The organism is Paracoccus sp. SCN 68-21 (assembly GCF_001724535.1).
Classification (GTDB): domain Bacteria; phylum Pseudomonadota; class Alphaproteobacteria; order Rhodobacterales; family Rhodobacteraceae; genus Paracoccus; species Paracoccus hibiscisoli.
Window position 1 is genome coordinate 1 of record NZ_MEES01000059.1, and the last position, 55,636, is coordinate 55,636.

Here is a 55,636-nt window from a genome sequence, read left to right on the forward strand (position 1 = left end):
CTTCTCGGCCCTTGGCAGGGCCGAGATCGAAGCCGTCCGCTGAAGAATGGCGGGAAAGGGGGCAGTCATGCTCGGGGCTGATTTGCGCAACATCGCCGCGATCGACCACATCGTCCAAGATTGCGCCACCAGGTTGGCGCATCGGCCGGTCGCGGTGCGGTCGCGGCCGGGGGGCAATGGCCCTCGGACGACTATCTGGCGCTGGCGCAGGTCGTGCCGGGCGCGGGCCGCTGCGCTCAGCCCTGAAGGCTGGCCATGAAGCGCCGGTCGATCCGGTCCTTCCATCGCCACAGCCATGCCCCGTGCAGGGTCAGCCCCCGCCATTCGGCCAGCGCCGTCCTGCCCCCAAGCGAGATGATCTTGAGATAGTCATCCTGCGGATGATACCGGCGCAGGGGCCTGCCCGATACCGCCGCGACCACGTTCGCGGCGATGACCGGCGCCTGCCGCACCGCGAACACCCCGGCCTTGGGGCGGGGCGCATGCATCATCGCGGCGCAGTCCCCGGCGGCGAACAGCGTCGGGTGCCCCTCGACCTGCAGCGTCGGGGTGACGCGCACGAAACCGGCAGGGTCCACGGGCAGGGTCCGGGCCATCCAGCCTTGCGCCCGCGCGCCCGCGATGCCGATGGTCAGGGACGATGCGATCCGCGTCCCGTCGCCCAGGACCACCGCGTCACGCTGGACCCGGGCGATCCGGGCATCCGTCACGACGCGGATATCGGCACGCCCCAGGGCCGACATCAGATGCCTGCGCGATCGCGGCTGCAGGGCCGCAGCCACGACCGGCCCCGCCTCGATCACGGTAACCTCGCGCGCGCCGCGATGGCGCAGGGCCAGGGCGATTTCGACCCCCGCCACGCCGCCGCCGATGATGGCGGCACACGCAGTGGCATGGGTTGCCCCAAGCCGCGCGGTGAAGCCGTCCAGCGGCTTGATGGGGACGCCATGTTCGGCGAAACCCGGTATCTCGGGCATGGCGCTGTGACTGCCCACGTCCAGAACCCCGACGTCAAAGGTCAGGGTCGTGCCGTCCTGCAGGGACACCTGCCGGGCCAGCGGGTCGATCGCGGCGATGCGCCCCTGAACGAAGGCCACGTGGTGCCGGTCCGCAAAGCGGGGCAGGTCGATCCGCATGTCGTCCAGCGCGTAATGGCCCGCGACATGGCCGGGGAACATGCCCGAATAGCTGGCCTGCGCCGCCGCGTCGATCACGGTGATCCGGGCCTGCGGCGCCCCCTTGCGCAGGGCGCGAACCGCCAGCAGGTTCGCATGCCCCGCGCCAAGAAGCAGGATGCGGGGGCGGTCGGCAGCGGTCATCTGTCACTCCCTGCAGGGGACGGGCGATGGGCGCACGCATGCGTGTTCGCCATCAAGGCCGGACCCGGTGGCGGTCGGCGCGGGACTGCCGCAGGATGGTCGCGAACCGTCAACCAAGGGATCATGCCAATGCGCCGTCTTGTTGCAACCGTCGTTCTGGGCCTTGCCGCCACCTCTGCCGCACATGCCGAGGATTGGGTCATCAAGTCCAGCCCCCATGATGTCGCCGTCACGGCCGACCGCCTGGAGGCGATCATCGGGGACAGCCCGGCCACCCTGGTCGCCCGCATCGGCCATCAGGCCGCCGCCGCCGATGCGGGCCTGCAGATGGACCCCGCCACCGTGCTGATCTTTGGCAATCCGCAGATCGGCACACCGCTGATGCAGGCCGACCCGCGCGCAGCCCTGGATCTGCCGTTGCGCGTGCTGGTCTGGCAGCAGGATGGCCAGACCAATGTCGGCTATCTGTCGGTGCAGGCGCTGGCGGATCGCCATGATCTGGACAACAGCCAGCAGGCGCTGGACAGCATGGCGGAGGCGCTGGAGCGAATGACCGACGGCGCTGTCGCGGCGGAATAGGCGGCACGATGACCCGTGGCCGGTGGGGCGCGGTTCATCGGACTGTCATGGAAAAGTCACTGGACCACATCCGTCATTCCGGTATTCTGGAATCATGGAAACGAATGATGCATCCCGCGCCTTTGCGACACTTGGTCACCCCGGCAGGCTGGCTGTCTTTCGGCTGCTGATGCGGTTCGCCCCGCACGGGGTGCGTCCGACGGACATCGCGCAGGCCCTGTCGCTGAAGTCGAACACCCTGTCGCATCATCTGTCGGACCTGACCGGCTGCGGGCTGGCGCAGGTGCGGCGCGAGGGGCGGTTCCTGCTTTATTCGGTCGATCTGGACCGGACCGAGGCGCTGCTTGGATATTTGGCGCTGGATCTGGGGCGGGCGCGTCCCGACCTGCTGGCACCCCTCATCAAGGAAAGACCCATGTCGGACACGTATCACGTGCTGTTCATCTGTTCGGGCAATTCCGCCCGCTCGATCTTTGCCGAGGCGCTGTTGCGCGATCTGGGCGGCGCGCGCTTTGCCGCCCATTCGGCGGGCACCCGCCCCGGCACCCAGCTGAACCCCTTTGCGCTGGAGGTGCTGGAGCGCAACGGCCATGACGTGGCGCCCCTGCGATCCAAGCACCTGTCCGAGTTCCAGTCGGATGACGCGCCGGGCATGGATTTCGTCTTTACCGTCTGCGACACGGCGGCATCCGAAGAATGCCCGCCCTGGCCCGGACAGCCCATCACCGGGCATTGGGGCCTGCCCGACCCGGTCAAGGCGCAGGGGACGGATGCCGAAAAGGCGCTGGTCTTTGCCCAGACCTATGGCGCACTGCGCCGCCGGATCGAGGCCTTCGTGGCCCTGCCCATGGCCAGCCTGGACCGGATTTCCCTGCAGAACCGCGTCGATGCCATCGACGCCGAGGCCAAGGACTGACCCATGACGCGGATCGCATTGAACGGCCTTGGCCGCATCGGCAAGCTGGCGCTGCGGCGTCTGATCGACCAAGGGATGGGCGACCAGATCGTCCTGTTGAACGACATCGCGGGGGATGCCGACCAGCACGCCCTGCTGATGGAATTCGACAGCGTCCATGGTCGCTGGCCCGTCCCGGTGGCGGCGGATGGTGACGCGCTGGTGGTGGACGGCCACCGCATTCCCCTGACGCATCACCGCACCATCGAGGCCCTGCCGCTGGAGGGGGTCGATCTGGTCATCGACGCGACTGGCGTCTTCAAGACGGGGGCGCGGCTTGAACCCTATTTCGCCGCTGGCGTGAAACGCGTGGTGGTCAGCGCCCCGGTCAAGGATGGCGGCGCGCTGAACCTGGTCTATGGCATCAACCACGATCTGTATGACGGCAGCCAGCGCATCGTGACGGCGGCCAGCTGCACGACGAACTGCCTGGCCCCGGTGGTCAAGGTCATCCACGAGGGGCTGGGCATCCGCCACGGCTCGATCACCACGATTCATGACGTGACGAACACCCAGACCATCGTGGACCGCCCGGCCAAGGACATGCGCCGTGCGCGATCTGCTCTGATGAACCTGATCCCGACGACCACGGGCAGCGCCACCGCGATCACCCTGATCTATCCCGAGCTGGCGGGTCGGCTGAACGGCCATGCGATCCGGGTGCCGCTGCTGAACGCCTCGCTGACCGATTGCGTCTTCGAGGTCGCGCGCGAAACCACGGTCGAGGAGGTGAACGCCCTGCTGCGGGCCGCAGCCGAAGGCCCGCTGGAGGGCATCCTGGGCTACGAGACGCGGCCCCTGGTCTCGACCGATTACGTCAACGATCCGCGCAGCGGGATCGTGGATGCCGGATCGACGATGGTGGTCAACGGCACGCAGGTGAAAATTTACGCGTGGTACGACAACGAATGGGGCTATGCCTGCCGTTTGGTGGACATCGCCCGGATGGTCGCGGGGCGCGCATGACCCCGGGTGCGGTGAACGGGCTGCGCGCCTATATGGCGGTGACGGCGGCCTATTGGGCCTTCATGCTGTCGGATGGCGCGCTGCGCCTGCTGGTCCTGCTGCATTTCAACGGGCTGGGCTTTTCGCCCGTGCAGCTGGCCTATCTGTTCCTGCTGTACGAGGTCGCGGGGATCGTCACCAACCTGGCGGCGGGCTGGCTGGCCGCGCGGTTCGGGCTGGCGGCGACGCTCTATGCCGGGCTGGGCATCCAGATCGCGGCGCTGGCAGCCCTGGCCCAGCTGGACCCCGGCTGGACGGTGGGGGCCTCCGTCGTCTTTGTCATGGCGATCCAGGGGGCGTCGGGCGTGGCCAAGGACCTGGCCAAGATGTCGTCGAAATCGGCGGTCAAGGTGCTGGCGCCCGCGGATGGCGGCCTGTTCCGGTGGGTCGCGGCGCTGACCGGGTCCAAGAACGCGGTCAAGGGCCTTGGCTTTTTCCTGGGCGCGGCGCTGTTGGCGGTGGCGGGGTTCCAGGCCGCGATCTGGGCGATGGCGGCGGTGCTGGCGGTGATCCTGCTGGGGGTCGCGCTGTTCCTGCCGCCGGGCCTGCCGGGGCGGATGAACGGCGCGGACCGCTGGTCGGGCTGGCGGTCGTCGGACCCGCGGGTGAACCGGCTGTCGCTGGCGCGGATGTTCCTGTTCGGTGCGCGGGACGTGTGGTTCGTCGTGGGCATCCCGATCTATTTCCAGGCGGTCCTGTCGGACGGCACCGCCGATGGCCGGCGCGAGGCGTTCTTTCTGGTCGGCGGCTTCATGGCGGCCTGGATCATCCTCTATGGCGCGGTCCAGGCGGCGGCCCCCCGGCTGCTGGGCGGCGCCGACAGGCAGGACACGGCGGTGACGCGCGACGCGATCCGGTGGGCGGGGTTTCTGGTGCCCATCCCCTTTGCGCTGGCGCTGGCGGTGCTGGTCGCGGGCGATCCGGCGCCCTGGCTGACGGCGCTGCTGGTGCTGGGCCTGCTGGGGTTCGGCTATGTCTTTGCGATCAATTCCGCGGTGCATTCCTACCTGATCCTGGCGTTTGGCCAGACCGAGCGGATCACCCGGGATGTCGGTTTCTACTACATGGCCAATGCGGCGGGGCGGTTGATGGGCACGCTGCTGTCGGGGATCAGCTATCAGCTTGGCGGCCTACCCCTGTGCCTGGCCACCGCCGGGATGATGGCAACGGCCAGCTGGATTGCGGTCAGGCGCCTGGCCTGACGGGAACTGCGCCCTGGACCGGAGGGTCGCCACGCCGGGATCGGCCGCCGACGGATCGGCCGCACCGTCCCCCGGCGGCACCCCCAAGCGGGCTTATGAATGTCGACGACCCGCTGTCTGTTGGAGGGTGTGACGGAAAGGGACCGGCCAGACACCCGGGGCCCGCAACGTAAAGCAAGGGTCACGCAACTTGTGCCCCCGGACCGCGTTCGGAGGCGCGTGACGTCCAATGCCGAAGAGGGCCGCTCCGCCATTCCTGTCCGCGAGGTGACCATGATCAATCCATTCCGGTTCCGGCCCCAGACCCCGGACACCGCCGCCGACCCAGAGGCACGGGCGCTGGATGGCGGCACGGGTGACTGGGCGGATAACGGGCTGTCCAATGCCATGGCCTGGGCCAGCCGGGTCTTTCTGCCGTCCTGGTGCGACACCCCGCGGCATTGGACGTCGCGCGTCACGGCGTATTTCGACACGTCCTGCCCCTGCTGCTTCTTTTTCCGGGGCATAACGGTCGGTTTGTTGATCGGTTTGGGGATTGGCCTGACTGTCGCTATCCTGGTCTGAGGCAGTGCCAAGGGCCACCGAACACCCACGGGAACCATCACCGCAAAGGGTCTAGCCCGTCCTTTGGCATCGGCGGAGTGCGCCGTGATCGGACCGGTTACGCGGGTTCGAATGGCGACGGGCCGATCATGGGCGTGCGTAGTGCCCAGCAGGCAGGCTGCGCATGGTGGTCTTTTCGACATGTTGAAATGGAATGATTGACATGTTGAAAACTGCTGCCATCATCGTCTCATGTATGACAAGCAGTCCCCCTTTTCCGTGAACAGGCTGCCCGGGCGGCGTGACAGCCTGTCCGACAGCGCCCATGCAACCCTGCGCGCCGCGATCATCGACTGTCAGATCGCCCCGGGGCAGGCCGTTTCTGAGGCCGAGTTGAGCGCGCGGTTCGCCTTTGGTCTGGCCGCCGTGCGTGCGGCGGTGATGCGGCTGACGGCGTCGGGATGGATCGCGCCGGATGGCCGCCGGGGCTCTGTCATCCTGCCGGTATCGGCGGCGCATCTGGCGGATCTGAGCGTGTCGCGGCAATGCCTGGAGCCGGCGCTGATCCATCATGCGCCGCCCTCGGATCTGGGCGCGGAACTGCGCCTGCGCGCCGCCGTCCATCACGCCGCAACCCTGCAGGGCCCGGGCCGCCAGGCGCCGCTGCACCAGGAGCGGGACCTAATGGGGCTGATCGCTTTGGCGGTTGCGGCGCCCCGCATCAGGGGGTGGCTGATCGACACATGGGAGCTGTCCCTGCGCGCCGACCGTCATCTGGAACAGTCTTTCGGCATGTCCCGCGATGCCCTGCCGCTGCCCGCGCTGGCGGTGGCGGTGGCGGATGGCGATGCGCCCGGAGCGACGGCGTTGCTGGAGGCGATGCGCCACGACTTTGATCTGCGGGCATCGCGGGCACTGGCCCGCAGCGCCGTCCCCCTGGCGCCCGCCCCCGCCCCCGCGCCTGCGCCGCCGCCGCGCCGTGGCGCGGCACCCTCGACCGACCATCGGTCCGGGACAACCCCCGGGCCCCGTTCCACCAAAGGAGATCCGGCATGAGACTTGTTCCCAAGACGTTGTTCGTCGCCATGTTGGCCGCAACCACGGCCCTGACGGCCCCCTCGGCCGCGCTGGCCGATGCCGAACGGCTGGTGGTCGATCTGGTCAACGAACCGACCACGCTGGACCCGCATCTGCAGTGGAACCCCGACAGCTATTACGTCTATCGCAACATCTTCGACAATCTGCTGACCCGCGACGACGAGGGCCAGATCGTGCCCCAGATCGCCACCGAATGGGAGCAGGTGTCGGACACCGAGACCGTGTTTACCATCCGCGACGATGTGCTGTTCCATGACGGCAGCCCGCTGACCGCCGAGGATGTCGTGTTCTCGGTCCAGCGCATCACCGACCCGGAATTCGGCTCTCCGCAGCTGTCGCAATTCGAGAGCATCATCGGCGCCGAGGTGCTGGAGGACGGGCGCGTCAAACTGACCACCGCGACCGGCTATCCGGCCCTGTTCGCGCAGCTGGTCAAGCTGTCCATCGTGCCCAAGGCCGTGGTCGAGGAGTTGGGGCGCGAGGCGTTCAACCTGGCGCCGGTCGGCTCGGGGCCCTATCGGTTCGACAGCTGGCAGCGCGGGGTCGAGGTCGCCCTGGTGCGCAACGACGATTATTGGGGCGATGCGGGGGCCTTTCCGGCGGCGGTGTTCCGCGCCGTGCCCGACGCCTCGACCCGGGTGGCGAACCTGACTTCGGGGGCGTCGGATCTGGTCGTGGGCATGGACCCCGACCTGGCCCTGCAGCTGGAGGCCGCCGACGGCGTCAGCCCCCTGTCGGCGCTGACCGAACGGGTCGCCTATCTGTCGGTGAACCGCGCCAAGCCGGGGCTGGAGGATGTCCGCCTGCGCCGCGCCATCGCCCATGCCATCGACCGTGAATTGCTGGTCGAGGGGTTGCTGGGCGGCTTTGACAGCCCTGTCGGCCAGATGCTGACCCCGGCCCATGTGGGCTGGGTCGAGGGGTTGGAGGGCGTGCCCTATGACCCCGACGCCGCCCGCGCCCTGATTGCCGAGATCGGCGAACCGGCGACCCGGCCCCTAGGGTTCGCCACCTCGCCCGTGTTCGACCAGCGCATCGTGCAGGCCATCCAGCAGATGCTGGGCGATGTCGGCCTGACGGTCGAGATCGAGATGACCGACATGGCCACCTATCTGCAGAAATCCCAAAGCGCGCCCGAGGATGCCCCCGACATGGGCTTTGGCCGCTGGTCCTGCGCCTGTCAGGATGCGGATGGGGTGCTGTATCCGCTGCTGCATTCCAGCTCGTCCTGGTCGCGGGTCCGCGATGACGATCTGGACGCGCTGCTGGAAAGCGCGCGTTCCGAGATGGACCCCGACGCCCGGCAGGCACTGTACGCTCAGGTCCATGAATGGGTCGCCACCGAGGTGCCGCAAGTGCCGCTGTATCAGGCCGCGATCCTCTATGGCGCGTCGGACAATCTGGACTGGACGCCCACCTCGAACGAGAGCCTGTTCCTGAACCGGATGGGCTGGTCGGAATGATCGCGGCCCGCGCCCCCCGACAGGTCGCGCGATGAGCCGGTTTCTGGCCCGGCGGCTGATGCAGGCCGTGATCTCGGTCCTTGGGGTCACGGCGCTGATCTTTTTCCTGCAGCGTCTGGCGGGCGACCCGGTCCTGCTGCTGGTGTCCGAGGGCGCCAGCCAGCAGGCCATCGATGCGCTGCGCGCCAATCTGGGCTTTGATCGGCCCGTTCTGGTCCAGTTCACCGACTACATGTCGGATCTGGCGCGGTTCGATTTCGGCCGGTCGGTGGTCCAGCAGGTGCCGGTCGTGGACATCATCGGATCGCGGCTGCCCTATACGATCTGGCTGGCGGGGGTCGCGCTGCTGCTTGCGCTTGGGGTGGGCGCGCCGCTTGGGGTGTTCATGGCGATGCGCCGCGACCATCCGCTCAGCCGCCTTGGCATGGGGTTCGTGCTGGCCGGCCAGAGCCTGCCGACCTTCTGGAGCGGGGTGCTGCTGATCCTGCTGTTCGCGGTGACCCTGGGCTGGTTGCCCGCCTCGGGCGCGCGGGAAACGCAAAGCGTCATCCTGCCCGCGATCTGCCTGTCGCTGCTCAGCATGGCGACATTCGCGCGCGTGACCCGCACCGCCGTCCTGGATGAGCTGTCCAAGCCCTATATCCGCGCCGCCCGTGCCAAGGGCCTGTCGATGGGCCAGGTTGTGCGCCGCCACGCGCTGCGCAACAGCGCGATTCCCGTGATCTCGATCGCGGCGCTGGAGATCGCCAACCTTCTGTCGGGCGCGGTCATCGTGGAGACGGTCTTTGCCTGGCCCGGCCTGGGTCAGCTGACCGTCCAGTCCATCGCCGCGCGCGACTTTCCCATCGTGCAGGCCATCGTGCTGCTGGGGGCCTTCGTGTCGATCTTTCTCAACCTGGCGGCCGATCTGCTGTACAGCGCCGTCGATCCCCGCATCCGGCTGGAGGGCGGCAAGTGACCGCCCCGTCGCGCCTTGGCCGCTGGCTGCCGCCCCGGCTGTGGGTGTTCGCGGCCATTCTGGCGGTGCTGGCGCTGGCCGCGCTGCTGGCGCCCTGGGTCGCACCGCAAAGCCCCGAGGCGCAGAACCTGCTGGGCCGCCTGCGCCCGCCGGGGACCGAGGTGCGGGGCATCACCTATCTGCTGGGCTCGGACGAGCTGGGGCGCGATCTGCTGTCGCGGCTGATCTATGGGGCGCAGGTCTCGCTGACGGTGGCGGCGCTGTCGGTGCTGGTCAGCGGCACCATCGGCACTGCGCTTGGCATGATCGCGGCTTGGTCGGGGGGCTGGACCTCGACCATCATCATGCGGCTGGTCGACATCGTCCTGTCGGTGCCGGCCATCCTGCTGGCGATCATCACCGTCGCCATCCTGGGTCCGGGCTTCGTCAACGTGATCGCGGTGCTGGCCTTCACCCGCTGGCCCCGCTACGCCCGCGTCGCCTATGGCCAGACGCTTGGGCTGATGAACCTGCCCTATGTGCGGCTGTCGCGCTTTATGGGGGCATCGACGCCGCGCGTGCTGCTGCGGCACATCCTGCCCAATATCATCGGCCCGATCATGGTCGTGGTCACCCTGGAATTCGGCCTGATGGTCCTGTTCGAGGCGGGCCTGTCCTTCCTGGGCCTTGGCGTGCAGCCCCCCACGCCCAGCTGGGGTGCGATCCTGTCGGCGGGGCGCAACTATGTCACCACGGCCTGGTGGATCGCGGTCTTTCCCGGCCTGTTCCTGTTTCTTCTGATCCTGTCGGTCAACGTCCTGGGCGATCACGTCCGCGACGTCGTCGAAGGCCGACGCTGAGCCCCCTGTCGAAAGGACCTGCCCCATGACCCGACCCCTGCCTCTGCCCGGCGCCGATTTCACCGGCAAACGCGTGATCGTGACCGGGGCCGCGGGCATCTTCGGGCGCTGGATCGCCGAGGCCTTCGATGCCGCAGGCGCCACCCTGCTGCTGTCGGACCGTGATCAAGCCGCCATGGCCGATGTCGCGGCCAGCCTGTCGCGCCCCGCGTTGACCCACGCGACCGAACTGACCGACGCGGCCTCCATCGACGATCTGGTCGCGATGGTGGGGCGCGAATGGGGCGCCGCCGACATTCTGGTCAACAATGCGGCGGTTTATCCAAGCGGCTTCCTGCTGGATGTGGATGCCGATGAATGGGACCGCATCTTCGACATCAACCTGCGCGCGCCGTTCCTGCTGACCCGCGGCATCGCCACGCAGATGGTGCGCCGGGAGGTGCGCGGCAATATCGTCATGATCTCGTCGGGCGCGTCGCGCAAGATGCGGACCACGGCGGCCCCCTATTCGATCTCGAAATCCGCGCTGGACCGGCTGACCAAGGGGTTCGCGGTGGAACTGGCCGAATACGGCATCCGCTGCAACGCGGTCGAGCCCGGCTTTGCAGCAGGCAGCACCGCCAGCCCGCTGACCGAGGCGCATGTGACTGCGGTGACCGGCGCGATCCCCTTGGGGCGCGCCTCCCGCTATGAGGACGCGCCGGCGGCGGTGATGTTCCTGGCGTCCGATGCGGCCAGCTATATCACCGGCGCGACGCTGTCGGTCGATGGCGGCGGGTCGGCGGGCCAGATCCTGGTCCATCAGGACAAGAAGAAGGCCTTGTGATGGACCGCCCCCGTTACATCTGGCCCCAGGGCAAGCGGTCGGCGGCGTGCTTCAGCGTCGATGTCGATGCCGAGGCGCCCTATCTGTGGGCCAACCGCGCGGGCCTGCCGCAGGCCCTGGGTCAGCTGGAACAGCGCCGTTTCGGCCCGCGCGAGGGGATCTGGCGCATCCTGGACATGCTGGACCGCATCGGCCTCAAGGGCAGCTTCTATGTCCCCTCGGTCGTGGCCGAGCTGCACCCAGAGCTGCTGCCCGCGCTGTGCGACCGGGGCCACGAGATCGGCCTGCACGGTCATCTGCACGAGCTGGTATCCGAGACGACCGATGACCGGTTCAAGGCCGCGCTGGACCGGTCCCTGCTGGTGTTTCACGCGCAGACCGGCATCGTTCCGACCGGCTTTCGCTCTCCCGCATGGGAGATGACGCCCGCCATGCTGGCCGCGCTGAAGGATCGGGGGCTGCGCTATGACAGCTCGCTCATGGGCTATGACCATCCGTATCAGATCGGTGGGCTGGTGCAGGTGCCGGTGCAATGGCAGATCGACGACGCGATCTATTTCAAGTTTCAGGGCGGCGGCGCCGACCGCTGGCCCCCCGAGACCGCCCGCGCGGTCGAGGCCGGCTGGCGCGACGAATTCCAGGCCGGGCGCGGTTTCGGCCAGCTGTTCATGATCACTGTGCATCCCTGGATCTCGGGCCGTGCGCAGCGGGTCGCGATGCTGGAGCGGCTGCTGGCCGATATCGCGGGCCAGGACGACGTGTGGTTCGCCACCGCGGGTCAGATCGCGGATTGGCACCTGTCGGCCAACGAGGGCCGTTTCATGGCCGAGCCGGGGCTGGACCACCTGGCCGCCGCGCTGGAGGCAGGCGCATGACCTCGACCTGGGAACCCGGCAAAGCGATGGTCGAGGGTCGCCACGGCATGGTCGCGGCCCAGCATCAGGTCGCGGCGCAGGCGGGCGCGGATGTGCTGGCGCAGGGCGGCAATGCGATGGACGCGGCGGTCACGACCGCGCTGGTCCTGTCGGTGGTGGAACCCTGGCTGAGCGGGATCGGCGGCGGCGGGTTTCTGCTGTGGCGCGACGGGCGCGACGGATCGGCGCGCAGCCTGGATTTCTCGATGATGTCGCCCCGCGGCTTGCGCCCCGAGGATTACCCGCTGGTGCCGGGCCGGGACGACGACTGGTTCAACTGGCCGCAGGTGCAGGGGCAGCGCAACCTGATCGGGGTGCATTCGGTCTGCGTGCCCGGCGCCGTTGCGGGCCTGTCCAAGGCGCTGGCCGCCCATGGCACGGTCACCTGGGCCGAGGCCCTGGCCCCCGCGATCGCCCAGGCCGACAAGGGGCTGGAGGTCGACTGGTTCACCGCCCTGTGCCTGTCCATCGATGCGGGCAATCTGCTGACCGACGCGGCATCGACCCGGATCTTTCTGCCGGACGGGCGCGCGCCGTCGCTGGCCGAGGGCGGCGGTCTGCGCCGTCTGCCCCTGACCGAAAAGGCCGCCACCCTGCGTCGCCTGGCCACGGCCGGGGCGCGCGACTTCTATGACGGCCAAATCGCCCGCGACCTGATCGCCGACATGCGCGATCTGGGCGGCTGCATGGATGCGGAGGACTTGGCCCGCTATCGGCCGCGATGGGGCACGCCCCTGCGGCACGATTGGGCGGGCGGGACGGTTCTGGCCATGCCCGGCCTGTCGGGCGGGCCCGCGCTGCTGGACGTGCTGGCGCAGCTGGACGACCGCCCGGCCGCAGGGCCCGAGGCGCGCGACTATGCCGCCTTTGCCGATGCGATCCGCGGCGCCTATGCCCGCCGCCTGACCGAACGCGGCCATGCCGAAACCGCGGTCGATCCGGGCTGCACCACGCATCTGTCGGTCATCGACGCGCAGGGTCACGCGGTCTCGCTGACCAACACGCTGCTGTCGCGTTTCGGGTCCAAGGTGACATCGGCGCGCACGGGGGTGCTGCTGAACAACGGCATGATGTGGTTCGATCCGCGCCCCGGAACGCCCAATGCGCTGGCGCCGGGGGTCCAACCGCTGGCCAACATGTGCCCCGTCCTGGCAGAGATGCCGGGCGGCGGCGTGCTGGCCATGGGGGCCGCAGGGGGGCGCCAGATCATGCCCGCCATCGCCCAGCTGCTGGCCTTTCGGTTGCGCCACGGGATGGATCTGGGGCAGGCGCTGTCCCATCCCCGGCTGAACGCCTCTGATCCGCGCATCCGCATCGACCGCCGCGCGCCGGAACAATCCGCCGGGCTGATCGCGCGCCATCATGATGTCGAGGTGGTCGACGACATCCTCTATCCCGTGCAGTTCGCGATCCCAAGCGCGGTGGAACGCCACCCGGACGGGCTGCTGCAGGGCATGGTCCATCCCAATCACCCCTGGTCCGCAGCCGTGGCCGCCCATCCCAGGGGGGCATCATGACCCCGGTCCTGTCATGCACCGACCTGCGCATCGAGATCGACGGCAGACCCGTGGTGGACGGAACGTCCCTGTCGATCGCGGCGGGCGAGACGCTGGCCCTGGTCGGGGAATCGGGCTGCGGCAAAAGCATGACCGCGCTTGGGCTGATCCGGCTGCTGCCCGATGCCGCGCGCCTGACCGGCGGGCAGATCGACCTGCAGGGCGACAGGCTGGACCAGCTGTCAGAGCGTCAGATGAACCGGCTGCGCGGAAACCGCCTGGCGATGATCTTTCAGGAACCCGTCGCCTCGCTGGACCCGCTGATGCCGGTCGGACGCCAGATCGCCGAAGCGCTTGGGCGCGACACCGACATGACCCGTGCCGCGGTCGACGCCAAGGTGCAGGATTTCCTGATCCGCGTCGGCATCGACCGCCCCGAGGTGCGCGCGCGCCAGTATCCGTTCCAGCTGTCGGGCGGCATGTGCCAGCGGGTGATGATCGCCATGGCGATGATCCGCCAGCCGATCCTGCTGATCGCGGACGAGCCCACGACCGCGCTGGACGTCACGATCCAGAAGCAGATCCTGCAGCTGATGGCCGATCTGCGCCGGGAGACGGGCAGTGCTGTCCTGCTGATCACCCATGACATGGGCGTCGTGTCGGAAAGCGCGGACCGGGTCGCCGTGATGTATGCCGGGCGCATCGTCGAGACGGGCGGCGTGGCGCAGGTCTTTGCCGGGCCGCGCCACCCCTATACCGCCATGCTGCTGCGCACGATCCCACGTCTGGACAGTCCACGCAAGGTGGCCCTGCCCGCCATCGCGGGCGCGGTGCCCGACATCCGCGACTGGCCGCAGGGCTGCCGCTTTCATCCCCGCTGTCCGCTGGCCACCGACCGCTGCCGCAGCGAGGCGCCGCCGCTGGCGACCGTCACGCCGGACCACCGCACGGCCTGCTGGCATCACGACCGCATCGCATCGGATCTGCCATGACCCAACCCATCGTCTCGGTCCAGGACCTCAAGGTGCATTTCCCCATCCGCAGCGGGATCCTGGGGCGGGTCACCGACCATGTCCGCGCGGTGGACGGGGTCAGCTTTGATCTGATGCCCGGCAGGACCGTGGCCATCGTGGGCGAATCCGGCAGCGGCAAGTCGACCACCGGCTATGCGGTGATGGGGATGCAGGACCCGACCGAGGGACGCATCCTGATCGACGGCAAGGACCGCGCCGCCGTGTCAGGACCCGAGCGGATGGAGACGATGCGCCGCCTGCAGATCGTCTTTCAGGACCCCGCCTCGGCCCTGAACCCGCGCATGTCGGCCGGTGACAGCATCGCCGAGCCGCTGCAGATCCACCGCATCGGCACCGCCCGCGACCGCCGCGCCAAGGTGGCCGAGCTGCTGGATCTGGTGGGCCTGCCGCAATCCTCGGCGGGCAGGTTGCCGCGCGAATTCTCGGGCGGGCAAAAGCAGCGCATCGTCATCGCCCGCGCGCTGGCGCTGGACCCGCAGGCGGTCATCTGCGACGAGGCCGTGTCGGCCCTGGACGTCTCGATCCAGTCCCAGATCCTGAACCTGCTGCTGGAACTGCAGGCGCGGCTTGGGCTTGCCTATATCTTCATCTCGCATGACCTGTCGGTGGTGCGCCATATCGCCGACGACATCCTGGTCATGCACGCGGGCAAGGTCGTCGAGAAAGGGCGGACCGACGACATCTTTCACGCTCCCCGCCACCGCTACACCCGCCAGCTTCTGGCAGCCGTTCCCAGGTTGTAGAGCGCCCCAAGCGGCCCCGGCCAGAGAGGTCGCGCCACCATGGGGTTCACCGCAGGCCGAAATGAGTGCAGCCCGAACCGCACCTGTCGTAAGGTACGCGGGCCCTTCGCTGACACGCACGGTCATCATGTCAGGCAGGCGCATCGATCGCGCCCTGATGGCGCAGCGACCGTCAGTGGTCCGTCCCGGCCGCCCAATCCGCGATCTGCCGCAGAAAGTCGTCACAGGCGGCCAGCTGCGACGGTTCGATGTATTCGTCGGGTTTGTGGGCCTGCGCGATCGCGCCCGGTCCGCAGATGATCGTGGGAACGCCCAGAGCCTCGGCGAACCGCCCGCCCTCGGTCCCGAAGGCGACCTTGGAATGCGCGTTGCTGCCGACCATCCGCTTGGCCAGCGTGACGATCTCGGCGTCGGGCGCGGTCTCAAGGCCGGGAAACTGCGCATAGAGGTCGATCTCTATTCCCGCCTCGGGCGCGATCCGCTGCATCATCGGCTCCAGCTCATTCCTGGCATAATCGCGCAATTCCTGGACCAGGGCATCGGCATCCTCATGCGGCAGGACGCGTAATTCGCAGTCCAGCGTGCACAGATCCGGCACGATGTTCAGCGCGGTTCCGCCGTGGATGGTGCCGGTATGGGCGGTGCTGTGGGTGATGTCATAATCGGTGTCGCGCCCGCCGGTCGCGGCCAGCCGCGCCGCGATGTCCTGCATGCGGACCGCCAGCCGGGCGGCATAATCGACCGCATTGACCCCCTGCGGCGCCAGCGAGGAATGGCACGACCGCCCGCGCACCGTCACCCGCATCGACCGCTTGGCCTTGTGCCCGATCACCACCTGCATCAGCGTGGGCTCCCCCACGATGCACATCGCGGGGCGCAGGGCTTCGGCGCGCAGCATCTCCAGCAGGCCGATGACGCCGACGCAGCCGACCTCCTCGTCATAGGAAAACGCCAGATGCACCGGGCGCGCCAGATCGCGCGCCACAAGGTCGGGCACGGCGGCCAGCGCGCAGGCCAGGAACCCCTTCATGTCGCAGGCACCGCGCCCGTACAGGCGCCCGTCGCGTTCGGTCAGCACATAGGGGTCGCTGGCCCAGTCCTGACCCTCGACCGGGACGGTGTCGGTATGGCCCGACAGGATCACGCCGGGCCGGTCCGCGGGGCCGATGGTGGCCCACAGGTTGGCCTTTTGTCCCGTCGCGTCCATGACCAGGCGGCTGTCCACGCCGTATCCGGCCAGATAGTCGCGGACATGGTCGATCAGGCCAAGGTTCGATTTGCTGCTGGTCGTGTCAAAGGCGATCAGCTGCGCCAGGATCTGCTGGCTGGAAAGGCGGTGCATCGGGTGTCCTTCGTCAAGGGGCGGGGGTGGGATAGGCGGCGCGGTCCAGGCTGTCGGTCACGTCCTGCATGAACGCCCGCGTCACCGCCGACGGCGCGCGGCTGGAGGGCAGCAGGAAATGCGTGCTGTAGCGGATGGCGGGCAGAAAGGGGCGCATCGCCACCCGGTCGCCGATCTGATGGACCAGAGGAAAGGGGTTCAACAGCGACACGCCCAGGCCTTCGCGCACGAACTGGATCACCGAGACGTTGGTCGAGGCCTCCAGCACGATGCGCAGGTTCAGGCCCGCGCGGTCGAACAGGCGGTCGATGGCGGCCCGGCTGGAATGGCGGCGCGACAGGGCGATGAACGGCTCGTCCTGCAGGTCCTCTGGGCGGATCACCTCGAATGCGGCCAGGTGGTGGTCCTGCGGCAGAACGCAGATTGCCTGCGTTTCCAGCAACAGCTCGGATGTGATGCCTTCATGGGCAGTCGTGCTGTCGGTCATGCCGATATCGAACCGACCCTCGGCGATGCCGGTCAGCAGACTGTCGCTGGCCAGCACGTCAAAGGTGATCTGGCAGCCCGGATTGGCCCGCTTGAAGGCCGCGATTCGGCTTGGCAGGAACCTGTGCGCGATGGTGGGCGGGGCCACGATGGACAGCGTGCCCGCATGGGCTGCGCGGGGCTGATCGGCGCGGTGGACCAGGCGCGCCAGCGTGTCCAGCACGGGGGCCAGCTGCTCGCTTAGCGACAGGGCCTCGACCGTGGGGACAAGCCGACCGTTGGTCCGCAGGAACAGCTTGAAGCCAAGCCGATCCTCCAGCTGGGCCAGCCTGCGGCTTACGGCCGATTGCGAGATATCCAGCCTGCGGGCCGCATTGATGGCGGTGCCAGCGGCGACCAGCGCCTGCAGAACCTCCAGTTCGCGCAGGGAAATTCCCGACCGGCGGTCGCGGTCCGTGGCGGCGTCATCCGGCTCCATCATCCACCCTATGAGAGAAACGCATAAACATTCACGATTGACTTCTGATTATCGCATCATACCCTGAAGGCCAAGCGCGATTGCACCACCGGGGAACCAACCACGGGGCGACCGATCCGCGCAGCCACCAACAGAGAGGATCTTCCTGTGAAAGCACTGACCTTGCCGCTTATGGCGGGCATCATGGCGGCGGGCCTTGCCCCAGCCTCGGCGCAGACCCTGTCCATCGGCCTGAAATCCGAGGCGACGTCGATGGACCCGCAGTTCCATCAGCTGTCCACGAACATCCAGGTCGCCAAGAACATCTTCGAGGCGCTGACCACCCAGGACGCGCTGCAGATGGTCACCCCCGGCCTTGCCGAAAGCTGGGAGGTGGTGGACGACACCACCTGGCGGTTCACGCTGCGCCAAGGGGTCAAGTTCCACGACGGCAGCGATTTCACCGCCCGCGACGTGATCTATTCCTTCTGCCGGGTGCCGCTGGTCGAGAATTCGCCCTCGCCCTACACCATCTTCACCGGCGGCATCGCCGACATGGCGGCCGAGGATGACCACACCCTGACCATCACCACCACAGCCACCAACCCCCTGCTGCCCGTCGATCTGTGGAGCCTGGCGATCCTGTCGGCCAATGCGCTCGGCGCCGAGGATCAGGTGACCTACGGCCCCGAAGGCACCTGCGAAGGGATGGGCGACGTGCCGCAGGCCCCGGCTTTCAACGACCCGGCCATCGCCGTGGGCACCGGCCCCTATATCCTCGACCGCTACAATCGCGGGTCCGAGGTCGTGGTGACGCGGTTCGACGATTACTGGGGCGGCACCCCCGATTGGGAGCGTGTGACCATGCGCCCGATCACCAGCGACGGCCCCCGCGTGGCGGCCCTGCTGGCGGGCGATGTGGACATGATCGAATCGCCCCCCATCCAGGACATCCCCCGCATCGAGCAGGGCGGCTTTACCATCGTCGACGCGCTGTCGAACCGCATCATCTATCTGCACATGCTGCAGCAGGAGGACGCGCCCGGCATCGGCGGCACCGACGGGGAGAACCCGTTGATGGATGCGCGGGTGCGCGAAGCGATCTCGATCTCGATCAACCGTCAGGCAATCACCGAACGGATCATGGGCGGCTATGCCCAGGCCGCGGGTGAATTGCTGCCGCCGCCGATGTTCGGCACCTCGGGGCGCGACGTCGATCCCTATGACCCCGACCGCGCCCGCGAACTGCTGGCCGAGGCGGGCTATCCCGACGGCTTCTCGATCACGCTCGGCACGCCGAACGACCGCTACATCAACGACGAACAGGTGGCGCAGGCCGTGGCGCAGATGCTGGCCCAGATCGGCATCAGCGTCAGCGTCGATGCCAGCACCGCAAGCCAGTTCTTCTCGCGCCGCAACGCGCTGGAATTCCCGGTCTATCTGGCGGGCTGGGGCGCGTCCTCGGGCGACATGTCCTCGCCGCTGAAATCGCTGGTGGCGACCTTTGATGCGGCCACGGGCATGGGGCCGACGAATGCCGGCCGCTATTCCAACCCCCAGATGGACACCCTGCTGATCGAGGCGATGGCCACCATCGACGACGAGGCGCGCGACCAGATGCTGCAGGAGGCCCAGACCATGGTGCTGGACGATTACGGCATCATTCCGCTGCATTACGAACAGACGGTCTGGGCCATGAAGCCCGACCTGACCTACGAGCCGCGCGTGGACCAGTACACCATGGCCCGCGAAGTCAAACGCGCCGCCGAATGATGCGCCCCTCCGGCACCCCCCTCTGCGGGGTGCCGGATCACCGCCCGATCACAGGGACCCCATCATGATCGTCTATCTTGTCCGCCGCGTGGGCCAAAGCCTGCTGGCCGTAATGGCCATGGCCGTGCTGGTCTTCATCGGCGTCTTCTTCATCGGCAACCCCGTCGATGTGCTGGTCAACCCCGAGGCGAGCCAAGCCCAGATCGCCGCCACCGTCGAACGGTTGGGCCTGGACCGCCCGCTGTACGAACAGTTCGGCATCTTCGTCTGGAACGCGCTGCAGGGCGATCTGGGGACGTCCTTCGTCTATGGCCGCCCGGCGCTGGAGATCATCCTGGACCGCCTGCCCGCCACGATGGAGCTGGCGCTTGTGGCGCTGGCCCTGTCGGTGGGCATCGGCATCCCGCTTGGGGTCTGGGCGGGGCTGCGCCCCAACAGCATCGCCGGGCGCACGATCATGGGCGGGTCGATCCTGGGCTTCTCGCTGCCCAATTTCTGGCAAGGCATGCTGCTGATCCTGGTCTTTGCCGTCCTGCTGGGCTGGCTGCCCGCCGGTGGACGCGGTCCCACGACTGAATTCCTGGGCATGCAGGTCAGCTTTCTGACCTGGGAGGGGCTGTCCCATCTGATCCTGCCCGCGATCAACCTGGCGCTGTTCAAGATGTCGCTGATCATCCGTCTGGCCCGCGCCAACACGCGCGAGGTCTGCATGCAGGATTACGTGAAATTCGCCCGCGCCAAGGGCCTGTCGCCCCGCCGCGTGGTGCTGGTCCATGTGCTCAAGAACATCATGATCCCGGTCGTGACCATCATCGGGTTGGAGCTGGGCTCGATGGTCGCCTTTGCCATCGTGACGGAAACCGTCTTCGCCTGGCCCGGCATGGGCAAGCTGCTGATCGACAGCATCAACCTGCTGGATCGCCCGGTGATCGTGGCCTATCTGATGCTGACGGTGCTGATCATCGTGGCCATCAACCTGCTGGTGGACGTGATCTATTCGCTGCTGGATCCCCGCATCCGCCTGTCGGAGATGAAGGGATGACCGATATCGCAACCCCAACCCCCGCCCCCGTCACGCCCGTCCGCATCGACAGCCCCGCGAAACGCATCGCTAAGCAGTTCGTCGAGGACCGTATCGCCGTCATCGGCCTGATCTTGTTCGTGCTGATCGCGATCATCGCCATCGCGGCGCCCTGGATCGCGCCGCAGAACCCCTATGACCTGCGCCAGCTGAGCATCATGGATGGCGGGCTGCCGCCAGGCGATGCCAGCTTTGCGACCGGCCAGACCTTCTGGCTGGGCACCGATCCGCAGGGCCGCGACATGCTGTCGGCGATCATGTACGGGCTGCGCATCAGCCTGATGGTGGCGGTCGTCTCGCTGACGCTGGCGATCACCATCGGCACCATCGTCGGGGTCGCCGCCGCCTATTTCGGCGGGCGTTTCGACAGCATCGTCATGCGCATCGTCGATCTGCAGCTGTCCTTTCCCGCCATCCTGATCGCGCTGATCCTGCTGGCGCTGCTGGGGCGCGGGGTGGACAAGGTGATCCTGGCGCTGGTGATCGTGCAATGGGCCTATTACGCGCGCACGGTGCGCAGCTCGGCCATGGTCGAGACGCGCAAGGACTACATCGACGCCGCCCGCTGTCTGGCGCTGTCCAATCGCCGGATCATGTTCCGCCACCTGCTGCCCAATTGCGTGCCACCCCTGATCGTGGTCGCCACCGTGCAGATCGCCCAGGCCATCGCGCTGGAGGCGACGCTGTCCTTTCTGGGCGTGGGCGTGCCGATCACCGAGCCGTCCCTGGGCCTTCTGATCGCCAATGGCTACGACTATCTGCTGTCGGGCCGCTACTGGGTCAGCGTCTTTCCCGGCATTGCCCTGGTCGTCACCATCGTCGCCATCAACGTCGTCGGCGACCGCCTGCGGGATGTCCTGAACCCGAGGTTGCAATCATGAGCGCGCTTCTGGATGTCCGCGATCTGCAGACGCATTTCTTCACCCGCGACGGGGTTGCCAAGGCGGTGGACGGGGTCAGCTTTTCGCTTGAACGGGGCCAGATCCTGGGGCTGGTCGGCGAATCCGGTTCGGGCAAGTCGGTCACGGGCTTTTCCATTCTGGGACTGGTCGATCCGCCGGGCCGCGTGGCGGGCGGGCAGGTCGTCTTTGACGGCGACGATCTGATTGCGGGCGGCGAGGGGATGATGCGCAGCCTGCGCGGCAAGCGCATCGCGATGATCTTCCAGGACCCGATGATGACCCTGAACCCGGTCCTGCGCATCGACACCCAGATGATCGAGACCGTGCGCGCCCATGACAAGGTGTCCAAATCGGAGGCGCTGGCCCGCGCCCGCGATGCGCTGGTACAGGTCGGGATTTCCTCGCCGGACGAGCGGCTGAAAAGCTATCCGCACCAGTTCTCGGGCGGCATGCGCCAGCGCGTGGCGATCGCCATAGCGCTGCTGCATAAGCCCGACCTGATCATCGCGGACGAACCGACCACCGCGCTGGACGTGACCATCCAGGCGCAGATCCTGTCCGAGGTGCAAAAGCTGTGCGCCCAATCCGGTACCGCGTTGATCTGGATCACCCATGATCTGGCGGTGGTCTCGGGCCTGGCCGACCGTCTGGCGGTCATGTATGCGGGCCGCATCATCGAGGACGGGCCGACCGCCGCGATCATCGCCAACCCCCGCCACCCGTATACGCGGGGGCTGATCGACAGCGTCCCGCAGGGCAAGCGTCACGGCGCGATGCTGACCCAGATCAAGGGCATGACGCCGTCGCTTCTGAACCTGCCGCAGGGCTGCAAGTTCGCGCCCCGCTGCCCGCGCGCCGATGCCGCCTGTCAGGTCGAACCCGCGCTGACCCCCGCCGGACCAGACCGCCAGGTGCGCTGCCGCCACCCCCATGCCGACCACGAGGCCACGCCGTGACCGAGACCCCCATTCTGCAGATCGAGGGCCTGTCCAAGCGGTTCTCCAAGGATCTGGACATCGCCGAACGCACCGCCCGCCGCTTGGGCGCCAAGATCGCGCCGGTGACCGTGCATGCGGTCGATACGATCAATCTGGACATCCGCCGTGGCGAGGTGCTGGGGCTAGTCGGGGAATCGGGCTGCGGCAAGTCCACGTTGGGGCGCATGGTGGCGGGGCTGACCCAGCCCAGCCAGGGCCGCATCCTCTATAACGGGCAGGACGTGGCGGGGCTGAAAGGTGCGGATGCCCGCAACGCGGCGCTGAAGATCCAGATGATCTTTCAGGACCCCATGTCGTCCCTGAACCCCCGCCTGCAGGTCCGCGACATCGTGGGCGAGGCGCCGCGCGTCCACGGCATCGTCCCGCGCCGAGAGATCCCCGCCTATGTCGAGCGGATGCTGGAACAGGTCGGCCTGGACCCCAGCATGGGCAAGCGCTATCCGCACCAGTTCTCGGGCGGGCAGCGGGCGCGGGTGGGCATCGCCCGCGCGCTTGCGGTGCGCCCCGATTTTCTGGTCTGCGACGAATCCGTGGCGGCGCTGGACGTGTCGATCCAGGCGCAGGTGCTGAACCTGTTCGTGCAGCTGCGGCAGGATTTCGACCTGACCTATCTGTTCGTCAGTCATGATCTGGGCGTGGTCGAACATATCTCGGACCGGATCGCGGTCATGTATCTGGGCCGCCTGGTCGAACTGGGCGAGGCCGAGGACCTGATCGCGCGTCCCAATCACCCCTATACGCAGGCGCTGGTCAGCGAGATCCCGACCTTCGAGACCGGCAAGAAGACCTATCACGCCATCAAGGGAGAGATCCCCTCGCCCCTGAACCCGCCATCGGGCTGCCATTTCCACCCCCGCTGCCCACATGCCCATGACCGCTGCCGCCTTGAGGTGCCCGCGCTGCGCGAGGTGGCCCCCGGCCGCCTGTCCGCCTGTCACCTGAACGACCACGCCTGAAACCAAAGGACTTCCCGATGCGAAACGACAACCCCCTCTGGCCGCTGGTCGATGCCCGCGCCGCAGAATTCACCGGCCTGGCCGATGCCGTGTTCGATACGCCCGAACTGGCCTATGGCGAGGTCAGATCCTGCGCCGCCCACACCCAGATGCTGCGCGACCAGGGCTTTCGCGTGACCGAAAACCTGGCCGGCATCCCGACCGCGGTCATGGGCGAGGCGGGGCAGGGCGGCCCGATCATCGCGATTCTGGGCGAATACGACGCGCTGCCCGGTCTGTCCCAGGAACCCGGTCTGGCAGAACCCCGCCAGATTGCCGATCACGGCTTTGGCCACGGCTGCGGCCACAACCTGCTGGGCTCGGCCGCGCTGTCGGCGGCCACCGCCGTCAAGGACTGGCTGGAGGCCAACGGCGTTCCGGGCCGCGTCCGCTACTACGGTTGCCCGGCCGAGGAAGGGGGTGCCGCCAAGACCTACATGGTCCGCGACGGGCTGTTCGACGATGTGGACATCGCGATCACCTGGCACCCGGCCAGCTTCAACGCGGTCGACGACATGCGGTCCCTGGCCAACACGCGGATCGACTTTACCTTCCATGGCAAGGCGGCGCATGCGGCAGGCGCGCCGGAACTGGGCCGGTCCGCGCTGGACGCGGTCGAGCTGATGAACATCGGCATCAACTATATGCGCGAACACATGCCGGATGCCGCGCGGGTCCATTACGCCTATTTGGACGCCGGCGGCATCGCGCCAAACGTGGTGCAGGCCAAGGCGACCGTGCGCCAGCTGATCCGCAGCCCGGACCTTGCGGGCCTGTCGTCGCTGGTCGATCGCGTGCGCAAGATCGCCGACGGGGCGGCGCTGATGTCGGGGACCACCGTGACCTCGCGCGTGTTCTCGGCTGTGTCGAACCTGACCGAGAACGCGCCCCTGTCCCGCGCCATGCAGGCGCAGTTCGAGGCGCTTGGCCCTGTTCCCTTCGACGCCGACGACGCGGCCTTTGCCACCGCCATCCGCGAAAGCCTGACGCGCGAGGACATCGCCGACACCTTCAAGCGCCTGGCGATGAAGCCCGATTACGACCTGCCGCTGTGCGACTTCATCGCGCCGCTGGACCGGCCCTTCATGGGCGGCATGGGTTCGACTGACGTCGGCGATGTCAGTTGGGCGGTGCCCACGGTGCAGGCGCGGGTGGCCACCTGCGCGATAGGCACCGCGCTCCACAGCTGGCAGCAGACCGCCCAAGGCAAGGCCCCCGCCGCGCATAAGGGCATGCTGCATGCGGCCAAGGTGATGGCCGCGACGGCGCATGCGGCGCTGACCGATCCGGCGCTGATCCAGGCCGCCAAGGCCGCCCATGCCGAACACCTGGCAGACCACCCCTATGCCTGCCCCATCCCGGCCGAGACGCGCCCGCCGATCAACGCCGCCTGAGCGCGCGCCCTCAGCGTGCGAGGGCGTGCATCTGGGCGATCAGGTCGGATTTCCCTTCAAAGCCGATGCCCGGCAGTTCGGGCATCAGCACATGGCCGTCCTGCACCGCGACCCCGTCGGGAAAGCCGCCATAGGGCTGGAACAGGTCGGGATAGCTTTCATTGCCGCCCAGCCCCAGACCGGCGGCGATGTTCAGCGACATCTGGTGCCCGCCATGCGGGATGCAGCGCGTGGGGGACCAGCCGAACTGGCGCAGGACCTCCAGCGTGCGCAGGTATTCCACCAGGCCGTAAGACAGCGCGCAGTCGAATTGCAGGTAATCGCGGTCGGGCCGCATCCCGCCATGGCGCAGCAGGTTGCGGGCGTCCTGATGCGAGAACAGGTTCTCGCCCGTGGCCATCGGCGCGTCATAGAATTCCGACATGGCGGCCTGCAGGGCATAATCCAGCGGGTCGCCGATCTCCTCGTACCAGAACAGCGGATAGGCGCGCAGCATCTTGGCATAGGCGATGGCTGTCTCCAGATCAAAGCGGCCGTTGGCGTCCACGGCCAGCTGCGCCTGCGACCCGATCTCGTCCAGCACGGCCTCGATCCGCTGGCGGTCCTCGTCCAGGGATGCGCCGCCGATCTTCATCTTGACCACCGTATAGCCGCGGTCGACATAGCTGCGCATCTCGGCGCGCAGGGCGTCGTTGTCCTTGCCCGGATAGTAATAGCCCCCCGCCGCATAGACAAAGACGCGGGGGTCCGCCTCGCGACCGTGCAGGGCGGCCAGATGGCGGAACAGCGGCTTGCCCGCGATCTTGGCGACAGCGTCCCAGATGGCCATGTCGATGGTGCCCACCGCGACCGAGCGTTCGCCGTGCCCGCCCGGTTTCTCATTCGCCATCATCGCGGCCCAGATGCGGTGCGGGTCCAGGTTGTCGCCCGCATCGGTCAGCAGGCTGTCGGGCGCGGCCTGCAGGATCCGGTCGGCGAACCGCTCTCGGATCAGCCCGCCCTGACCATAGCGCCCGTTCGAGTTGAAGCCGTAACCCACGACCCGCTGGCCGTCGCGGATGACATCGGTCACGACCGCAACCAGGCTGGTCGTCATCTTGCTGAAGTCGATATAGGCGTTGCGGATCGGAGAGGCGATCGGCTTGGTCACCTCGCGGATGTCGATGATGCGCATGGTCTGGCTCCTTCTTCGGGGGTGGGCGCGTCACCCTAGCAGGTGCACGCCCGCGACGATGAACGTGCCCAGCAGGACCGTCTCGGCAACGATCAGGGCGATGGCGGTGCCGCCCACATCCAGCATCCGAACGAGGGACGTCTTGATGCCGACTGCGGCAATCGCCACCAGTAGGGCCCAACGGCTGGCACCTTCAGCGAAGGACGACAGCGCGGCGGGGATCAGGCCGAGTGAATTCAGGGCTGCCAGCACCAGAAACCCGATGACGAAGGACGGTAGGATCGGTGGCCGTTTCGCATTTGGATCAAGATCGCCCAATCCCCCCATGCGGATCGCCAGCGAAAAGATCAGGACGACCGGGGCCAGCATCGACACGCGGATCAGCTTGACCAGCGTCGCGGTCTCGCCGACCTCGGGGCTGATCGAAAAGCCCGCGCCGACCACCTGCGCCACATCATGGATGGTTCCCCCCAGAAACACCGCCGATTCCAGCGGGTTGAACCCCAGGGCGGTGGACAGCGGCGGATAGATCACCATGGCGACGGTGGACAGGATCGTCACCGACAGGACGGTGAAGGCCAGGTTGCGGTCCGATTTGTCGGTCCGTGGCAGCACGGCGGCAATCGCCATCGCGGCCGAGGCGCCGCAGATCGCGACCGATCCCCCCGTCAGCAGCGCCAGCCGCCAGCCCCGCCCGAACAGCCGCGCCGCCAGCAGCGCGAACAGGATGGTCACGACCACGCCCGCGATCACCAGCGCGATCATCGGGCCGCCCAGTTCCGCCAGCATCTGCACCGAGATGCGCGCCCCCAGCAGCGCGACCCCAAGGCGCAGCACCGTCTTGGCCGAGAACGCGACCCCGGTTGCGGTGCGGGTCTCGGGCTCGGCAAGGAAATTCAGGGTCAGGCCCAGCAGCAGGGCCATCAGCATCGCGGGCGCGCCGTAATGTTCGGCCAGAAATTGCGCGGTCACGGCCACGAGGATGGACACCGCGATGCCCGGAAACAGCGCCCGGATCCGCGTCCGGTCAAGGACCGCAATCACCCCCTCAGACCCCAAGCGCGTCGATCTGCGCCAGCAGCGCATCATCGACCTGCACGCCGTCCGCCGCCGCTTTCCGCAGGTCGTCGCGGCGCGCACCGGGCAGGCGGGCGCCGGGCTGCTGGGCCATCGCATCGGCCAGTTCGTCGATCCGCGCCCGCGCCATGTCGGAAAACGCATCCGGGTCCAGCGCCAGGATCAGCTGACCCACGCCCGGCGGCGGACCATCGGCGTCGAAGAACGACGAGGCCTCATGCGCGAAGTTGGCGCCCATCAGGCCCGCCGCCAACAGTTCCACCATCAGCGCCAGCGCGGTGCCCTTGGCGTCGCCCATGGGGATCATGGTGCCCGACAGCGCCGCGGCGGGATCGGTGGTGGGCTGTCCGTCGGCGTCCAGCGCCCAGCCTTCGGGGATGGCGGTGCCTTTCTGCTCGGCGGCCATGATCTTGCCGCGTGCGACCTTGGACAGGGACACATCCACGACGATGGGTGTGCGCCCGCCGGTCCGGGGCGCGGCAAAGGCGATGGGGTTCGTCCCGAACAGCGCCTTGCGCCCGCCCCAGGGCGCCATCGCCGCGGGCGTGTTGGCAAACAGCAGCGCGACCAGACCGGACCGGGCCAGACGCTCGACCGTGACGCCGGCGACGCCGCAATGATGCGAACGGGCGATGCCTGCCGCGGCGATGCCCTGTTGCGACGCGGCCTCGGCCAGCCAATCCACGGCCAGATCCAGCGCCGGATAGGCAAAGCCCATCGCGGCATCCACCGCCATGACGCCGGGTCGCGGATGGGTGGCGGTGGGCGTGGCAAAGCCGTCCACCTTGCCCGACAGCGCCTGCGCGCCGTAGGACGGCACGCGCCGCAGCCCGTGGCCCGACTGGCCCACCATCTCGGCCGCGACCAGCGCTTGGGCCACGGAGCGGGCATTCGCCTCTGCGGTCCGGCAGCGCATCAGGGTGCGAAGGATCAGGTCATGAACCTGATCGGGCGTCATCGTGACCATGGCTCAGACCCTTTCCGCAAGGTGGTCCAGGACCCGGTCGGCGATCAGGCTGCTGACCCGGACATTGGCCTGAGCGGTGACGCCGGCGATATGCGGCGTCAGGATCAGGTTCGACAGGCCCGCGAAACGCTGACCGGCCTCGGCGGTCAGGGGCTCGACCTCGAACACGTCCAGCGCGGCACCGGCCAGATGCCCCTGCCGCAGGGCATCGGCCAAGGCATCCTCGTCCACGACACCGCCCCGGGCCGCATTGATCAGCACCGCGCCGGGACGCATGGCGCGCAACGCGGCGGCGTCGATCATGTGGCGCGTCTGCGGGGTCAGCGGCACATGCAGGCTGATGACATCCGATCCCGCCAGCAGCACCGCGCGCGACACGGGGGCGACATCGCCCCAGGCCGGATCATCGGCGGGCAGGTGCGGATCATGGGCGATGACCCTCATGCCCATCGCCTGCGCCCGCCGCGCAACATGCCGCGCGATGGCGCCATAGCCCATCAGGCCCAGGGTCAGGGCCGAGGCCTCGGTCCCGATCAGGTCCTGGCGGGGCCACTCGCCCGCGACGACCCGGTCGGTCGCCGCGTAAGCTCCGCGCAGCAGCATCATCGCGGTGGTGATGACATATTCCGCCACCGCCAGATCATTGGCCCCGGTGGCGGGCCAGACCGTGATGCCGCGCGCCTGACAGCCCTCCATGTCGATATTGTCCAACCCCACGCCAAGCCGCCCGACCGCCTGCAGCCGAGGCGCCGCCGCCAGCAGATCAGTATCGACGCGGGTGCGGTTGCGCACAATCAGCACGTCGGTCGTGGCGACCTGGGCCAGCAGATCGGCGCGGCGGTCGACCAGATCGGGCGCATAAAGCGTGTCATGGGACGCCGCGATCCGCTGCACCGCAGCCTCGTCCATGAATTCGGTGATGACGATACGCGACATGGCGTTTCCTTTCCTAGAACAGCAGTGCCTGGGGCAGGGGCACGTTCAGCACCCTGTCCAGCGTCAGATAAAAGCCCACCACCATCGCCAGCAGGCAGGCCAGATAGACCGCCAGACGGCGCGCGGTCAGGCGCCCGAACTGGCCCGTCAGCATCAGGATGATGCAGGCCGCAAGCGAGGTGATGAACAGCCCCAGATGCGGAAAGACCAGCGCCCAGCCCAGCATCGTGGCGGCCAGCACCAGGCCGCGCACCGTGCCGTCCGCGCCCGCGCCTTCGGCATTGATGCCGCCGTGACCGCGCAGGCTGCGCAGGATCTGCAGGACCGACAGCCCCGCCAGCGCGCCGCCGATGGCATAGGGAAAGGCCGCGGCCATGGGCGACAGGCCCCGCGCCTGCATCAGCATCACGACCGCCAGCCCCAGGAACATGACCGATCCCGCAAGGCCCGCCCGGTCCACTCGGGTCGTCGCCGCGATGCCGTCGCGGGCGCTGTCCTGGGCCACCAGCCTCCGCGCCGTGCGGCCGCGCAGCAGCGGCAGCATCATCGTCAGCAGGATCAGCGCGACGATGGCCCAGCTGATCGGCCGGTTCAGCAGCAGCTGGCCCATGAAGTCGCCGCGCGCGCCGCCGATCATCCAGGCGCGCATGAAGCCCTGTTCCGCGATCTGGCCCAGGACCAGCCCCAACACGATGGGCGAGGCGCCGAACCCCGCCAGCCCCGCGGCCCATCCGACCAGCCCCAGCACCACCATGACCAGCACGTCATGCGGGTTGGCGTGGATGGCAAAGCTGCCGATGACGGTCATGAAGGCGATCAGCGGCACCAGCATCGCCTTGGGAACGTTGGTGATAAAGCGGAACGCGTAGCGCCCGACAATAAGGCCCACCGGCAGCATCAGCAGCGTGGCGATGACCAGCCCGGTCATGAAGACGTAAACTGTATCGTCCCCCGACTGGAACAGCGACGGCCCCACCCGGATGCCCTGCACCATCAGCGCGCCCATGATCACCGCATCGGGCGGCGTGCCCGGAATGCCCAGCACCAGCGTCGGGATGAAGCCGCCGCCGACGGTCGCGTTGTTCGCGCTTTCGGTGGCCAGCACGCCGCCCGGCTCTCCCTTGCCGAAATTGGCGGCGTTCCTGGAGGCGCGGCGCGCCTCGGAATAGGCGATCAGCGAGGCTATGGACCCACCTGCCCCCGGCAGGATCCCAACCAGCGTGCCGATCAGCGATGATCTGATGAGGTTGAACCAGTTCTTGAACGAGATCCCGATGGCCTCGAACAGGCGAAAGCCGCGCGCCTCGCCGGGGTCCAGATGCTGATCCGGGGTGGCGACCATGCCGATCAGCACGGGGATGCAGTATAGCCCGATCAGGGCCGCAATGATATCAACGCCGCCCAGCATCGAGGGCATGCCTCCGGTGAACCGCATGTCGCCGCCGATGACGGCCACGCCGATCATCGACAGGAACAGCCCGAACATGCCGCCCATCAGGCCCTTGACCAGATTGCCCTGCGACAGCGTCGCGATCAGCGTCAGGCCCAGAATGGCCAGCCAGAAATACTCGGTCGATTGAAAGGCCAGCGCCAGCGTGGCCAGCCGCGGTGCCAGCGTGATCAGCAGGATCGCGCCCACCATGCCGCCAAAGACGCTGGCGATGGTGGCCAGCGTCACCGCCAGATCGCCATCGCCGCGTCGGGCCATGGGATAGCCGTCGAAGGTGGTGGCGATGGCACTGGGCGTACCCGGCGTGTTGACCAGGATCGCGGCGAAGGCGCCGCCATAGATCGCGCCGGTATAGATCGCCCCCAGCATGATCAGCCCCGATGCCGGGTCCATCGCGAAGGTGAAGGGCACCAGAACGGCGATGGCCATGGTGGCCGATAGTCCTGGCAAGGCACCGATGATTGTGCCGCCCAGTACCCCCAGCAGCGCCAGAAGCAGGTTCATCGGGCTGAGCGCTTCGAACAGAATGGTTGCTGCATTGGTCATGGTTCACCCCCTTGGACGTGGCACAGGTCCACCGCCGGGCCGCCGCGCGGGCGGTCCGGCGGCGGTCGTGATGCGGCCTATTGCTGCAATTGCTGGGCGATGGCAGTATAGGCCTCGATCCGCTCTGCCATGAAGGCGTCCATCTCGGCATAGGGGACGTCGATCAGGGCATAGCCGTCATTCTCCATCTGCTCGCGGAAGGACGGGTCCTGGTTGATCTGGCCGATGATGTCGGACAGCTGGGTGCGGACCTCCTCGGGCGTCGAGGCGGGCACGCCGATGCCGCGATAGGCGCCGCCGACCATCTCGATCCCCAGCTCGCGGAAGGTGGGGCTGTCGGGGAACAGCGGGTGGCGTTCCTCGGTCGCGACGGCCAGGACGCGGGTGGCGTCGCCCTGACGCACGGCCACGGTGGTATAGCCCCACAGCATGTCCACCTCTCCGCCGACCAGCGCGGTCTCGGTCGCGCCGGTGCCGGTATAGGGGATATAGGTCGTCTCGACCCCGGTCTCGTTCATGAACACCTGATTGGCGATGTGATTGGCCGAATTGGTGGCCGATCCGCCCGCCGTGACGCCGCCGGGCATCGCATTGGCCGCGTCGATCACGTCCTGAACGGTCTGGAACGGGCTGTCATTGGCGACCATCAGCGCGTCGGGGGTAAAGTGGAACATATAGACGTTGGTGATGTCCTCGGTCGTATAGCCGGGGTCCTGCAGCATCGGCTGCAGCACGATATGCGGCAGGTTGGTGCCCATGATCGTCTGCCCGTCGCCGCTGATGCCGTTCAGCCCGGCCCAGGCCTGCGCACCGCCCGCGCCCGGCAGATACTGCACGATCATGTCGTGGCCGGTCAGCTCGCGGAACCGCGCCTGCTGATAACGCGCGGTCACGTCGCTTTCCCCGCCTGCGTTGAACGGGATGATATAGGTGACCGGCCCGTCCGGATAGGCCAGCGCGGCCCCCGCGGTTCCCATCAGTGCAAGGCTGGCCGCGCCGATCAGGCGCCGTGTCGTCGTTCCGATCATGGGTCTCTCCTCCCGTTTCGTGAATGGTCCCGTTGATGCCCAGTGCCTACCGCCCCCCTCCTCAAAGGCGCGGCAGGCGGGCCTCGCTCAGGCGCTGCGATACAGTTTGGTCATCGAGAATTCCCGGTGACCCAAGGCCTCGGCGGCAGTCAGGCGGCCATTGGCGGTGCGCATGATCATCTCGATCAGGCTGTCGCCGGCCTGGTCGATAGTCATCTCGCGTGTCAGGACGCCGGTCACGTCTACGTCGATATGCTCCGACATCGTGCGCAGCGTACGCGGATTGCCCGAGATCTTGATGACCGGCACGATCGGGTTGCCGACCACATTGCCCTGCCCGGTCGGGAAGGTGTGGATGACATAGCCGCCCGCCGCCATCAGCGTCACGCATTCCGCCGCCGCCGACGAGCTGTCCATGAAATACAGCCCCGGCCCCTTCTCGGGCGTCTCGGCCGGGCCGATCGCGTCGATATAGGTCGAGGTGCGGCCGATCTTTTCCAGATTGCCCATGGCCTTTTCCTCGATGGTCGTCAGACCGCCCAGGATGTTGCCCTTGGTCGGCTGGCTGTCCGACAGGTCCGACGTCTTGAACGCCTCGATCACGTCGTCCTGATAGGCCTTCCAGATCGCCTTGAACTTGGCGGCGGTTTCCGGGTTCGCGGCGCGCGTCTCGCAGATATGCTCGGCGCCGGTGATCTCGGACGTCTCGCCAAAGCAGCCATAGATGCCCTGCGGCAGCAGCTTGTCATACATGTTGCCGACCGTCGGACAGGAGGATAGACCCGTGGTCGTGTCGCTTTCCCCGCATTTGGTCGAGATCCACAGATCGCTGACCGGGCAATCCTCCTTTTGCAGCTCGCTGGCCCAGTGGACGTATTCCTTGGCCTTCCAGCTGGCCTGGCGGATCGTCTCGAAATCGCCCTTCTGCTCGATGGAAAAGCCGGTGACGGGCTTGCCGGTCTTGGCGATGCCGTCGACGATGACCTTGGTCCATTCCGGTTCGATCCCGATCACGATCACGGCGGCGACATTGGGGTTCGCGCCGGTGCCGATGATGGTGCGGAAATGCAGCTCGAGGTCCTCGCCGAACTGCAGGCGGCCATAGGCATGCGGCAGGGCCATCGTGCCCTTGACGTTGTTGGCCACCGCCTCGCAGGCCGCGTTCGAGATGTCGTCGACCGGCAGGATCAGGACATGGTTGCGCACGCCCACGCGGCCATTCTCGCGGCGCCATGCCTTGACGGTCGAATTGCTGAAATCAAGCGCCATGGCTTACCACCTCTTTGTCTTGCAGTTTTGCGTATGGACATGGCCGCCGACCTCGGCGTCGCCGATCATGCGGCCGATGTCCTCGCCATATTTGATGACAGTGTCGCCCGCCTTCAGCGGCTTCAGCGCGACCTTGTGTCCGATGGGGATGTCGGCCTTGGCCGTCAGGCGGAAATCCGAATTGTCGGCGGTGACCACGCACAGCATCTCGGTGCCGGCGGTCAGATCCTCGACGACGACGACACCGACATTGTCCTCGCGGTCATGGACCAGAAGTTGCGGAATACTCAAGTGACCCTCCCTTTGGCAGATGAATGAACCTCTCCGGATCACGACATAACATATATATTAACTCTTATACAAGACTTGTTATGCCTTACTTGCGGGCGGTCGCGGCGCGGTGCTATTCTTGGCGAAAATCAGGATGTGCCATGGCCGCTTCGCTCTATCAGACCGTCATCGACTCGATCGTGGCACGCATCGCGGCGGGCGATCTGCTGCCCGGTGGGATGCTGCCAAGCGAGACCCAGCTGGCGCAGGACAGCGGTGTGTCGCAGGGCACCGCGCGCAAGGCGCTGATGATGCTGGAACAGCACGGCATCGTGCGCCGCGAGCAGGGCCGCGGAACCTTCGTCACGGCCCGAACGCCGGAATCCTCGCTGTTCAACTTCTTTCGGCTTCGCCCGCCGGATGGCCACGTGGTCCAGCCCGAGGTGCTGGACGAGCGTATCCGCCAGCGCCCCGCCACGCCCGACGAGCAGCGGACTCTCCATGGCGCACCCGCTACGGTGATCGAGATCCGGCGCCTGCGCAGCCTGCTGGGCCGGCCCCGGGTGATCGAGACCGCCGTCCTTCCCGCCGATCTTTTCGCCGGGATCGAGCGCCGCAGCCCGCTGCCAAGTGCGCTGTATGTCCTGTATCAGCAAGCCTACGGCCTGATCGTCCTGCATGCCGACGAGGCGATCACCGCCTGCGCCGCCCGGGGACAGGACGCGGCGGATCTGCAGGTCGCCGAGGGCACGCCCATCCTGCAGGTAGAGCGTCGCGCGCAGGATATTCTGGGGCGCCTGATCGAACGCCGTCTCAGCCTCTATCTGACCACCGACATGGGCTATATGGTCCGGCTGGACTAAGCGCGGGCCGCCCAGATTTCAGCGGTTGCGCCGCGATGTCGCCCGCGCCTGCAGCTGGTCCAGGGCATCGGCATTGTCCCGCCCCCAGGCATAGACCAGCTCGACCAGGGCAACGAACCGGATGCCCAGGGGCGTCAGGCTGTATTCGACCGCCGGTGGGACCGTGCTTTCGACATGGCGGTCGATCAGGCCGCTCTCCTCCATCTCGCGCAGCGTCTGCACCAGCATCTTCTTGGAGATCCCCGGCAGGCTGCGCAACAGTACGCCGTTGCGGGCCGCACCCCCGTGCTGGGCGTGCAGCGTGTGCAGGATCATGCTGGTCCATTTGGTGGCAAAGATCTCCATCGTGCGGCGGGGGGCGCAATCCTCGCGCCAGTCCTGTTCGTCGCTTCCGGGCTGCATGGTGGTTACCTCTTGGTGGCTATGTCCCAATTTGGTGCCGTCTGGCACGCCGGACGCGCGGTGACTAGGTCCTCTGACAGCACAAGGACAGGAGAATTCCATGACACGAACCGCATTGGTGGTCGGCGCGACCGGCATCCAGGGTCAGGCGATTGCCGAACAGCTGGTCGGAGAGGGCTGGACCGTCCTCGGCCTCAGCCGCAACCCGCAGCCGCAGGCAGGCGTGACACCCGTCGCTGCCGACCTGCTGGACCCGGCCTCGGTCGTGGCGGCGCTGGACGGGCTGGCGCCGACGCATGTGTTCCTGACCACATGGCTGCGCCAGCCGACCGAGGCCGAGAACATCCGTGTCAACGCGCTGATGCTGCGCAACCTGTTTGACGGCCTGCGCCCCCTTGGAACGGTGCGGCACGTGGCGCTGGTGACCGGGCTCAAGCATTACTTGGGATCCTTCGAGGCCTATGGCCAGGGCCAGCTGCCGCAGACGCCGTTCCGCGAGGATCAGGGCCGTCTGGACATCGAGAATTTCTACTACGCCCAAGAGGATGAGCTGTTCGCAGCCGCCAAGCGCGACGGGTTCGGCTGGAGCGTCCACCGCCCCCATACCGTGATCGGCAAGGCCGTCGGCAACGCGATGAACATGGGCACGACCCTTGCGGTCTATGCCGCGATCTGCCGCGAGACGGGGCGCCCATTCCGCTTTCCGGGCTCCGCAGCGCAATGGAACAGCCTGACCGACATGACCGACGCGCGCCAGCTGGCAGCCCAGGTCATCTGGGCCGCCGAGACGCCCGCCGCCCGCAATCAGGCGTTCAACATCGTGAACGGCGATGTCTTTCGCTGGAGCTGGATGTGGCATCGCCTGGCCGGCTGGTTCGGGATCGAGGCTGAGGATTTCGACGGTGTCGCCCGCCCCCTGGCCGTTCAGATGGCCGATGATGCCCGGATCTGGTCGCGCATCGCGGCGCGGGACGGGTTGATCGAAGGCGACATCACGCGCCTGATCTCTCCGTGGCACACCGACGCCGATCTGGGGCGCCCGATCGAGGTCGTGACCGACATGTCCAAAAGCCGCAAGCTGGGTTTCACGGCCTATCGCGCGACGGACGAGGCCTTCCTGGACTTGTTCGAACGCCTGCGGGCGGATCGTATCATCCCCTAGGCGCCCTGCATTGCCTCATCTGTGCGACCGCGCCTGCGGATGGCTTAGCATCGACCCTTTTGGCGGGCGCCCCTGTGCTAAAGGGCGGCGATCAGCACCGCCGTCCACAGGATCAGCGTGGCGGCGACGGTGACGGGGATCAGGGGCGACGCGCCCTGGGCATCGTCGCGGGGGGTGGTGCGGCGCAGATAGGCTTCGGTCTGGATGTCGAACATGGGAACCTCCGGTCTGGATGTCCTGGGGGTCAGGCCAGCCCTTGGGCGGGCCGCAGCGGGAATGGCGCGCGCGTGCCGAACCGGCGGCGCAGGGCCGATGGGCGCGCGGTCCGCACCAGCAGGCGGTCGCGCAGATCCTTGCCCCCCGCCCAGGGGCCAAAGCCCGATGCGGCGTTGATATGGCCGGCATGGCCGATGTCATGCACCTCCGTCCCCCACAGCTCCGCGACCTGGCGCGCCTGATCGAAGGGCATCCAGGGGTCGTTGCGGCTGGCCACCACGGTCGCCGGCACGTCGAACCGCTGGCGGGGCAGGGCGCCAAAGCGGGCGGTGCGGTCGGACGTCATGGGATCGGCAGGCGCGACCAGCAGGGCGGCCCGCACCCGCAGTCCCGGCCAGCGTGCCAGCAGATGCGCGATGGTCACGGCGCCAAGCGAGTGGCCGACCAGGATGCTGTCGGGATGGGCCATGATATGGACAGCCAGCGTGGCCTCCCAGACCTCGCGGACAGGACGTGCGGTGTCGCCCATGTCCAGCAGCATCGCGGTCGGGTCGGTGCGGGCCCACCAGTCCTGCCAGTGAGGCGCAGGCGAGCCGTCAAGGCCGGGGACGATCAGGGTCTTGGTCATCGCGCTCTCCGTTAATCCTGCCTAAGACTACAATGATAGTCGGGTATTTGGGTTCCAAAGATCGCCCTGAAAAGAGAACGGCTATCTACAGTCGGGGTCCGCCGCCTTGACCTGCTTTCCGTCGGATCATTGGGTGCGACCCACCCTAAGGCTGGGGGACGTCGTCGGGCGCGCCAATCCGGGATCGGCCACGGCACAGCCGCCCCGTCCCTGACGGTCGACAGGCCGTCAGGCGTGCGACGGGTCCGCGCGCCCGGCATCGGGGGACAGGCTGCGGCGCAGGACGGTCTGCACATCGGTCATCGTCAGGCCATGTGTGGCGGATGCGTTCTGAATGATGGCGAAGCTTTCCCATGTCTCGGGCGCGAAGACCCGCATTTGCAGGTTCAGGCCGCCCGCATAATCCGCCGCCATCAGACGGTTCACGACCGCCAGCCCCTCACCCTCCGAGACCAGGCGGCAGATCGGACCCACCCCCTCGACCGAGATCCGCGAATAGGGTTGCCTGCCGGACTGCCGGAACGCCGCGGTGACGGCCTGCCAGGATGGGGCACCCTCGCTGGTGCGGATCAGATGGCGGCCTCCGATCGCGTCGGGGCCCACGCGGTCCAGCGCGGTCAGCGGGTCGTCGGCCCGCATCACCACGACCAGCGGCGCGTCGATGATGGGCAGGATGCGCAGCCGCCAGTCGGACACGGGCAGCTTGACGATGGCCTGATCCATCCGCCCTTCGGCCACGGCCGCGATCAGGTCCGGATACCGGCCGAATTTCAGCGCGATCGACAGGTTCGGAAACTGCTGCCGCAGATCGCGCGCCATGCGCGGCAGAAGGGTCAACGACAGCGACCGGGGGGCGCCGAAGGTCAGCACCTGGTCATCCCCCCGACCGATCCCAAGCCGGGCGAGGTTCTGATGCGCCTCAAAGACCTGCGCGGCCCGTTCGAACACCTGCTCGGCGGCCTGCGTGGGTGTCAGGCGACCGCCTTCGCGCCGAAACAGCGGGCGGCCCAGTTGCGCCTCGATGGCGCGCAGGTCGGCAGAGACCTGGCTCTGGGACCGGCCCGTGACCTCGGCGGCGCGGGCCGTGGTGCCATGTGCAAAGACCGCCTGAAACGATTGGAGCTGCACCAGACTGAACATGGGCCTACCGTAAAATCACTAGATGAATTGATATCCTAGTAATGTGGACGCTGCCTGTCCATGCCGCCACGCTGCATCCTCAGGAGGATTCGCAATGGCGGCATATCTTGTCAGACGGCTGGCACAGGCGGCATTCGTGCTGCTGCTGGTGTCGCCTTGTCTTCATGGGCGTCTATGCCATCGGCGATCCGGTGCAGATGCTGGTGCCGCCCGACGCCACCGCGGCCGAGGTCGAACGCGCTCGCGTGGCCCTGGGCCTGGATCAGCCGATCCTGGTGCAATACTGGCTGTATCTGACCGGGCTGTTCCAGGGCGATCTGGGAACATCGTTCGTCTATAACCAGCCGACCATCGACCTGGTGCTGCAACGCCTGCCGGCCACGGTCGAGCTGGGGCTGGCGGCCTTCGTGATGTCGCTGGTCATCGGCCTGCCGCTTGGCCTGATCGCGGGCTATCGGGCCGGCAGCATGACCGATGACGGCATCATGAACGGGTCGATCTTTGCCTATTCGCTGCCGAATTTCTGGCAGGGGCTGCTGTTGATCCTGCTGTTCGCGGTGCAGCTGCGCTGGTTTCCGTCGGGCGGGCGCGGCGATACCGGCACTGTCATGGGCATCGAGACCAGCCTGGTGACCGCCAGCGGCTGGTCGCATATCTTTCTGCCCGCCTTCAACCTGGCGCTGTTCAACGCGGCCATGGTGATCCGCCTGACGCGCGCGCAGGTGCAGGCGGCGATGATCAGCGAATATGTCCGCTATGCCCGCGCCAAGGGCGTCCCCGAAGGCCGCATCCTGATGCGCCATGCGTTCCGCAACGTGCTGATCCCGCTGGTCACCGTGCTGGGGCTGGAGCTGGGGAACCTGCTGGCCTACGGCATCATCACCGAGACGGTATTCAACTGGCCCGGCATGGGGCAGCTGCTGATCAATTCGATCAACGTGGTCGATCGGCCGGTGATCGTGGGCTATCTGCTGATCGTCGTGGCGATGTTCGTCATCATCAACCTGATCGTGGACCTGACCTATACCCTGCTGGACCCGCGCATCCGCCTTGGAGGGAAACCGGCATGAGGCACGCCATCCTTTCCCTGCGTCGCGCGCCCTTTGCGCTGTTCTGCCTGGGCCTGTTCCTGGTGATCGTGGCGGCAGCCCTGCTGGCGCCCTGGATCGCGCCGCAGGACCCCTATGACAATGCGGTCGTCGATTTCTTTGACAGCAACCTGCCGCCGGGATCGCCGTCGGGCATGGGCGGGCTGACCTATTGGCTGGGCACCGATGCCCTGGGACGCGACCTGTGGTCGGCGATCCTTTACGGTCTGCGGATCACGCTGACGGTGGCGGCGACGGCCTCGGTTCTGGCGCTGGTGATCGGGGTGCTGGCGGGGCTGGTCTCGGCCTATGCGGGGGGCTGGGTCGATGCGGTCATCATGCGGCTGGTCGATATCCTGCTGGGCTTTCCGACGATCCTGGTCGCGCTGACCATCATGGCGCTGGCGGGTGCGGGGACCGGCAACCTGATCCTGGCGCTGGTCGTCGCGCAATGGCCCTATTACGCGCGCACCGCCAGGTCCGCCGCCCTGGTCGAGATCGGGCAGGATTATATCGAGGCCGCCCGCTGCCTGGAGCTGCCGCATTGGCGCATCATCCTGCGGCATCTGCTGCCCAATGCGATCTCTCCCATTATGGTGGTGCTGACGCTGCAACTGGCGCATGCGGTGGCGATCGAGGCCTCGCTGTCCTTCCTGGGCCTGGGCACCTCGATCGAGCGGCCGTCCCTTGGCCTGCTGATCGCCAACGGTTCGCGCGAGATCCTGTCGGGGCACACCTGGGCGCTGATCTATCCGGGCCTGGCGCTGGCGGCGCTGATCTTCACCGTGAACGTGTTCGGCGACCGCATCCGCCGCGCCCTGAACCCGCAGGAGGCCTGACATGCTGACGGTCGAGACCCTCGTGACATCGCTGACGGCCAAGGGCACCCCCATCGTGCGCGGCGTCAGCTTCGACGTGCAGCCGGGCCAGATCCTGGGCGTGGTGGGCGAAAGCGGATCGGGCAAGTCGATGATGGCCTATTCGCTGATCGACCTTCTGCCGCGCGGCATCGCCATCGCGGGCGGGCGGGTGATCTTTGACGGCCAGGACCTGACCGCGATGCCGATGGCCCAGCTGCGCCGGTTGCGCGGCGACCGGATCGCGATGATCTTTCAGGACCCGATGGTCGCGCTGAACCCCGTCCTGACCATCGGAGAGCAGATGATCGAGGCGGTGCTGGCCCATCGCCGCGTCACCCGACAGGCCGCCCGGGCCCGCTGCATCGCGGTGCTGGCCCGCGTCGGCATCCCGTCGCCTGAGGAACGCATGGCGGCCTATCCGCATGAATTCTCGGGCGGGATGCGACAGCGCGTGGTCATCGCCATCGCCTTTCTGAATGACCCCGCACTGATCATCGCGAACGAGGCCACGACCGCGCTGGACGTGACCATCCAAAGCCAGATCATCGCCGAAATCCAGGGCCTGGCGGCCGAGACCGGCGCGGCGATCCTGTGGATCACGCATGACCTGTCGCTGCTGTCGGGTTTCGCCGATCATGTCATGGTCATGTATGCGGGCCAGGTGGTCGAGACGGCGCCTGCCGAACGCATATTCCCCGCCCCCCGTCACCCCTATACCGCCGCCCTGATGGAGGCCGTGCCGGTCCCCGGCCGCACCCGTCTGGCGAACCTGCCCGGCGTCCCGCCCGCGCTGGACGCGCTGCCCACGGGCTGCGCCTTTGCGCCGCGCTGTCCGCGCGTCCAGCCGCTGTGCCGCGAACAGGCGCCGCCGGTGACGGACGGCGCGCGCTGTCATTTCCCGCTGGAGGCCAAGCCATGAGCGTTCTGGAGCTGTCCGACATCCGCCGCGTCTTTTCCCGCAATGACGGCGCGCTGGACCGGGCGATGAACCGCGTGGGCCTGGGCCGCAAGGCGCAGCATCTGGTGGCGGTGGACGACGTGTCCCTGCGGCTGGAACCGGGCGAGATGCTGGGCATCGTCGGCGAATCCGGCTGCGGCAAGTCCACCCTGGGCCGGATCGCGGCGCAGCTGCTGCCCGCATCGGGCGGCACCGTCACCTGGCAGGGCCGGCCCATCGCGCAGATGCCCCCGCGCGAGGCCCGCGCGGCGCGGCGCAAGATCCAGATGGTGTTCCAGAACCCCTATGCCAGCCTGAACCCTGCCATGAGCGTGGCCCGGACCATCCTGGAGGCGCCGCTGTCCCACGGCCTGATCCGCCGCAGGGACAGTGCTGCGTTTCTGGCGCAGATGCTGGACAAGGTGGGCCTTTCCCCCGATCTGGCCGACCGCCGCCCCCACGCCCTGTCGGGTGGCCAGCGCCAGCGCGTCGGCATCGCCCGCGCCCTGGCCGTCAGCCCCGAGGTGGTGATCTTTGACGAGGCGGTGGCCGCGCTGGACGTGTCGGTGCAGGCGCAGATCCTGAACCTGCTGGTCGATCTCAAGGCGCAGGGCGGGTTCGCGTCGATGTTCATCAGCCACGACCTGAATGTGGTGCGCTTCATCTCGGACCGGATCGCGATCCTGTATCTGGGCCGCCTGGTCGAGATCGCCGACCGCGACACGATCTTTGCCCGCGCGCACCACCCCTATACCCGCGCGCTGCTGGCCGAGGCGCCGCAGCTGGGCGGCGCGAAACGCCGGTTCACCGCGCTGAAGGGAGAGCTGCCCTCGCCGCTGAACCCGCCCTCGGGCTGCCATTTCCACCCGCGTTGCCCGCATGCGACCGATCTGTGCCGCAGCACCCGGCCCGCCCTGCGCGATATCGGCGCGGGCCACAGATCCGCCTGTCATTACGACCTGCCGCAGGTCGCCCCCCAGACCCAAGGAACCTGACATGACCGCCCGTCTGTTGCTGACCACCGCCATTCTGGCCGCCACAACCGCTGCCGCCTCGGCCGAGACCCTGCGTATGGCGCTCAAGGCCGAACACCCCTCGGTCGATCCGCATTTCTCGCGCACCTCGCCGGGGTAGAACACCGCGTCGCACATCTTCGAGGGGTTGGCGGGCATCGACGAGACGCTGCAGCCCGTGCCCCTGCTGGCGGAAGCTTGGGAGAACATCGACCCGACCACATGGCGCATCCGCCTGCGCGACGGCGTGACGTTCCACGATGGCAGCACGCTGGACGCGCAGGACGTGATCACGACATTCGAGCGCATCCCGAACGTGGCCAATTCGCCCGCCTCGTTTGAAAGCAATGTCGCGGCCATCGCCACCATCAAGGCCGAGGATGACCTGAGCCTGCTGATCACCACGCATGAACCCACGCCGGACCTGATCGAGCAAATCGGATCGGTCTATATCCTGCCGTCCGAGCTGGGCACCGAAATCTCCAGCCGCGATTTCGACGCAGGCACGGCGGCGATCGGCACCGGGCCCTGGCGCTATGGTGGCTGGACCCCGAACGAACGCCTGACCCTGACCGCCTTCGACGATTACTGGGGCGACGCGCCCGCCTTTTCGGATGTGCTGATCCGGTTCATCCCCAACGATGCGGGCCGGGTCGCGGCGCTGATCGCGGGCGATGTGGACGTGATCGACGCGGTGCCCGCCGGTGACGTCCCCGCCATCGAAGGGCGCAGCGGCGCGCAGATGGTAGCCGAGACGACCGGCCGCCTGATCTATCTGGCGTTGGACAGCGAACGCGAGGACAGCCCCTTTGTCAGCGCCCCCCAGGGCGGCAACCCGCTGCAGGACGTGCGCGTGCGTCAGGCCCTGTCGCTGATGCTGGACCGATCAGGTTCCCGTGCCGCAGGCCGACGCCGATGCCGCCCGCGCCCTGCTGGCCGAGGCGGGCTATCCCGACGGCTTCAGCATCACCCTGCACGGCCCCAACAACCGCTATCAGAACGACGCGCAGATCCTGCAGGCGGTCAGCCAGCTGTTCGCGCGCGCGGGACTGACCTCGACCGTCGAGGCGATGCCGTCCAACATCTTCTTCGACCGCGCCAGCCAGCAGGAATTCTCGGCCTTTCTTGGCGGGTTCGGGACGACCACGGGCAGCGCGATCCGCGGATTGCAGCAGGTGATCGCCACGAATGACGCGGATGCGGGCACCGGCGGCTTTAACCGCACCCGCTTTTCCGATCCGGAATTCGACGCGCTGGTCGCGCAGGCCTTTGACGAGGCCGAGCGCGACGCGCTGCTGGCGCAGGCCACGGTGCGCGCCTTCACCGATCAACAGGCGATCATCCCGCTGCATTTCGAACAGCAGATCTGGGCGCTGCGCGAGGGGCTGACCTATGACGCCCGCCCGATCGAGCGGACGCTGGCCCAGGACATCCGCCCCGCCGATTAAGGCGCGACAAAGGACGCAGATCATGCAGACGCAGATGGTGGTGATGCGGGACGGGGTCCGTCTCGCAACGGATATCCACATGCCTGACGGACCCGGGCCTTGGCCTGTGATCCTGGAACGCACGCCCTATGACCGGCAGGGGGTGTCTGGATCAGAGGTGGCGCTGGACCGCCCCGACCCGCTGACCCGCGCCGAGCTGGGGCGCATCATGGCGCGGCGCGGCTATGCGGTGGTGATGCAGGACGTGCGCGGCCGCTATGGCTCCGAAGGCGTGTTCCAGAAATACGTCAACGAGGCCGAGGACGGCGTCGACACCCACCACTGGCTGCTGGAACAGCCCTGGTGCGACGGGCGCATCTGCACGATGGGCCTGTCCTATGGGGCGCATACGCAGCTGGCCTCGGCGGTCGCGGGGGCGCCGGGCATCGCGGCCATGGCCATCGACACGGGCGGGCTGATGGATGCCTGGCGCCATTCGGTCCGCTATGGCGGCGCCTTCGAGCAGAAGCAGGTCACATGGGCCTTTCGCCACGCGGCCAAGGCTCTGCGGGAGCGGGGGCGCACGGCGGATGCCGCGACGGTCGAGGCCATCGACATCCGTGCCGCCCTGCTGCAGGGGGATTGGCGCCCCGGCCACTCCCCCCTGGCCCTGGCCCCGGATTACGAGGCGATGCTGCTGCGGCTGTGGGCGATGGGGCCGGACGACCCCGCCCTGAACCTGCCCGCAACCAAGGCCGCCGCGTATTTCGACCGCTTTCCCGACGTGCCGGTCCTGCTTTTGGGCAGTTGGAACGATCCCTATGCCCGCAACATGCTGGATCTGGCCCAAGCCATCGGGGCGCGCAACACCGCCCCCCTGCGCCAGATCTTCGGGCCCTGGCTGCATGGCCGCCGCAGCACCGGTCTGGTGGGCCAGGCGGATTTCGGCGACGGCGCGACCATCGACACGGCCACGGGCCGCGATTGGGTCACGCTGAGACTGGACTGGTTCGATCATGCGATGGGGCGGGCCGGGATGCCCCTGGATCACAACCTGTTCTGGCAGATGTCGGCGGGCCGATGGCCGGCCATGGAGGGGCAATGGTCCACGCGGCGTGACGGGCCGGACGCGGATTGCGCCCTGGGCGTCGACGATGTCACGCTGCGCTTTGATCCCGCGCAGCCCCACCCGACCCCGGGCGGGGCGGTCACGTCCGGAGGCGCCATCATGGCCGGGGGCATGTTCGATCAGCGCGGATTGGGCACATTGAACCATCCGGGCTCCGCGACCGTCTTCGCCGAGCCGCTGGCAGCTGATCTGTCGTTGTCGGATGGGGCGGTCACGGCCATCTGCGATGCACCCGGCCGCTTTGATCTGCACGCGGTCATCGTCGAGGCTCTGCCCTGCGGTGCGGTCGTCAACATCACCGACGGCATCGCGCGCGTGTCCGGGCCGGGGGCGGTGACCGTGGACTTGGCGCCGACCTTTTACCGGGCGCGGCGGGGAAATCGGTTGGGGCTGATCCTGGCCGCATCCAGCTTTCCCCGGTTCGATTGCGCGATGGGGCAGGCGGGGGATGTGCGGGTCCGGAACGCCACGCTTTGCCTGAACCCGCGCCGGGGGTGATCCCGCCGCAGGCCCCTGCGAAAGGCGGCGCGGTCAGGGGCCGGACCCGGGCGTGAACGCCGCGACAAAGGCCGCCACAGCGGCGTCGCTGTCACCCTCGGCGAAGGCCTCCATCCCGATCGGACCGCGATACCCCATCCGCACCAGCGCTGCGGCGATGGTGGGATAGTTGATCTCGCCGGTGCCGGGCTCGCAGCGGCCGGGGTTGTCGGCAACCTGGATCTCTCCGATCCAGGGCTGGCACCGTTCGCACCAGCGGATCAGGTCGCCCTCTCCGATCTGGGTGTGATACAGGTCCAGGTTCATGCGCAGCTGGGGCCGGTCAATAGACGACACCAGCGCCAGCACATCGCCCGTCGATGCGAAGGGACAGCCGGGATGGTCGCGCGGGTTCAGGTTCTCCAGCGTGAAGACCACGCCCTCACGCTCGGCCAGATCGCAGATCCGGTTCAGCGTATCGCGCGCCCTGAGCCACATCGGGCCGGTGACGACATCATGCTGCACGATGGGAATGCCGTGATCGCCCAAGCCGGTGCCGTGCAGGTTCAGCCGCGCCACGCCAAGCCGCTTGCCGACCTGGATCGCCTCGCGCGCAGAGGCCAGCAGCATCGCGGCCCCGTCCTCATCCGCAAGCCGACCCTGCAGATAGCCGTTCATGATCGTATAGCGCGCCCCGACCGCGGCCAGCCGGTCCAGATCATGCCGGTCCCAGTTCCACAGGCCGACGCCCAGCCCCATCTCGGTCAGGCGCGCCGCGCGCCAGTCGATGGGGCGGTCCAGCCACAGCATCTCCGCACAGGCGGCCAGTTCAAAGGGTCGCGACATGGATGGGCCCTCCTCAGGCCAGATGCGCCATCTCGGGCGCGGCGACGAACCGCCAGTTGCGGCGGGGTCCGGCCATGACGTTGAGGTAATACAGCCCGAACCCGTGGGGGGCGCCGCAGGGGTGGTGCCCGCGCGGGACCAGCACCACGTCGTGATCGCGTACGGCCATCACCTCGTCCAGGCTGCCGTCATCGGTATAGACGCGCTGGACCGCCCAGCCATCGGCCGGGTTCAGGCGGTGGTAATAGGTCTCCTCCAGATAGGTGATGCGGGGGAAATCATCCTCGTCATGGCGGTGGCTGGGATAGGAGGACCAGTGGCCCGCGGGGGTAAAGACCTCGGTCACCAGCAGGCTGTCGCAGACATCCTCGGCCTCCATGGCGATGTTGTTGATCCAGCGCGTGTTGGTGCCCTCGCCGCGCTGCGTCAGGGTGATGCCGTCCGGACCAATGCGGCGCGCGGCGTGCCCGCCATGGCCGGGCGCGGAACAGACCGCGATGGTGCAATCGGTGACGGCCTCGGCCGCCCAGTCCTGGTCGTTGGGCACATAGAGGCAATGCGGCGGGGTCCGTTCGAACACGTCCATCCGCTCTCCCAGCACGCCCCAGTCCTGGCCCGCGGCGCGGAAGGCGGCCTTGCCCTCGACCATGACCAGCATCACCTCGCGCCCGCCTGTGGCCTCGGCGATGCGTTCGCCCGGGCGCAGGCGGTGCAGCGCAAAGCCCACGTAGCGCCAGCCCGCATCGGCGGGGGTGATCCGATGCACCGCGCCATGGGTGCCAAAGGGTCGTCTCAGCAAATCGGCCATGGCCTGCTCCTATTCCGTGTCACGGTCCAGCCCGGCCTCGCGGGCGGCGGCCTTCAGCGCCTTCAGCCCCATCGCCTGATAGGTCAACGGGTTGCGGACCACCGGGTCCTGTTCCGCCTCGATCACCAGCCAGCCCTCATAGCCGACATCGGCCAGGATGCGCAGCAGCGGCACGAAATCGATGGCCCCCTCCGGATCGCCCGGCACGGTAAAGGCCCCGGCCATGACGCCCTGCAGGAAGGACAACCCCTCGGCCCGCACCCGCTCGGTCACGGGGCGGCGGATGTTCTTGGCGTGGAAATGCGCGACGCGGGCCGCGTGGCGGCGCAGCACGGCCTCGGGGTCGCCCCCGCCAAAGGTGCAGTGCCCCGCATCGAACAGCAGATGCGTGGCAGGGCCTGTCGCGGCCATGAAGGCGTCGATCTCCTCGGGGCTTTCGACCACGGTGCCCATGTGGTGGTGATAGACCAGCGTGACGCCCTCCGCCGCCATCCAGGCCGCGAATTCCTCAATCCGGGCACCGAACGCCGCCATCTGATCGCCGGTCAGGCGGGGCCGGTCATTGACGGCGACATCGGGGCTGCCATGCACGGTGTTCGAACATTCGCAGACGATGCAAACCTTGCACCCGTTTGCCTTCAGCCGCGCCAGATGGGGCCCGACTGCTTCGATCTCCTCGGCGACGGACCGCGTCAGCAGATGCGTCGAATACCACCCCGAGATGAAGCGCAGCCCGTATTCCTCCAGCAGGGTTTTCAGTTCCTGCGGGTCCTCGGGCCAACGATGGCCGTTCTCGATGCCGTCAAACCCGATCTCTCGGCCCGCCTCGCGCAGGATCTGTTCGGTCGGGATATGGGCGCCGATGGACTGGTCGTCGTCATTGGCCCAGGCAATCGGGTTGGTGCCGTAAAGGATCATGGTCGTGCCTCAGTTGATCAGGGATTGCCGGGCGGCGTGGTCAAGATAGCGGGCATAGGCCTGTTTCAGCCTGTCAGTGCCGCCGGTCGCGGGAACGGCCACGTCCCACCAGTGACCCGCTCCCTCCAGCCCGTCGCCGGGACCGGGGCGGGCGGTGGTCTCGATCACGATGACGGTGGGAATGTCGCGCCCCCGCGCGGCGGCGATCTCCGCCTCCAGCGCGGGCAGGTCGTCGGCGCGGACGGCATGCGCGCCCATGCTGGCCGCATGGGCCACGAAATCGATCTGGGGCTGCGCCTCGACCCGGCTGTCCACATACATGTTGTTGAAGGGCGCGCCACCGGTATGCGCCTGCAGCCGGTTGATGCAGCCATAGCCGCGATTGTCGGTCAGGATCACCGTGAAGGGCACGCGCCGCATCACTGCGGTGGCCAATTCGCTGTTGGCCATCATATAGCTGCCATCGCCCACGAAACACAGCACCTGCCGGTCGGGCCGCGCCAGGGCCAGCCCCATCGCGCCCGCGATTTCATATCCCATGCAGGAGAAGCCGTATTCCAAATGATAGCCCCCCTGCGACGCCCGCCACAGCAGCTTCAGCGCCCCGGGCATGGTGCCCGCCGCGCACATCGCGATGCCGTCGGGCGCGGCGCGCTGGACCGCGCCGATCACCTGCGCATCGGTCGGCAGGCCCTCCGGCGGTGTCGCGCAATGCGGCCTGCATGTCCGGGCTAAAGCGCAGATCGCCCAAGGCCCTGCTCAGCGCCTCCAGCGCCACGCGCGCATCGGCGACCAGCGACACCGCGCCATGCTTGGCCGCGTCATAGGGCTGGACATTGACCGCCAGGATCGGCGCGTCGAACAGCGTCCGCGACCCGGTGGTAAAATCCTGCAGCCGCGTGCCCACCGCGATCACTAGATCCGCCGCCTGCGCCGCTCGGTTGGCCGCAGCCGACCCGTCCACCCCCGCTGCGCCCATATTCATCGGATGCGCCTGCGCCAGGGCGGACTTGCCCGCCTGCGTCTCGACCACCGGAATGCGGTGGCGCGCTGCGAAATCGGCCAGCGCCTGCTCAGCCCCGGAATGGACCACCCCACCGCCGCAGACGATCACCGGCGCCTTGGCCGCGCGGATCATCGCCGCCGCGCCCTCCAGCTCGGCCGCATCGGGGGCAGGGCGGCGGATGCGCCAGACGCGCGGCGCAAAGAACGCCTCGGGCCAATCATAGGCCTCGGCCTGCACGTCCTGGCAAAAGGCCAGGCAGACCGGCCCGCATTCGGCGGGATCGGTCATCACCCGCATCGCCCGCGGCAGCGCGGTCAGCAGATGCTCTGGCCGCGTGATGCGGTCAAAATACCGGACCACGGGGCGAAAGCAGTCATTCGCGCTGACCGTGCCGTCGCCGAAATCCTCGACCTGCTGCAGCACCGGGTCCGGCCTGCGGCTGGCATAGACATCCCCGGGGATCAGCAGCAGCGGCAGCCGGTTCACATGCGCCAGCGCGGCCGCCGTGACCATGTTCGTGGCCCCCGGACCGATGCTGGCCGTGACCGCCTGCGCCCGCCTGCGCCCGTGCCCCTTGGCGAACGCGATGGCGGCATGCGCCATGGTCTGCTCGTTCTGCCCCCGCCAGGTGGGCAGGGCGTCGCCTATCCCGTGCAGCGCCTGGCCCAGGCCCGCCACGTTGCCATGACCAAAGATCGCCCAGACTCCGTCGATGAACCGCTCGCCATCCTCGGTCATCTGCACCGACAGCCATCGCACAATCGCCTGCGCCGCGGTCAACCGCACCCTGTCACCCATCGCCCGCCCCTTCTTCTTCATAAAAATATCCCGCGGGGGAAATCCCGAAGGGATTGGGGGGCGCGAAGCCCCCGCCACCGCCCCCGGCAAGTCCCGCCCGCTCATGCGCCACCCTGCGCCGCAACCCGCGCACGGTCCCAGATCCCGCACAGCCGGGCATAGCGGTCTGCCATCGCGCAAACCGCATCCTCGTCGCCCGTGCGCCCGGCGAACCAGTCCCGCGCCACCGCGCCAAAGATCGTCCGCCCGACCGCAAAACCGCGCACCAGCGGAAAGCCCGCCGCGACGCCGAAACTCGCCTCCAGCTCCGCCTCGGGCGCGTCCAGGCCCAGGACGACGATGCCGCGGGTGTGGCGGTCATGCTCCTCGATGGCGGCGATGGCCTTGGACCAGGCGGCGGCGCTGGTCAGCGGCTCCAGCTTCCACCAGTCGGGAAAGATGCCCGCCGCATAGAACTGCCGGATCAGCACCGCGGTGGTGTCCTCATCCACCGGCCCGACCTTGGAGGGAATGATCTCCAGCAGAAAATCCAGCCCGTTCCGGCGTGCGGCGGTGAACAGGCGCCCCACGGTCGCCTCCTGCTCGGCCCGCAGGGCGGCATCGTCGTCGGGGTGGCAGAAGCACAGGACCTTCACGACCGTCTCGCGTGGCCATTCGGACAGGCCACCGCAATCGGCGCCCAGCTCCGGCTCCAGCGTCAGGGGCCGCGATCCGGGCCATTCGGCGGGCCGCCCGATCCACAGGCCGGTGCCGCTGGCCGCATGCAGCGCCGCGCGGCCGATGCGGTTGTCGCACAGGATCCCATGCCCTGGCTGCCCGTCCTGCACCCGCAATGCCGCGTCCAGGCACAGCCGCTTGAAGGCCGCGCCCTTGGCGGGCGTGTACCCCTCCAGGGCCTCCAACTGCATCCGGTGGTCAAAGGCGAACACCCGCATCGTGGACCAGTCGCCGCCCATGCGGCCCTGGCGGTTGGTGGCCCAATGCACCTGCTCCAGCGCCGCGTCGTTCCTCAGGTCGGGCTGCACCACGCCGCGATCCAGGAAAAAACGCAGCTCCTCAAGGCTGGGATAGGCGGGGGTGCAGCCGTGGCGGCTGACCGCAAAGGCCCCGCAGGCATTGGCGTATTCCAGCGCGCGCGGCCAGGGCTCGTCGTCCAGCCAGCCCTTCAGCAGGCCGGAAAAGAACCCGTCGCCCGCGCCCAGCACGTTGAAGACCTCGATGGGGAAACCCGGCCCCTGCTGGCCGCTGTCCCAACCGTCGATGGCACCCGCAAAGGCCACGGCACCCGCCGCACCCCGCTTGCAGACCAGCACCGCATCGCTCAGCGCGCGGACGGCGCGCAGGGCGTCCAGCGTGTCGGTGGTGCCGCCTGCGATGTGGAACTCTTCCTCGGTGCCGACGATCAGATCGAACAGGGGCAGCGTCGCCTGCAGCCGCGCCGTCACGGCGGCGCTTTCGACAAAGCGGCTCTCGCCCGCGCCATGGCCCGCCACGCCCCACAGATTGGGGCGATAGTCGATGTCCAGCGCCGTCCGCGCGCCATGCGCCCGCGCCAGTGTCAGGGCGCGCATCACCGCGGCCTCGGTTCGGGGGTTCGACAGATGCGTGCCGGTCGCCAGCACGCAGCGCGCGTCCGCGATCAGCGCCTCGTCGATGTCGCCCTCGGACAAGGCCATGTCGGCGCAGTTCTCACGATAGAAGATCAGCGGAAAGCTGTCCTCGTCGCGGATGCCCAGGATGACCAGCGCGGTCAGCCGCTCGGGGTCGGTGGCCACGCCGCGCACATCGACGCCCTCGCGGATCAGCTGTTCGCGGATGAAGCGCCCCATATGCTCGTCGCCCACCCGCGTGATCACGGCAGAGCGCAGCCCCAAGCGTGCCGTCCCGCAGGCGATGTTCGTCGGGCTGCCGCCGATATATTTGGCAAACGAGCCCATATCCTCCAGCCGCCCGCCGACCTGCTGGCCGTACAGGTCAACGCTGCTGCGTCCGATGGTGATCACGTCAAGCGTCTTCATGCGCCCTCCAGGGAAACGGGGCGACCGGCGCTGGCCGCCATGGCGTGGATGATCCGTTCGATCTGCAGGCCGGCGGCGAAATCGGGCCCGCAGGGGGTGCCGCCTTGGGTGGCGCGGATCAGGTCGCGGCATTCCACGACCTTCTGTTCGTTGAAGCCGAACCCATGCCCCGGTGCGGGGCAGAAGGCGGCGAAATCCGGCTGGTCCGGCCCGGTCAGGTGGCGGGTGAAGCCCGCCTCGCCCGCCCGGTGGACCCACAATTCGTTCATGTGCTCCTGGTCGAAGATCAGGGTGCCGTCGCTGCCGTGGATCTCCCATTGCAGGCGGCATTTGCGGCCCCGCGCCACGCGCGAGGTGGCAAACGACCCCTGCGCGCCGCTCGCGAAGCGGATCAGGGCCAGGGCGCTGTCCTCGTTCTCGACCGCGCGGGGGCCCTCGGGCGAGGGGCGCGTGGGAACGGCGATCTGGGTCATGGCGGTCAGCTCGGCCACGGGGCCCATCAGCGCGACCATGACGCTGGCCAGGTGGCAGCCCAGATCGCCAAGCGCGCCCAGACCGCCGCCCTGATGCGTCATCCGCCAGGACCAGGGCAGGGACGGGTCGGCCGAATAATCCTCGTCATAGACACCGCGGAACGCCAGGGGCGTGCCGATCACCCCATCCGCCACCATCGCGCGCGCCGCCTGAAAGGCCGGACTGCGCAGATAGTTATAGCCCAACAGCGTCACCTGACCGGGATGCGCGGCGGCCAGATCGGCCATCGCCTGCGCGTCGTCCAGGGTCAGCGCCATGGGCTTTTCCAGCCAGACATGCTTGCCCGCGCGCAGGGCCGCCTCGGCCATGGGGCGGTGCAACCCGTTGGGGGTGGTGATGCTGACCACATCGACGCCCGGGTCGGCGACCGCTGCCTGCCAGTCAGCCGTCGCGCGGGCAAAGCCCCAGGCACGGGCCAAATCGCCCGGCGCCGCGGCATCGGCCAGAACCTCCAGCCGCGGCGGCGTGCCGCCAAAGGCGGTCGCCACGTTGCGCCAGGCCATGGCGTGACACTTGCCCATGAAGCCGGTGCCGATCAGCGCGACGCCAAGCGCCATCAGATCGTCCCCCCCAGGCTGCCTTCCAGGGTCGCCAGCTCCTGCCCGCCGGCCATCAGGTCCTGCAATTCGGCGGCGTCGATCTCACCGCGATTGGCGGTGCCCAGGGTCTGGCCACGGTTCAGCACGGTAAAGCGGTCGCCCACCGCCAGCGCGTGGCGGACGTTGTGGCTGATGAAGACCACGCCCACGCCCTGCGACCGGACCCGCGCGATTGTGGCCAGCACGTTCGAGGTCTGGCGCACGCCAAGCGCGCTGGTCGGCTCGTCCAGGATCAGCACCTTGGCGCCGAAATGGACGGCCCGCGCGATGGCCACGGTCTGGCGTTCGCCGCCCGACAGCGTGCCCACGGCCTGATCGGGGGCGCGCAGGTTGATGCCCATCTGGCGCATCTTCTCCATCGTGATGCGGTTCGCGGTCTCGATGTCGAACCGCTTGATGAAACGGCCCACGGTCGGTTCGCGCCCCATGAAGAAGTTGCGCGTGACGCTCATCAGCGGGATCATGGCCAGGTCCTGAAAGACCGTGGCGATGCCTGCCTCCATCGCGTCGCGGGGGCTGGAGAACTCCATCGGGCGGCCCTCGAAGGTGATCGTCCCCTCGGTCGGTTTGTGGACGCCCGACATGGTCTTGATGAAGGTCGATTTCCCCGCGCCATTGTCGCCCAGCAGGCAGTGGCATTCGCCGGGGCGCACGTCGAAGGTGACGCCGTTCAGGGCGATCACATTGCCGAAATGTTTCTTGATGCCCTGCATCTGGATGATTGGATCAGACATCTCAGCGCTCCCCGGTCACGCGTTTGCGAATGACGTTGTTGAAGACCACCGCCAGCAGCAGCATGCCGCCCAGAAAGACCTGAAACCAGTCCTGGTCGAAGCCGGTATAGGTCAGTCCAATGGTGACCATGCCGAAGATGATCGCCCCGAAGAAGGCCCCGATAGCCGAGCCGTAGCCCCCGGTCAGCAGGCAGCCCCCGATGACGGCGGCGATGATCGCCTCGAATTCCTTCATGAAGCCGCGCCGCGCATCGGTCGAACCGGTGTCGATCACGGTGATGATGGCGACCAGCGCCGCCGCGCAGGCGGTCAGCATGAACAGCGAGATCTTGACCCGCCGCACCGGCACGCCGGAATTGCTGGCGGCGTTCTTGTCGCCGCCGGTGGCAAAGATCCAGTTGCCCGCGGGCGTGCGCAGCAGCACGAAGGTCGCGATCAGCGTGACCGCCACGAACCACAGGATCGACACCGGAATCCCCGGGACGGCGGGCGTCCCCGATGCCAGCTTGGCCGTCCAGCCCTGATCGGCCATCCAGCGGAACAGACCGCCGAAGGCATGGCCCGAAAAGAGCGGCGTCAGCCAGTCGGCCGCCACCGCGTCACGCACGCCGCGCAGCTGGGTCGCGCCGCCGGTAAAGACCTTCAGCCCGACCAGAGAGGCGCCGCGCAGGATGAACAGGAAGGCCAGCGTCACGATGAAGCTGGGCAGCCCGGTGCGCAGCACGATGGCGCCGTTGGCCGCCCCCACGAGTGCGGCGAAGCCCATGGTCAGCGGAATGGCCAGGATCAGCGGCAGGCCCATGTTCGCAACCAGCACGCCAAAGATCATGCCCGCAAAGGCCACCATCGAGCCGATGGACAGGTCGAACTCTCCGCCGATCATCAGCATGGCGGCGGCGATCGCCAGGATGCCCAGCTGGGCGGCGGGGGTCAGGAAATTCATGATGCCCGCCAGTGTGAACATCGATGGGCTGGCGGTGAACAGAAAGAAGATGGTGACTAGGATCACCCCGCCGATGGCCCCCAGTTCGGGCCGCTTCATCAGGCGCGTGGTGATGGATTCGGTCTTGATCCGTTCGTCCGCGGATGCGGCGGCTTGCGTGGCCATGGGTCGGTTCCCCTCTGCTGTCGGTCGGATGGGGCGGGCGCGGACGCCCGCCCGCAGCGGATCAGCGGATGCCCTGGGCGGACAGCTCGATCACCTGGCCCGCGGCCTCCTGCATCACCAGGTTCGGGCCCGAGGGCACGTCGCCGCCCGGCATCAGACCGTATTGTGCATGCAGCGCCAGAAAGGTGACCGGCAGATAGCCCTGCAGATACTGCTGCTGGTCGATGGCGAATGCGGCGCGGCCTTCGGACACGGCCTCCAGAAAGCCCGCCGACAGATCGAAGCTGGCGATCAGCACGTCATCGCGGCCAAGCGCCTGGACGGCAGCCACGGTCGGCTCTCCGACCAGGCTTGCGCCCAGGCCCAGGACGGTGTCCACCTCGGGGTCGGATTCCAGGGCGGCGCGGACACGGGCCTGCACCTCGGTCGGGTCGTTCTGGGTCGGGATCACGTTGACCGGGTTGCCGAAGCCCTCGGCAAAGCCCGCGCAGCGCTGATCCAGGCTGACGTTGCCGACCTCCTGGTTGACGCAGATGCCCTTGGTGCCGCCCAGCTCGGCCAGACGTTCGCCCGCGGCGACGCCCGCGTCATATTCCGACTGACCCACATGCAGCCGCGCGCCCAGATCGGCGGCGACATCGGCGCCCGAATTCATCGAGATGACGGGAATACCCGCCTCGACCGCGCGCCGGATCGAGGGCCCAAGCGCGTCGGGGTCGGGGATCGACACGACCAGGCCGTCGGGCTGCTGGTTGACGGCGGCGTCGATCAGCTGGCTCATGGCGACCATGTCAAAGATCTCGGGGGCGCGGAAATCCACGGTAGCGCCGGTATGCTCGCCCGCAAGGGCCGCACCGTTCTTGACGACCGACCAGAACGGGTCGTTCGCCTGACCATGGGCCACCACGATGATGTTCTGTGCCATCGCCGGAGCCGCCAGCGCCATCAGCGCCGCGACCGCGGCCGAAGCTGCATATCTGTTCATGTTCATCCCTCCCTGTGGGTTGTTGTCGCAACGGGGCGCGATGGCCCCGCCGTCGGTCCGGCATGCTCCCCTGCCGGATGTCGTGGGGCTGCGCTGCCGCTCCTCCGGCGGCGCCGCCCGTATTCCCGTCAGCCGGGCACCGGCACCGTCCGCCCGGTGCGCGCGGATTCGGTCGCGGCCTCGGCCATGGCCAGCGCCGCGATGCCGTCGGCCAGCGTGACCGGAACCGGCGCGCCGTCCAGGCAAGCGGCCAGGAACGCATCCCATTCCGCAGCATAGGCGGCCATGTAGCGTTCCAGGAAGAAATAGGTGGGCTTGCCCGACACGACGCCCGTCGCGGTGGACCGGACGACCGTGTTCTCCAGCATGTTGCCCGCCTGCAGCAGCCCGTCCGAGCCCAATAGCTCGACCCGCTGGTCATAGCCATAGACCGCGCGGCGGCTGTTCTTGATCACGGCGATGCGGCCATCGGCATAGGTCAGGGTGACCACGGCGGTATCCACATCGCCCGCCGCCCCGATCGCGGGGTCGACGATGCTGCTGCCCACGGCGTGGACCGATACAGGCCGGTCCTCCATGATGAAGTTCGTCATGTCGAAGTCGTGGATCATCATGTCCCGGAACAGCCCACCCGACACCTTGACGTAATCGACCGGCGGCGGCGCGGGGTCGAACGAGGTGATGGACAGCAGCTCGGGCCGCCCGATATCGCCTGCGCGCAGCGATGTCTTGAGCCCGGCGAAATTCGCGTCAAATCGGCGATTGAACCCGATCATCACCGGGACGCCCAGATCCTGGACGGACCGCAGGCAGGCCTGAGC

The 55,636-nt window shown here is 68.0% G+C and carries 56 protein-coding genes and 1 pseudogene (1 of these 57 cut by a window edge); 31 read left to right on the forward strand and 26 right to left on the reverse strand.

Annotated features, from left to right (window positions below):
• Positions 1-120 precede the first annotated feature (120 nt).
• The gene (locus tag ABS73_RS12780) at positions 121-246 is read left to right on the forward strand and encodes a hypothetical protein (protein ID WP_277024013.1); all 126 of its coding nucleotides are present in this window, start codon (positions 121-123) and stop codon (positions 244-246) included.
• Here the strand turns inward: ABS73_RS12780 and ABS73_RS12785 are convergent.
• The gene (locus tag ABS73_RS12785) at positions 237-1,319 is read right to left on the reverse strand and encodes an FAD-dependent oxidoreductase (RefSeq protein WP_277024011.1); all 1,083 of its coding nucleotides are present in this window, start codon (positions 1,317-1,319) and stop codon (positions 237-239) included. The genes ABS73_RS12780 and ABS73_RS12785 overlap by 10 nt on opposite strands.
• Before the next feature lie 129 nt (positions 1,320-1,448).
• Between ABS73_RS12785 and ABS73_RS12790 the strand changes: the two genes are divergently transcribed.
• The 14 genes from ABS73_RS12790 to ABS73_RS12855 all read left to right on the forward strand — a co-directional run bounded on the left by ABS73_RS12790 (position 1,449) and on the right by ABS73_RS12855 (position 14,974).
• Positions 1,449-1,898 carry a DUF302 domain-containing protein gene (locus ABS73_RS12790; RefSeq protein ID WP_277024009.1) on the forward strand — a complete coding sequence of 150 codons (450 nt, stop codon included), beginning with the start codon at positions 1,449-1,451 and terminating at the stop codon, positions 1,896-1,898.
• 94 nt (positions 1,899-1,992) lie between these two features.
• Positions 1,993-2,814: an arsenate reductase/protein-tyrosine-phosphatase family protein gene (locus ABS73_RS12795; RefSeq protein ID WP_277024008.1), complete on the forward strand. Its 822-nt coding sequence runs from the start codon at positions 1,993-1,995 to the stop codon at positions 2,812-2,814.
• Between the two features lie 3 nt (positions 2,815-2,817).
• A complete protein-coding gene (locus tag ABS73_RS12800) occupies positions 2,818-3,819 on the forward strand; it encodes an ArsJ-associated glyceraldehyde-3-phosphate dehydrogenase (RefSeq protein WP_277024005.1) in 1,002 nt (333 codons plus the stop codon).
• Positions 3,816-5,060 (forward strand): organoarsenical effux MFS transporter ArsJ, encoded by a 1,245-nt coding sequence (gene arsJ / locus ABS73_RS12805; RefSeq protein ID WP_277024004.1) that lies wholly within the window; start codon positions 3,816-3,818, stop codon positions 5,058-5,060. The genes ABS73_RS12800 and arsJ overlap by 4 nt, the downstream gene beginning before the upstream one ends.
• A gap of 219 nt (positions 5,061-5,279) precedes the next feature.
• Positions 5,280-5,624: a hypothetical protein gene (locus ABS73_RS12810; protein ID WP_286693495.1), complete on the forward strand. Its 345-nt coding sequence runs from the start codon at positions 5,280-5,282 to the stop codon at positions 5,622-5,624.
• A 258-nt stretch (positions 5,625-5,882) separates the two neighbouring features.
• Positions 5,883-6,659: a GntR family transcriptional regulator gene (locus ABS73_RS12815; protein WP_277024000.1), complete on the forward strand. Its 777-nt coding sequence runs from the start codon at positions 5,883-5,885 to the stop codon at positions 6,657-6,659.
• Positions 6,656-8,164, forward strand: coding sequence for an ABC transporter substrate-binding protein (locus ABS73_RS12820; RefSeq protein ID WP_277023998.1), 1,509 nt, complete (start codon positions 6,656-6,658; stop codon positions 8,162-8,164). The genes ABS73_RS12815 and ABS73_RS12820 overlap by 4 nt, the downstream gene beginning before the upstream one ends.
• Positions 8,165-8,195: 31 nt before the next feature.
• The gene (locus ABS73_RS12825) at positions 8,196-9,122 is read left to right on the forward strand and encodes an ABC transporter permease (protein ID WP_277023996.1); all 927 of its coding nucleotides are present in this window, start codon (positions 8,196-8,198) and stop codon (positions 9,120-9,122) included.
• Positions 9,119-9,961: an ABC transporter permease gene (locus ABS73_RS12830; RefSeq protein WP_277023995.1), complete on the forward strand. Its 843-nt coding sequence runs from the start codon at positions 9,119-9,121 to the stop codon at positions 9,959-9,961. Before ABS73_RS12825 ends, ABS73_RS12830 begins: the two co-directional genes overlap by 4 nt.
• 25 nt (positions 9,962-9,986) lie before the next feature.
• Positions 9,987-10,787, forward strand: coding sequence for an SDR family NAD(P)-dependent oxidoreductase (locus tag ABS73_RS12835; protein ID WP_277023994.1), 801 nt, complete (start codon positions 9,987-9,989; stop codon positions 10,785-10,787).
• On the forward strand, positions 10,787-11,662 hold the full coding sequence (locus ABS73_RS12840) for a polysaccharide deacetylase family protein (RefSeq protein ID WP_277023993.1): 876 nt from the start codon (positions 10,787-10,789) through the stop codon (positions 11,660-11,662). The genes ABS73_RS12835 and ABS73_RS12840 overlap by 1 nt, the downstream gene beginning before the upstream one ends.
• Positions 11,659-13,218, forward strand: coding sequence for a gamma-glutamyltransferase family protein (locus ABS73_RS12845; protein ID WP_277023992.1), 1,560 nt, complete (start codon positions 11,659-11,661; stop codon positions 13,216-13,218). The genes ABS73_RS12840 and ABS73_RS12845 overlap by 4 nt, the downstream gene beginning before the upstream one ends.
• Complete coding sequence (locus ABS73_RS12850; RefSeq protein ID WP_277023990.1) at positions 13,215-14,189, forward strand: ABC transporter ATP-binding protein; 975 nt, start codon at positions 13,215-13,217, stop codon at positions 14,187-14,189. Before ABS73_RS12845 ends, ABS73_RS12850 begins: the two co-directional genes overlap by 4 nt.
• On the forward strand, positions 14,186-14,974 hold the full coding sequence (locus tag ABS73_RS12855; RefSeq protein WP_277023987.1) for an ABC transporter ATP-binding protein: 789 nt from the start codon (positions 14,186-14,188) through the stop codon (positions 14,972-14,974). The genes ABS73_RS12850 and ABS73_RS12855 overlap by 4 nt, the downstream gene beginning before the upstream one ends.
• Positions 14,975-15,146: 172 nt before the next feature.
• On the opposite strand, the gene argE is transcribed toward ABS73_RS12855, so the two are convergent.
• Positions 15,147-16,316, reverse strand: coding sequence for an acetylornithine deacetylase (gene argE, locus ABS73_RS12860; RefSeq protein ID WP_277023985.1), 1,170 nt, complete (start codon positions 16,314-16,316; stop codon positions 15,147-15,149).
• Positions 16,317-16,329: 13 nt separating this feature from the next.
• Positions 16,330-17,280 (reverse strand): LysR substrate-binding domain-containing protein, encoded by a 951-nt coding sequence (locus tag ABS73_RS12865; protein ID WP_277023983.1) that lies wholly within the window; start codon positions 17,278-17,280, stop codon positions 16,330-16,332.
• 147 nt (positions 17,281-17,427) lie between these two features.
• On the opposite strand from ABS73_RS12865, the gene ABS73_RS12870 reads away from it, so the two are divergent.
• The 6 genes from ABS73_RS12870 to ABS73_RS12895 all read left to right on the forward strand — a co-directional run bounded on the left by ABS73_RS12870 (position 17,428) and on the right by ABS73_RS12895 (position 24,402).
• Positions 17,428-19,032 carry an ABC transporter substrate-binding protein gene (locus tag ABS73_RS12870; protein WP_277023981.1) on the forward strand — a complete coding sequence of 535 codons (1,605 nt, stop codon included), beginning with the start codon at positions 17,428-17,430 and terminating at the stop codon, positions 19,030-19,032.
• A 64-nt stretch (positions 19,033-19,096) separates the two neighbouring features.
• Positions 19,097-20,074 carry an ABC transporter permease gene (locus ABS73_RS12875; RefSeq protein ID WP_277023979.1) on the forward strand — a complete coding sequence of 326 codons (978 nt, stop codon included), beginning with the start codon at positions 19,097-19,099 and terminating at the stop codon, positions 20,072-20,074.
• Positions 20,071-20,994 (forward strand): ABC transporter permease, encoded by a 924-nt coding sequence (locus ABS73_RS12880; protein ID WP_277023977.1) that lies wholly within the window; start codon positions 20,071-20,073, stop codon positions 20,992-20,994. The genes ABS73_RS12875 and ABS73_RS12880 overlap by 4 nt, the downstream gene beginning before the upstream one ends.
• Positions 20,991-21,971, forward strand: coding sequence for an ABC transporter ATP-binding protein (locus ABS73_RS12885; protein ID WP_277023975.1), 981 nt, complete (start codon positions 20,991-20,993; stop codon positions 21,969-21,971). The genes ABS73_RS12880 and ABS73_RS12885 overlap by 4 nt, the downstream gene beginning before the upstream one ends.
• Positions 21,968-22,969 carry an ABC transporter ATP-binding protein gene (locus ABS73_RS12890; RefSeq protein ID WP_277023973.1) on the forward strand — a complete coding sequence of 334 codons (1,002 nt, stop codon included), beginning with the start codon at positions 21,968-21,970 and terminating at the stop codon, positions 22,967-22,969. Before ABS73_RS12885 ends, ABS73_RS12890 begins: the two co-directional genes overlap by 4 nt.
• Positions 22,970-22,986: 17 nt before the next feature.
• The gene (locus ABS73_RS12895; RefSeq protein WP_277023970.1) at positions 22,987-24,402 is read left to right on the forward strand and encodes a M20 family metallopeptidase; all 1,416 of its coding nucleotides are present in this window, start codon (positions 22,987-22,989) and stop codon (positions 24,400-24,402) included.
• Positions 24,403-24,412: 10 nt separating this feature from the next.
• On the opposite strand, the gene ABS73_RS12900 is transcribed toward ABS73_RS12895, so the two are convergent.
• The 8 genes from ABS73_RS12900 to ABS73_RS12935 form a co-directional block, all read right to left on the reverse strand.
• A complete protein-coding gene (locus ABS73_RS12900) occupies positions 24,413-25,576 on the reverse strand; it encodes a mandelate racemase/muconate lactonizing enzyme family protein (protein WP_277023968.1) in 1,164 nt (387 codons plus the stop codon).
• 30 nt (positions 25,577-25,606) lie between these two features.
• Positions 25,607-26,620, reverse strand: a complete 1,014-nt coding sequence (locus ABS73_RS12905; RefSeq protein WP_277023965.1) for a YeiH family protein — start codon at positions 26,618-26,620, stop codon at positions 25,607-25,609.
• A gap of 4 nt (positions 26,621-26,624) precedes the next feature.
• Positions 26,625-27,620 (reverse strand): Ldh family oxidoreductase, encoded by a 996-nt coding sequence (locus ABS73_RS12910; RefSeq protein ID WP_277023964.1) that lies wholly within the window; start codon positions 27,618-27,620, stop codon positions 26,625-26,627.
• Positions 27,621-27,623: 3 nt separating this feature from the next.
• Entirely contained in the window at positions 27,624-28,556 is a 933-nt protein-coding gene (locus ABS73_RS12915; protein WP_277023962.1) for a hydroxyacid dehydrogenase, read from the reverse strand.
• Positions 28,557-28,569: 13 nt separating this feature from the next.
• On the reverse strand, positions 28,570-30,552 hold the full coding sequence (locus tag ABS73_RS12920) for a tripartite tricarboxylate transporter permease (RefSeq protein ID WP_277023961.1): 1,983 nt from the start codon (positions 30,550-30,552) through the stop codon (positions 28,570-28,572).
• 77 nt (positions 30,553-30,629) lie between these two features.
• On the reverse strand, positions 30,630-31,580 hold the full coding sequence (locus ABS73_RS12925) for a tripartite tricarboxylate transporter substrate binding protein (RefSeq protein WP_277023959.1): 951 nt from the start codon (positions 31,578-31,580) through the stop codon (positions 30,630-30,632).
• Between the two features lie 87 nt (positions 31,581-31,667).
• Entirely contained in the window at positions 31,668-32,849 is a 1,182-nt protein-coding gene (locus ABS73_RS12930) for a UxaA family hydrolase (RefSeq protein WP_277023957.1), read from the reverse strand.
• Between the two features lie 3 nt (positions 32,850-32,852).
• Positions 32,853-33,140: a UxaA family hydrolase gene (locus ABS73_RS12935; protein WP_136855971.1), complete on the reverse strand. Its 288-nt coding sequence runs from the start codon at positions 33,138-33,140 to the stop codon at positions 32,853-32,855.
• Positions 33,141-33,280: 140 nt separating this feature from the next.
• Here ABS73_RS12935 and ABS73_RS12940 point away from each other — a divergent pair, with 140 nt between their 5' ends.
• On the forward strand, positions 33,281-33,982 hold the full coding sequence (locus ABS73_RS12940) for a GntR family transcriptional regulator (RefSeq protein WP_277023954.1): 702 nt from the start codon (positions 33,281-33,283) through the stop codon (positions 33,980-33,982).
• An 18-nt stretch (positions 33,983-34,000) separates the two neighbouring features.
• On the opposite strand, the gene ABS73_RS12945 is transcribed toward ABS73_RS12940, so the two are convergent.
• The gene (locus ABS73_RS12945) at positions 34,001-34,384 is read right to left on the reverse strand and encodes a winged helix-turn-helix transcriptional regulator (RefSeq protein WP_277023951.1); all 384 of its coding nucleotides are present in this window, start codon (positions 34,382-34,384) and stop codon (positions 34,001-34,003) included.
• Positions 34,385-34,484: 100 nt separating this feature from the next.
• Here ABS73_RS12945 and ABS73_RS12950 point away from each other — a divergent pair, with 100 nt between their 5' ends.
• Positions 34,485-35,546 carry an SDR family oxidoreductase gene (locus ABS73_RS12950; RefSeq protein WP_277023949.1) on the forward strand — a complete coding sequence of 354 codons (1,062 nt, stop codon included), beginning with the start codon at positions 34,485-34,487 and terminating at the stop codon, positions 35,544-35,546.
• 77 nt (positions 35,547-35,623) lie between these two features.
• On the opposite strand, the gene ABS73_RS12955 is transcribed toward ABS73_RS12950, so the two are convergent.
• The 3 genes from ABS73_RS12955 to ABS73_RS12965 all read right to left on the reverse strand — a co-directional run bounded on the left by ABS73_RS12955 (position 35,624) and on the right by ABS73_RS12965 (position 37,530).
• A complete protein-coding gene (locus ABS73_RS12955) occupies positions 35,624-35,761 on the reverse strand; it encodes a hypothetical protein (protein WP_277023946.1) in 138 nt (45 codons plus the stop codon).
• Between the two features lie 29 nt (positions 35,762-35,790).
• Positions 35,791-36,390: an RBBP9/YdeN family alpha/beta hydrolase gene (locus tag ABS73_RS12960; protein ID WP_277023943.1), complete on the reverse strand. Its 600-nt coding sequence runs from the start codon at positions 36,388-36,390 to the stop codon at positions 35,791-35,793.
• Positions 36,391-36,618: 228 nt separating this feature from the next.
• Complete coding sequence (locus ABS73_RS12965; protein ID WP_277023942.1) at positions 36,619-37,530, reverse strand: LysR family transcriptional regulator; 912 nt, start codon at positions 37,528-37,530, stop codon at positions 36,619-36,621.
• 41 nt (positions 37,531-37,571) lie between these two features.
• Between ABS73_RS12965 and ABS73_RS12970 the strand changes: the two genes are divergently transcribed.
• From ABS73_RS12970 to ABS73_RS13005, 8 genes and pseudogenes are all read left to right on the forward strand, one after another.
• Positions 37,572-38,600, forward strand: coding sequence for an ABC transporter permease (locus ABS73_RS12970; protein WP_353743338.1), 1,029 nt, complete (start codon positions 37,572-37,574; stop codon positions 38,598-38,600).
• A complete protein-coding gene (locus ABS73_RS12975; protein WP_136855965.1) occupies positions 38,597-39,457 on the forward strand; it encodes an ABC transporter permease in 861 nt (286 codons plus the stop codon). Before ABS73_RS12970 ends, ABS73_RS12975 begins: the two co-directional genes overlap by 4 nt.
• Before the next feature lies 1 nt (position 39,458).
• Positions 39,459-40,397 (forward strand): ABC transporter ATP-binding protein, encoded by a 939-nt coding sequence (locus tag ABS73_RS12980; protein WP_277023939.1) that lies wholly within the window; start codon positions 39,459-39,461, stop codon positions 40,395-40,397.
• A complete protein-coding gene (locus tag ABS73_RS12985) occupies positions 40,394-41,410 on the forward strand; it encodes an ABC transporter ATP-binding protein (RefSeq protein WP_277023937.1) in 1,017 nt (338 codons plus the stop codon). Before ABS73_RS12980 ends, ABS73_RS12985 begins: the two co-directional genes overlap by 4 nt.
• A 1-nt stretch (position 41,411) precedes the next feature.
• The gene (locus tag ABS73_RS12990; protein ID WP_277023935.1) at positions 41,412-41,549 is read left to right on the forward strand and encodes a hypothetical protein; all 138 of its coding nucleotides are present in this window, start codon (positions 41,412-41,414) and stop codon (positions 41,547-41,549) included.
• A gap of 57 nt (positions 41,550-41,606) precedes the next feature.
• Positions 41,607-42,305: pseudogene (locus tag ABS73_RS12995) on the forward strand (ABC transporter substrate-binding protein); the annotation flags it as partial.
• 19 nt (positions 42,306-42,324) lie between these two features.
• On the forward strand, positions 42,325-42,876 hold the full coding sequence (locus tag ABS73_RS16850) for an ABC transporter substrate-binding protein (protein WP_502686056.1): 552 nt from the start codon (positions 42,325-42,327) through the stop codon (positions 42,874-42,876).
• A gap of 43 nt (positions 42,877-42,919) precedes the next feature.
• Entirely contained in the window at positions 42,920-44,482 is a 1,563-nt protein-coding gene (locus ABS73_RS13005; protein WP_277024015.1) for a CocE/NonD family hydrolase, read from the forward strand.
• A 33-nt stretch (positions 44,483-44,515) separates the two neighbouring features.
• On the opposite strand, the gene ABS73_RS13010 is transcribed toward ABS73_RS13005, so the two are convergent.
• The 11 genes from ABS73_RS13010 to iolG form a co-directional block, all read right to left on the reverse strand.
• Positions 44,516-45,307: a TIM barrel protein gene (locus ABS73_RS13010; RefSeq protein WP_277023929.1), complete on the reverse strand. Its 792-nt coding sequence runs from the start codon at positions 45,305-45,307 to the stop codon at positions 44,516-44,518.
• Between the two features lie 13 nt (positions 45,308-45,320).
• Positions 45,321-46,115, reverse strand: coding sequence for a 5-deoxy-glucuronate isomerase (iolB, locus tag ABS73_RS13015; protein WP_277023927.1), 795 nt, complete (start codon positions 46,113-46,115; stop codon positions 45,321-45,323).
• A gap of 9 nt (positions 46,116-46,124) precedes the next feature.
• Positions 46,125-47,033, reverse strand: a complete 909-nt coding sequence (gene iolE / locus ABS73_RS13020; protein ID WP_277023925.1) for a myo-inosose-2 dehydratase — start codon at positions 47,031-47,033, stop codon at positions 46,125-46,127.
• Between the two features lie 9 nt (positions 47,034-47,042).
• Positions 47,043-47,663 (reverse strand): thiamine pyrophosphate-dependent enzyme, encoded by a 621-nt coding sequence (locus ABS73_RS16855; RefSeq protein WP_502686058.1) that lies wholly within the window; start codon positions 47,661-47,663, stop codon positions 47,043-47,045.
• Complete coding sequence (locus tag ABS73_RS13025; protein ID WP_502686057.1) at positions 47,563-48,837, reverse strand: thiamine pyrophosphate-binding protein; 1,275 nt, start codon at positions 48,835-48,837, stop codon at positions 47,563-47,565. The genes ABS73_RS16855 and ABS73_RS13025 overlap by 101 nt, the downstream gene beginning before the upstream one ends.
• A 101-nt stretch (positions 48,838-48,938) precedes the next feature.
• A complete protein-coding gene (locus ABS73_RS13030; protein WP_277023920.1) occupies positions 48,939-50,855 on the reverse strand; it encodes a bifunctional 5-dehydro-2-deoxygluconokinase/5-dehydro-2-deoxyphosphogluconate aldolase in 1,917 nt (638 codons plus the stop codon).
• Complete coding sequence (locus ABS73_RS13035; RefSeq protein ID WP_277023917.1) at positions 50,852-51,946, reverse strand: Gfo/Idh/MocA family protein; 1,095 nt, start codon at positions 51,944-51,946, stop codon at positions 50,852-50,854. The genes ABS73_RS13030 and ABS73_RS13035 overlap by 4 nt, the downstream gene beginning before the upstream one ends.
• On the reverse strand, positions 51,946-52,722 hold the full coding sequence (locus ABS73_RS13040; RefSeq protein ID WP_277023915.1) for an ATP-binding cassette domain-containing protein: 777 nt from the start codon (positions 52,720-52,722) through the stop codon (positions 51,946-51,948). The genes ABS73_RS13035 and ABS73_RS13040 overlap by 1 nt, the downstream gene beginning before the upstream one ends.
• Before the next feature lies 1 nt (position 52,723).
• Positions 52,724-53,830 (reverse strand): ABC transporter permease, encoded by a 1,107-nt coding sequence (locus tag ABS73_RS13045; protein ID WP_277023913.1) that lies wholly within the window; start codon positions 53,828-53,830, stop codon positions 52,724-52,726.
• Between the two features lie 61 nt (positions 53,831-53,891).
• Positions 53,892-54,815 carry a sugar ABC transporter substrate-binding protein gene (locus ABS73_RS13050; RefSeq protein WP_136855952.1) on the reverse strand — a complete coding sequence of 308 codons (924 nt, stop codon included), beginning with the start codon at positions 54,813-54,815 and terminating at the stop codon, positions 53,892-53,894.
• Between the two features lie 128 nt (positions 54,816-54,943).
• Positions 54,944-55,636 carry the 3' portion of an inositol 2-dehydrogenase gene (iolG, locus tag ABS73_RS13055; RefSeq protein WP_277023908.1) on the reverse strand. The gene runs 300 nt beyond the window's last position, so only the last 693 of its 993 coding nucleotides appear in the window; its start codon lies off the right edge, out of view; the stop codon is at positions 54,944-54,946.

What these genes read in the sequence shown, in the direction of transcription:
- ABS73_RS12915 (WP_277023962.1), bottom strand. Translation starts at nt 28,556, where the DNA reads ATGTCGCGTATCGTCATCACCGAATTCATGGACGAGGCTGCGGTGCAG.
- ABS73_RS12895 (WP_277023970.1), top strand. Translation starts at nt 22,987, where the DNA reads ATGCGAAACGACAACCCCCTCTGGCCGCTGGTCGATGCCCGCGCCGCA.
- arsJ (WP_277024004.1), top strand. Translation starts at nt 3,816, where the DNA reads ATGACCCCGGGTGCGGTGAACGGGCTGCGCGCCTATATGGCGGTGACG.
- ABS73_RS12885 (WP_277023975.1), top strand. Translation starts at nt 20,991, where the DNA reads ATGAGCGCGCTTCTGGATGTCCGCGATCTGCAGACGCATTTCTTCACC.
- argE (WP_277023985.1), bottom strand. Translation starts at nt 16,316, where the DNA reads ATGCACCGCCTTTCCAGCCAGCAGATCCTGGCGCAGCTGATCGCCTTT.
- ABS73_RS12840 (WP_277023993.1), top strand. Translation starts at nt 10,787, where the DNA reads ATGGACCGCCCCCGTTACATCTGGCCCCAGGGCAAGCGGTCGGCGGCG.
- ABS73_RS12850 (WP_277023990.1), top strand. Translation starts at nt 13,215, where the DNA reads ATGACCCCGGTCCTGTCATGCACCGACCTGCGCATCGAGATCGACGGC.
- ABS73_RS12795 (WP_277024008.1), top strand. Translation starts at nt 1,993, where the DNA reads ATGGAAACGAATGATGCATCCCGCGCCTTTGCGACACTTGGTCACCCC.
- iolB (WP_277023927.1), bottom strand. Translation starts at nt 46,115, where the DNA reads ATGGCCGATTTGCTGAGACGACCCTTTGGCACCCATGGCGCGGTGCAT.
- ABS73_RS12940 (WP_277023954.1), top strand. Translation starts at nt 33,281, where the DNA reads ATGGCCGCTTCGCTCTATCAGACCGTCATCGACTCGATCGTGGCACGC.
- ABS73_RS13005 (WP_277024015.1), top strand. Translation starts at nt 42,920, where the DNA reads ATGCGGGACGGGGTCCGTCTCGCAACGGATATCCACATGCCTGACGGA.
- ABS73_RS12820 (WP_277023998.1), top strand. Translation starts at nt 6,656, where the DNA reads ATGAGACTTGTTCCCAAGACGTTGTTCGTCGCCATGTTGGCCGCAACC.
- ABS73_RS12970 (WP_353743338.1), top strand. Translation starts at nt 37,572, where the DNA reads ATGTGGACGCTGCCTGTCCATGCCGCCACGCTGCATCCTCAGGAGGAT.
- ABS73_RS12985 (WP_277023937.1), top strand. Translation starts at nt 40,394, where the DNA reads ATGAGCGTTCTGGAGCTGTCCGACATCCGCCGCGTCTTTTCCCGCAAT.
- ABS73_RS12900 (WP_277023968.1), bottom strand. Translation starts at nt 25,576, where the DNA reads ATGCGCATCATCGACATCCGCGAGGTGACCAAGCCGATCGCCTCTCCG.
- ABS73_RS12835 (WP_277023994.1), top strand. Translation starts at nt 9,987, where the DNA reads ATGACCCGACCCCTGCCTCTGCCCGGCGCCGATTTCACCGGCAAACGC.
- ABS73_RS12990 (WP_277023935.1), top strand. Translation starts at nt 41,412, where the DNA reads ATGACCGCCCGTCTGTTGCTGACCACCGCCATTCTGGCCGCCACAACC.
- ABS73_RS12875 (WP_277023979.1), top strand. Translation starts at nt 19,097, where the DNA reads ATGATCGTCTATCTTGTCCGCCGCGTGGGCCAAAGCCTGCTGGCCGTA.
- ABS73_RS12800 (WP_277024005.1), top strand. Translation starts at nt 2,818, where the DNA reads ATGACGCGGATCGCATTGAACGGCCTTGGCCGCATCGGCAAGCTGGCG.
- ABS73_RS12975 (WP_136855965.1), top strand. Translation starts at nt 38,597, where the DNA reads ATGAGGCACGCCATCCTTTCCCTGCGTCGCGCGCCCTTTGCGCTGTTC.
- ABS73_RS12845 (WP_277023992.1), top strand. Translation starts at nt 11,659, where the DNA reads ATGACCTCGACCTGGGAACCCGGCAAAGCGATGGTCGAGGGTCGCCAC.
- ABS73_RS16855 (WP_502686058.1), bottom strand. Translation starts at nt 47,663, where the DNA reads ATGTGCGCGGCGGGCACCATGCCCGGGGCGCTGAAGCTGCTGTGGCGG.
- ABS73_RS12930 (WP_277023957.1), bottom strand. Translation starts at nt 32,849, where the DNA reads ATGGCGCTTGATTTCAGCAATTCGACCGTCAAGGCATGGCGCCGCGAG.
- ABS73_RS13045 (WP_277023913.1), bottom strand. Translation starts at nt 53,830, where the DNA reads ATGGCCACGCAAGCCGCCGCATCCGCGGACGAACGGATCAAGACCGAA.
- ABS73_RS12980 (WP_277023939.1), top strand. Translation starts at nt 39,459, where the DNA reads ATGCTGACGGTCGAGACCCTCGTGACATCGCTGACGGCCAAGGGCACC.
- ABS73_RS13025 (WP_502686057.1), bottom strand. Translation starts at nt 48,837, where the DNA reads ATGGGTGACAGGGTGCGGTTGACCGCGGCGCAGGCGATTGTGCGATGG.
- ABS73_RS12865 (WP_277023983.1), bottom strand. Translation starts at nt 17,280, where the DNA reads ATGGAGCCGGATGACGCCGCCACGGACCGCGACCGCCGGTCGGGAATT.
- ABS73_RS12965 (WP_277023942.1), bottom strand. Translation starts at nt 37,530, where the DNA reads ATGTTCAGTCTGGTGCAGCTCCAATCGTTTCAGGCGGTCTTTGCACAT.
- ABS73_RS13030 (WP_277023920.1), bottom strand. Translation starts at nt 50,855, where the DNA reads ATGAAGACGCTTGACGTGATCACCATCGGACGCAGCAGCGTTGACCTG.
- iolE (WP_277023925.1), bottom strand. Translation starts at nt 47,033, where the DNA reads ATGATCCTTTACGGCACCAACCCGATTGCCTGGGCCAATGACGACGAC.
- ABS73_RS12920 (WP_277023961.1), bottom strand. Translation starts at nt 30,552, where the DNA reads ATGACCAATGCAGCAACCATTCTGTTCGAAGCGCTCAGCCCGATGAAC.
- ABS73_RS13040 (WP_277023915.1), bottom strand. Translation starts at nt 52,722, where the DNA reads ATGTCTGATCCAATCATCCAGATGCAGGGCATCAAGAAACATTTCGGC.
- ABS73_RS12960 (WP_277023943.1), bottom strand. Translation starts at nt 36,390, where the DNA reads ATGACCAAGACCCTGATCGTCCCCGGCCTTGACGGCTCGCCTGCGCCT.
- ABS73_RS13010 (WP_277023929.1), bottom strand. Translation starts at nt 45,307, where the DNA reads ATGTCGCGACCCTTTGAACTGGCCGCCTGTGCGGAGATGCTGTGGCTG.
- ABS73_RS12790 (WP_277024009.1), top strand. Translation starts at nt 1,449, where the DNA reads ATGCGCCGTCTTGTTGCAACCGTCGTTCTGGGCCTTGCCGCCACCTCT.
- ABS73_RS12925 (WP_277023959.1), bottom strand. Translation starts at nt 31,580, where the DNA reads ATGATCGGAACGACGACACGGCGCCTGATCGGCGCGGCCAGCCTTGCA.
- ABS73_RS12910 (WP_277023964.1), bottom strand. Translation starts at nt 27,620, where the DNA reads ATGGTCACGATGACGCCCGATCAGGTTCATGACCTGATCCTTCGCACC.
- ABS73_RS12945 (WP_277023951.1), bottom strand. Translation starts at nt 34,384, where the DNA reads ATGCAGCCCGGAAGCGACGAACAGGACTGGCGCGAGGATTGCGCCCCC.
- ABS73_RS12785 (WP_277024011.1), bottom strand. Translation starts at nt 1,319, where the DNA reads ATGACCGCTGCCGACCGCCCCCGCATCCTGCTTCTTGGCGCGGGGCAT.
- ABS73_RS12880 (WP_277023977.1), top strand. Translation starts at nt 20,071, where the DNA reads ATGACCGATATCGCAACCCCAACCCCCGCCCCCGTCACGCCCGTCCGC.
- ABS73_RS13050 (WP_136855952.1), bottom strand. Translation starts at nt 54,815, where the DNA reads ATGAACAGATATGCAGCTTCGGCCGCGGTCGCGGCGCTGATGGCGCTG.
- ABS73_RS12825 (WP_277023996.1), top strand. Translation starts at nt 8,196, where the DNA reads ATGAGCCGGTTTCTGGCCCGGCGGCTGATGCAGGCCGTGATCTCGGTC.
- ABS73_RS12855 (WP_277023987.1), top strand. Translation starts at nt 14,186, where the DNA reads ATGACCCAACCCATCGTCTCGGTCCAGGACCTCAAGGTGCATTTCCCC.
- ABS73_RS12955 (WP_277023946.1), bottom strand. Translation starts at nt 35,761, where the DNA reads ATGTTCGACATCCAGACCGAAGCCTATCTGCGCCGCACCACCCCCCGC.
- ABS73_RS13035 (WP_277023917.1), bottom strand. Translation starts at nt 51,946, where the DNA reads ATGGCGCTTGGCGTCGCGCTGATCGGCACCGGCTTCATGGGCAAGTGT.
- ABS73_RS12950 (WP_277023949.1), top strand. Translation starts at nt 34,485, where the DNA reads ATGACACGAACCGCATTGGTGGTCGGCGCGACCGGCATCCAGGGTCAG.